This is a genomic window from Bacillus sp. SN32 (assembly GCF_002837495.1).
GTDB lineage: Bacteria > Bacillota > Bacilli > Bacillales > Bacillaceae > Bacillus > Bacillus subtilis.
This window is the reverse complement of sequence record NZ_PJCT01000004.1, coordinates 1-57,671: the sequence shown is the minus strand read 5'-3', so window position 1 is coordinate 57,671 and position 57,671 is coordinate 1. Positions and strand designations below refer to the sequence as shown.

The window sequence follows — 57,671 nt, the reverse complement described above, 5'->3', positions numbered from 1 at the left end:
GCTATAATCAGCGGCTGTCTGCTGAAAGACTTCATCCCAAAACGGCATCGCGTGATAAATTCCGTTAGACTTTGTGGCGCTTGTCACATGGCTGCGCCGTTTTTTCGCCAATTCGAAGGCAAAGCGCATGACACGTTCTGTCGCTTTTCTCGTAAACACCGCATTCTGGATGGCGATTTCATCATCGCCTCTGTGAATGCGTCCGCCGACTTCACTGTATTCACCTTCACTGTTCTCGCGAATCACCACGAAGTCAAAATCATTTGGATGCAGAAGCGGCGACGTAATGCCCGCCATTTGTTTGGCGGGTCTCATATTAATGGAAAGCTCAAGCTCCCTCCGGATTTTCAGCAGCAGTCCCCATAACGATATATGATCGGGAACCAGCTTCGGATTTCCGACAGCTCCCAAAAAAACCGCTTCAAATTGAGTAAGCGTATGTATTCCATCTTCGGGCATCATTTTGCCGTGCTCCAAGTAATAATCACAGCTCCATGGAAAAGCCGTGAATGAGAATGACAAACCTCCGTGTACCTCAGCCGCTGTATGAAGCACTTTCTCAGCAGCCGCTACAACCTCTTTTCCTACTCCATCTCCCGGTATTGCCGCAATCTCAAATTGTTTCATCGTCATTCTCCTTCCCCTGTTATCGTAAGCGCTTTCTATTATACTAGATTGCGAGATAGTAAAAAAAGCCCGTGACATTGTGTCACGGGTGGTCGGTTATTGATTTAGTTTCTTTAAAATGATGGCGTGCAACGGTTCATGGGACTGAATGCCGCACACCTCTTGAAGTACGCCGCTGTATCCTTTTTCTTCGATCAGCGCTTGCAGTTCAACCGCTTCAGGGTCACCGGTGAAATCGAAGCGCAGTGCTGCGGCAATTCCTTCCGCCAGTGCATTCGGTTCTTTTATTTTCTTTGCCGGGCCTACAAGTCTATCATTTTCTCCCAGTTTTCTGAGAGGTGACCTCGCTACGCGGGTCACATCGTCCGAAATGAAAGGATTTTCAAAGCGACCGATGATTTTTTTGATATATTGTTCGTGTTCAGTTTGCTTAAAGCCATACGATTTGACGAGATAGTCACCAGTTTCAAGCAGCGCCGAATGAACAACACGGCGGATTTCCGGATGATCAATTGCTTCTTTGACCGTTTTGAGTCCGCGCTGATAGCCGACATACGCTGTGACCGCGTGTCCGGTATTGACCGTAAACAGCTTCCGTTCGATGTACGGCGTTAAATCATCAACAAACAGTGCGCCGTTTATGACTGGTGTTTTCCCTTTAAAGCCTGATTCATCAATGACCCATTCGAAAAATGGTTCAACCGATACTTTCAGCGGGTCTTCATGATGCTGAATCGGGACGATCCGGTCAACGGCAGAATTCGGAAAACCTACCGTTTCACTGACGGATTTCTGCTCTGCTTCCGTTAAATGGCTGTATATCTCTTTCTTTAAGAAGCTGCTTCCGCCAATCATATTTTCGCAGGCAATGATATTCAGTGTGTTTCCAGCGTTTCTCCGTCTTAAACCTTCTGCGATAGACGGAGCAATCAGCTTCAGCACGTTCGGGCCGACAGCTGTTGTGATGAGCGCCGCCTCATTCATCAGCCGATACAGCTCCTCGGGCTGACTGCCGCTGTTAATAGCCCTCACCGGGCCAATGATCTCCGATGAACGTCCCTCTTCCGCCAGTTCCACTGTGTATTCTTTTTTTTCATTGAGGAGGCTGACCATCGTGTCGTTCACATCCGCAAACACCACATCATAGCCGGAATGGTGAAGCAGCGCGCCGATAAATCCTCTCCCGATATTTCCCGCACCGAAATGTAAGGCGATCATGTCAGTTCACCTCGTTGAAAATGGCGATCAAATCTTCTTCTCTTTTAGCGGAGATCAGGCGTTCAATATTTTCTTCTTCTGAGCAGATAATGGCGATGTTAGACAAAATGTCTAAATGCTCATTATTTTTACCCGCAATGCCGAATACCACTTTTGCCGTGTTGCCTTCTCCGTACTCAACGCCCTCTGGAATCTGTATGATTGAAATTCCAGAGTGAAGCACCTCGCTTTTCGCTTCTTCTGTGCCGTGTGGAATGGCAATGAAATTCCCCATAAACGTAGAAGACGTTTCTTCACGTTCAAACATTTTGCTAATGTAATCCTCTGTCACGTAGCCGTTGTCAATCAGCGTCTGGCCTGCCAATTTGATGGCCTCTTCTTTTGATGATACCGTTTGATTGAGTTTAATATTTTCCTTTGCGAGTACTTGCATGAGTATCACTCTCTTTCTATAAGATTACTTTTTCAGCTTTTCAATCAGCTCGTCGTATTTCGGGCTGTTTAAGAAGTTATCCACTGATATGTGCGTCGCGTTCGGCAGCTTTGCTTTCGCGCGGTCTGTTAAATCTTTGTGGGTGATGACAATATCCGCATCGCTTGGCAGATTGTTAATGGCCGTGTTGGTCACACTGATGTCAAGCTCCGCTTTTTTCACTTTGTTTCTTAAGATGGATGCCCCCATGGCACTTGATCCCATTCCCGCATCACACGCAAAGATAATTTTGTTCACGCTTTCAGGAGACAGCTCAGACGCTTCTTCTGCTTTGGCTTGTTCCGCCTCTAAAGCAGCTGCTGCTTGGCTTTTCTTCCCCTTCATGGACTGCATTTTTTCTGTTGCGGCAGCCAGGTCTTCTTCACTTGCTTTTGAGGATTTCAGGATCACTGCTGAAACGATGAACGATACAGCTGCAGCGACCAACACGCCCGCCAATACGCCGAAATAGCCTCCTCTTGGCGTCATTGCCATCAATGCAATAATGCTTCCCGGTGACGCTGCCGCGACAAGTCCGGCATTAAAGATCGTAAACGTTAAGAGTCCGCTTGCTCCGCCGGCAATGGCTGCGAGAATCAGGGCCGGTTTCATCAGAATGTACGGGAAGTAAATCTCGTGAATCCCGCCGAAGAAATGGATGATCGCCGCACCGGGAGCCGTTGATTTTGAAGATCCTTTGCCAAAGAACATGTACGCCAGCAAAATGCCGAGCCCCGGTCCAGGGTTTGCTTCTACTAAAAACAGAATTGATTTTCCTGTTTGGGATGCTTGCTCGATTCCGATCGGGCTTAAGATTCCGTGGTTAATGGCGTTGTTGAGGAACAACACTTTCGCCGGTTCTACAAAAACACTGGCTACCGGCAGTAAATTAGCGTGTACAATGACTTCCACACCAGCCGCCAGCAATTTATTTAGCGTCAGGACAACCGGGCCGATGGCGTAAAACGCGAGAATCGTTAAAGCCGCGCCGACAATCCCTGCCGTAAAGTTGTTGATCAGCATTTCAAAGCCTTGTTTGACTTTATCCTTGAATAATTTATCAGTCTGTTTAATGAGGTATCCGCCAAGCGGACCCATAATCATTGCGCCTAAAAACATTGGAATATCCGATCCGACAATCACCCCAATTGCCGCTGTCGCTCCGACAACTCCGCCGCGGTGGTCGTAGATCATTTTTCCGCCTGTATACGCTATCAAAAGCGGCAATAAATACGTAATCATCGGGCTGACCAGCGTGTTCAGCTGTTCATTCGGAAACCATCCTGCCGGAATAAACAGCGCGGTAATGATACCCCACGCGATGAACGCGCCGATATTCGGCATGATCATTCCGCTCAAATAACTCCCAAAGCGCTGCACTTTCACTTTCATGCCGCCTTGCTGCTGTTCTTGCTGCTGCATATATAAACCCTCCCTGTTTTGTTTGTCGCTGTAAGGTGCAAAAATATGTTCAGAGAATGATGCTTCCCTTTGACTCTATGTTAAAACGCTTACAGCCCCTATACAATTGAAAGTAAAGAGGACTTTGGCACATGACTGTGACAATTTTTTAAAAATAAAAAGGCTCCTGGTTTCAGGAGCCTTTTCTCTTTCCTCTATAAATAATGTTGCCGTTTTGAATCACGTACTTTGCGATCATTCGCTCACTCACAATAAAAACGGGATAGGCGCACACAAGCGCAAAAACAGCCATTGGCACGTGCTGTACAGCCGGCAGCACTGAGCCTGCCGCATTGCGGAGGAGCAGCAAAAGATAAATGAGCAGCACGATGGCCGCTAATGATACCAGCATAATCGGAGCTGATACTTTATATTCATAAAGCCGTTCCCGGCAGTGTCCGCAGCGAAATTGACAAGGCACATTTGATGATCTGACCATGTCGCCTGTCAAAGGTTTGCCGCAGTTCGGGCATGGTGTTTCTTTCATAGGGTATTCCTCACTTTCTATTCCATATGTCTATTATACCAGAGTCCCTTCTGTTTCGTTTTGTTGCTGTTCAACATATTTTCACATTTTTTATCATCAGCTTACTTGTCTCTGTCTCTAAAATCCTCTACGCTTAAATAGATCTTAATGAAGAGGGTGTATGAATGCTTCCGATTAATAGACAACAACACATACTGAAGTGGCTGAAAGAAGAAGGCGCGCTCAGAATTTCTGACATCAGCGCAAGGTTTGGCGTTTCGGAAATGACGGTATACAGAGATGTCAATCAGCTGGTTCAGTCAAATGAGGTCATTAAAACGGCCGGCGGCATCACGCTCCCCGCCCGAACACCTCAAACGGATCATATGTGCAGCTATTGCTTGAAGCCCGTCAATCAAGCTCATTCGGTTCAGCTGATTACGGTAAACCAAGACATTGAACAGCTATGCTGCGCACATTGCGCGTTTTTGCGTTACGCGGATAAAACGGAAGAGGTTTCACACTTGATTTGCAGAGATTTTCTGTTACAGACAACCGTCAGTGCCGGTTCGGCTTATTTCGTCGTAAATGCTGAATTAAACCTGCACTGCTGCCAGCCGCAGGCCATTCCGTTTGCGACACTTGACCATGCCGAACGATTTCAAAAAGGATTCGGCGGAGCCGTCCGCACTTTCGACCAAGCGCTGGAAGACATGCTTCAAGACCGAAAGAAACGCTGCACCTGCACCAAGAAATAACACAACACATACAGCGGAAGGTGGTGTCTGAGTGATGAAGCGAAACAGATGGTGGATCATCCTTCTGCTTTTTCTTGTTTTCCTGCCGAAAACAAGCTTTGCTCACGCCTATATTGTCAAATCTTCACCTGGGGAAAACAGCGAATTAAAAAGCGCCCCTGCGCAGGTGGAAATCGAATTTAATGAACCGGTTGAAGAAGGGTTTCATTATATTAAAGTCTATAATTCAAACGGCGACCGTGTGGATACGGACAAGACTGAAATCAAAAAAGATAATCATCACATCATGACAGTGAAGCTGAAGAAGAATCTGCCTAAAGATGTGTACAGAGCGGAATGGAATGCCGTATCCGCGGATGGACATCCTGTTTCCGGCGTCATTCCGTTCAGTATCGGGAAAGCGGATGGCGGATTCAGCAGCCAAAAAGCAGCCGACTCAGCGCTGAATCCGGGAACAGCAGCAGATCGCGCGATTCTGTATACAGCCTTATCTCTGTTTATCGGAACGGTTTTCTTCCATCTTTTCTGGTATAAAGGGAAATCAGAACAGCTCGTCAAACGGACGAGACGTATCCTGACCGGCTCGATCGCAGCACTGGGTCTGGCGCTTTTGCTTCAGCTTCCGATTCAGACAAAAGCGAACGCAGGCGGCGGCTGGGGCAGCGCATTCCAGCCGGGCTACATCAGAGAAACACTGTTTGAGACAGCAGGCGGCTCCATTTGGATCATACAGGCCGCGCTGTTCGTGCTGCTCGCACTATCTGTCATCCCTGCGATATGGAAAAACCGCTTTTCATCATTTGCCTATTGGATAGCGCCGCTCATTTTCTTTTTCGGTCTCCTGCTTGCCAAGGCGTTTACCGGGCATGCTGCTGTCGTTGAAGAAAAAACGGTCGGCATTTTGATGGATTTCCTTCATTTAACTTCCGCTTCCATCTGGGTCGGCGGAATAGCGGCACTCGTTTTGCTGCTCTCAAAAGAATGGAGGCAGCCTGACAAAACGCTCGCGTGGGAGACGGTCAGACGCTTCTCCCCATGGGCGCTCACTGCAGTCGGCGTCATTTTGTTTTCAGGCTTGCTCAATGGATTTTTCATCATTCGTTCAATGGATTCTCTGTTCCATACAGCGTACGGCCAAGCTCTTTTAGTGAAAAGCGGGCTGTTTGTTTTCATGCTGGTCTTAGGTGCGATTCATTTTCTGCTTACCAGAAAGCAGCGCCGCACAGGAATCAGCCGAACGTTAAAAGCGGAGTGGACAATCGGCATCGCTGTATTGATCACAGCGGCCGTGTTTACAAGCCTGCCAAGCCCGCCTGAGCCAGCGCCGGAACCGTTCTACCAAACCAAAGCGATAGAGAACGGACAAAGCGTTTCTCTCAGCATCAGCCCAAACCAGCCCGGAAAAAATGTTTTTGAGCTGCGTGTCACCGACCATAACGGAGATCCCGTGAAAAACATCCAGCAAATCACGTTAACCGTTTATAAAACAGGCCTGTCAGGCAGCGAAAACAAAAGCACCTTTACATTAAAAGAAAAAACAAAAGGCGTCTTCCAGGATCAAAACCTGTCGATTAATGAAAAAGGAAACTGGAAGATCAAAGTCCACGGCCTGACCGGCGACTTTAACGAAATCAATATCATGTTTACAAAGACCAATTAAGGAGTGTTTACGTTGTTGAAAAAAATCGCATTGACACTATGTCCGGCTATTGTCGGCTCCCTCTTATTCTTTACGGCCCCTGCCAGCGCGCATGTTTCTGTAAAACCGGCTGAGTCTGCTGCAGGCTCTTGGGAAACGTATACAATGAAGGTTCCTTCTGAGAAAAATCTGCCGACAACGAAGGTTGTCCTCAAAATGCCGAAGGATGTTGAATTCCAGCAATATGAGCCAATTCCGGGCTGGAAGGTTTCCACTCAAAAACATGATGACAAATCAGTGTCCGTGACATGGGAGGCGACTGACGGAGGCATTCAGGAAGGACAGTTCCAGCAGTTTACCTTTGTTGCCAAAAACCCTGACAAAGCAGAGGAAGCTGCTTGGGACGCATACCAATATTACAAAGACGGCAGCATTGTTGAGTGGACAGGTGACGAGGATGCCGATACACCTCATTCCATTACAAACATCACGTCTGCAAAACAAGTGACAGATGAGCACGGCGCCACGAAAACAGAAGACGATTCCGAAAACTCAGGTTCTTCAGCTCTAGACATTACAGCGATTGTGCTGTCTGCGGCTGCCATTATTTTATCTGTAGCAGCACTTGTAAAGAAAAAGCGTGCCTAATAAAGAAAGCGATCCAGATGTCATGTCTGGGTCGCTTTTTATGTTTAACCGCGGCCTGCCTGGAAAGCAGGATATTTCGTCATTCCGCCGTCCGCAAACAACGTGATGCCTGTAACATAGCTGGATTCCTTCGAAGCAAGCCACACTGCCACTGCGGCAATTTCCTCCGGTTCGCCGATATAGCCCATCGGGATCATGCTTTCTACATCTGCTTTCTGTTTAGGGTCAGCGAATTTTTCAGCATTGATTGGCGTGTTGATCGCACCTGGCCCGATATTGTTGACGCGAATGCCCTTCGGCGCGTATTCCAAAGCCAACGTTTCAGACATCAGCTTAATTCCGCCTTTACTAGCTGCATAGTGGACAAATAACGGCCACGGAATCCTTTCATGCACGCTGGACATGTTGATGACATTTCCCTTGATATCGTTTTCTACGAAATATTTAATCGCTTCACGGCTTCCTAAAAAGGCACCTGTTAAGTTCGTGCCGATGACTTTATCCCAATCCTTGAGCGGCATTTCGTGAGATGGCACAGGATTTTCAAGACCGGCATTATTAATCATAACATCGAGTGTGCCGAACTCTTTAATTGCCGTTTGCACGATATTTTTTACATCTTCCTCTTTCGTGACATCTCCTTGGACGACAACAGCTTCACCGCCCGCCTTGATGACCTCTTCTTTTACCTCGTTCGGATCTTGCTTATTACTATAATAGTTAATGACCACTTTTGCCTGCTCCTTGCCGAAGCGAATGGCCATTGCCTTTCCGAGCCCTGAAGCAGCTCCTGTAATAGCGACGACTTTTCCTTTTAAATCCGGATACATATACATCCTCCTCCATTTGTTATGAATTTGTTTTGGCGATTCCTAAGAATACGGCGGCGGCAATAATCAGGATAATCCCGATCGCAATTGCTATAAGCTGGCGTTTCGTTTTCTTTTCACGCAGGATGAAAATACCGCCGAGCGTAGAAATGACAATTCCCATTTGTGAAAGGGAAAAGCTCGTTGCAACGCCGACTCGCGGCTGAGAAATAAACAAAAACATATTTCCGCCTGCCCAGATTAACCCTGGGAGAATATTTCTGATCGCATACTTGTTAAAGGGTTTGTGCCTATAGGTTAAAACTAACCCCCCGACCACCATGCCAATTGCCTGTGGCAGCAGCGCGGACCAGCCGGACACATTGAATAATCTGGCCACGACTACATAAACCAAATAACCAAGAGTCGAAACAAGGAGAATCAAAATGCCCTTTTTCAAATTGCTTGGCTCGCCCTCTTTTTTATCATTCTTATCTTCCAAGGACGTGAGAATGATTCCCACAATGATAAAGATCAAAGCGAGAACGCCAAGCGTAATCGCAATCGGTGTTGACCATTCGCGGAACACGATCACACCGAACAGCGAGGTGGAAACGAGCTGCATTCCTGTGGAAATCGGCATTGTTTTCGACACGCCCATCAATTGAATGCTTTTCAACTGGTTGGCCTGTCCAAGTGACCAAAATAAGCCGGATACGATTCCAACAATAAAAATGCGAAGGGACAGAACGGGCTGAACAAAAAAGTAAATAACGATAGAAACAATGAGTGCCCCGATCGTCGTTCCCAGTGTCTGGCTGTACGGCCCGCCGCCTAATTTCACATTGAAGAGAACAATGCTCCCCCAAAACAAAGCCGGGAGAAGAGCCAATAATAAATCCATTGTTGGGGAACCTTCTTTCAAAATGTATTTGCTGTTATTTTGGCTGGAATTGTTGTGATTATTCGCCGGAACACAAAAAGAGCTGCCGGAAAATCCGGCAGCTCTTAGGAGCGTGCATTCTTTTATAAACCGATGGACAAATATTTTGTTTCAAGGTACGGCTCGATACCTTCTGAACCGCCTTCACGGCCGATGCCGCTTTCTTTCATTCCGCCGAATGGCGCTTGAACCGCTGACGGTCCGCCGTCATTCCAGCCGATAATGCCATACTCTAGATTCTCGGAAATATAGATGCCGCGGCGGTAGTTTTCTGTGAAGAAGTAAGCAGCCAAGCCATACGGTGTATCGTTGGCAAGCTGAATCGCTTCATCAATATCAGAAAACGTGACGATCGGGGCGACCGGGCCGAATGTTTCCTCATGCATGATGTTCATGGACGTATCGACATCGGTGAGCACTGTCGGATTCACAAAGTAGCACCCTTTGTCATCGTTTCGGTCATATGTGCCCCCAGCAATCACTTTCGCGCCTTTTTCAACCGCATCATCTATTTGGCTGACGATTTTTTCGAAGCCTCGTTTGTTGATAATCGGGCCGACATTGACGCCTTCCTCAAGTCCATTTCCGACTTTCAGCTTAGACACTTGCTCGCTCAGTTTCGCAGCAAATTCATCTTTAATGGATTCATGAACGATCAGGCGGTTGGCACATACGCAGGTTTGGCCGGCGTTTCGGTATTTGGACGCCATCGCCTGTTCAACGGCAAGGTCAATGTCTGCATCTTCATCTACGATCAGCGGGGCGTGTCCGCCGAGTTCCATTGAGACGTGCTTCACGGTGTCCGCGCTGTTTTTCATAAGGATTTTCCCTACAGGTGTTGAGCCTGTGAACGTGATTTTGCGGATTTTCGGACTGCTTGTGAACACATTTCCGATTTCTTCTCCATCGCCGATTACAACCTGAAGAACATCCTTCGGAATGCCCGCTTCATATGCGAGGCGCGCTAGTTCATAAGCAGACAGCGGTGTGTCCGGCGCCGGTTTGATGATAAATGTACAGCCAGCGGCAAGAGCAGGCGCCGCTTTGCGCGTAATCATCGCATTCGGGAAATTCCAGGGCGTGATAGCAGCAACGGGGCCGACCGGCTGGCGTGTGACAACAATTCGTTTACCCGTTGTCGGGGCCGGGACCGTTCTTCCGTACACACGCTTCGCTTCCTCTGCGAACCATTCGATATAGCCTGCGCCGTAAAGTACCTCGCCAACTGCTTCCTTGTATGGTTTTCCGTTTTCCTTTGTAATTAAATCTGCAAGCTCTTCTTTATGTTCAACAATCAGCTCATACCATTTTTTCAAAAGAGACGCTCTTTCGTTCGCTGATGTTTTAGACCACGTTTTAAACGCTTGATGTGAACGTTCAATGGCTTCTTCTACCTCTGTGGCTGATTGCTGAGGAATCGTTTTGATCTCCTCGCCCGTAGCCGGGTTGTAGACCGTTAATTGATCTGGCATATTGAACATTCCTTTCTTTTCATGATTACTTAAAATGATAGCAGACCCAGCCGTTTTCTTTCCAATGATTAAGCTCGCAGGCCCGCCTCCAGGATGCTGAGCCCTTCATTTAAAAGGCTGTCTGAGATGACGAGCGGTGTCAAAAAGCGGATGATATTACCGTTAATTCCCGCTGTCAGCAAAAGTAATCCGTTTTGATTCGCATAGGCCGCGATTGCTGCTGCTTTTGCCTTATCAGGCTCACGCGTGTCAGGATCCTTGACGATTTCGATTGCGGCCATCGCCCCGAGTCTGCGGATGTCACCGATGAACGGGAATTCTTGTTTCCACTCATACGCCTTGTCTTCAATGATTTTGCCAATTTTTTCAGATCGCTCATTCAGTCCTTCTTCTTCGATAATATCCAAGACAGCCAAAGCCGCCGCGCAGCCGATCGGGCTGCCGGCATACGTGCCGCCAAGCTCCCCTGGCGCTGCCGCATCAAGCATTTCCGCACGCCCGATCACACCGCTTAATGGCAGGCCTGCCGCAAGCGATTTAGAAACCGTGATCAGATCGGGCACTACATCAAAGTGCTCAATTGCGAAATAAGTGCCAGTTCTGGCAAAGCCGGTTTGGATTTCATCAGCAACAAAAACAATGCCGTGTTCTTTGCAGAATGAAGCGACGTGCTGCACGAACCGTTTCGAAGGAATAATAAACCCGCCTTCTCCCTGCACTGACTCCATGACGACACACGCCACCGTTTCAGGCGCCACTGAAGCGATAAAGAAATCATTGAATGCTTGAATGACCATATCGTCATAGCTTTCATCACTCATGCCGGCCGGCTTCTGATAATAATAAGGGAATGGCGCTTGATAAACCTCTGGCGCAAAAGGACCGAAACCGAATTTATAAGGTTTTACCTTGCTTGTCATGCTCATCGTCATATTCGTGCGCCCGTGAAACCCGCGTGTAAACGAGACAACGCCTTGGCGCTTTGTATACTTTCTGGCGATTTTCACAGCGTTTTCGACCGCTTCTGCCCCTGAGTTAAGAAAAATCGCTTTTTTCCCATGGCTGCCCGGTGCAATGCCGCACAGTTTTTCGGCTAACTCGATATAAGTCGGGTACATCATGACATTGAAGCCAGGATGAATCAGCTCCTCCGCCTGCCGCTTCACAGCCTCAACCACCTTCGGATGCGAGTGTCCGACATTTAACGTACCGATGGCGCCTGCAAAATCAATAAATCTCCGGCCGTCCAGATCGTACAGCTCGGCCCCTTCTCCTTTGACCGCCAGACTGCGGTTGCCGTTGCTCACACCTTTTGACACAAATTGATCCCGTTTTTGCTGCCATTGTGCAGTTGTGATGCTTGCTGTTGTTTGACTCATGTGAATATCCCCCTGTCGGTATTTTCTTATCATTCTGACTTCTCTTTGGTATGATGAAAAGTACCAATTATAACTTTTTGATGGTATCAGAAGGAGAAACTACAAATGGATATCACGATTACACTCGATCGTTCAGAACAAGCTGATTATATCTATCAGCAAATTTATCAAAAGCTGAAAAAAGAAATCCTCAGCCGTAATCTGCTGCCGCACTCGAAGGTTCCCTCCAAGCGGGAGCTGGCTGAAAATCTCAAGGTCAGCATAAATTCAGTGAATTCAGCCTATCAGCAGCTGCTGGCTGAAGGGTATTTGTACGCCATTGAACGAAAGGGTTTCTTCGTGGAGGAACTAGACATGTTTTCCGCCGAGGAGCACCCTCCATTTGCACTGCCGGATGACCTAAAAGAGATTCACATCGACCAGAGCGACTGGATATCGTTTTCACACATGAGTTCCGATACAGACCATTTTCCGATCAAAAGCTGGTTCCGCTGCGAGCAAAAAGCGGCCTCCCGCTCATACCGCACGCTCGGCGATATGTCACATCCGCAAGGAATATATGAAGTGAGAGCGGCCATTACCAGGCTCATTTCCCTGACGAGGGGTGTAAAATGCAGGCCGGAACAAATGATCATAGGGGCAGGCACACAGGTGCTCATGCAGCTGTTGACTGAGCTTTTACCCAAGGAAGCCGTGTATGCGATGGAGGAGCCTGGCTACAGGCGCATGTATCAGCTTTTGAAGAATGCCGGAAAACAAGTAAAGACGATCATGCTGGATGAAAAAGGCATGTCGATTGCTGAAATCACCAGACAGCAGCCTGATGTGCTGGTGACCACCCCATCGCATCAGTTTCCGTCCGGAACGGTTATGCCTGTATCCAGAAGAATTCAGCTGCTGAACTGGGCAGCCGAGGAGCCGAGCCGATATATCATTGAGGATGATTATGATAGTGAATTCACATATGATGTAGACAGTATTCCAGCGCTGCAAAGCCTCGACCGTTTTCAAAATGTCATCTATATGGGAACCTTTTCAAAGTCCCTTCTCCCCGGCTTGCGGATCAGCTATATGGTGTTGCCGCCTGAGCTGTTGAGGACATACAAACAGCGGGGCTATGATCTGCAGACTTGCTCATCACTTACACAGCTCACCCTGCAGGAATTTATCGAGTCCGGTGAATATCAGAAGCATATAAAAAAAATGAAGCAGCATTATAAAGAAAAGAGAGAACGCCTGATCACCGCTTTAGAAGCAGAGTTCAGCGGAGAGGTTATCGTAAAAGGGGCAAATGCGGGGCTGCATTTTGTTACCGAATTTGATACCAGGCGCACCGAACAAGACATCCTGTCACATGCTGCCGGGCTGCAGCTTGAAATCTTCGGAATGAGCCGATTTAACTTGAAGGAAAACAAGCCGCAAACGGGCAGGCCAGCTCTCATTATCGGCTTTGCACGGCTGAAGGAAGAAGATATTCAAGAGGGTGTGCAGCGCCTTTTCAAAGCGGTTTACGGACATAAAAAAAATCCCCGTTACAGGGGATTGATTCACCAGCGGTCCTGGTCTACATTCAGCACGGCTTCAAGCAGGCCCGGAAATGCCTTTTCAAGGTCTTCAGCGCGAAGCGAATAATACCGGCGCTTTCCTTCTATCCGAACTTGAGCGATGCCTGATTCTCTCAAAACTTTAAAATGATGCGACAAAGTCGATTTGGCAACCTGCACATCTGCACAGGTGCTGCACGTTTTTTCTTTTGCTTCAGCTAATTGCTTGACGAGCTCTAAACGAAGCGGATCACTAAGTGCATGAAGAACCTTTGTCAGCTGCAATGTTTCTGTTTCTGGATGGTTTGGAATGTTCATGACACAAATGTATCACACAACAATTAGAATGACAATTTTACTATTTAAGGGTTTTTCCTTTACCTCATTTAGAATACATGTTACATTTAGTTCGATGAAATTCGAACAATAAATTCGCATAACGACGGAGGAGATTTAAATGATCGTATTACAAGCTTACATCAAAGTAAAACCAGAAAAACGCGAGGAATTTTTGAGCGAGGCTCAATCACTTGTTCAGCATTCAAGAGCTGAGGAAGGCAACGCGCAATACGACCTATTTGAAAAAGTAGGCGAAGAAAATACATTTGTCATGCTTGAAAAATGGAAAGATGAAGCGGCAATGAAATTCCATAACGAAACTGCGCATTTCCAAGGGTTTGTCGCAAAAGGAAAAGAACTGCTGAGCGCTCCTCTTGATGTTGTCCGCACAGAGCTTAGCGAGTAAAGGAAGGGTGTCCCATATGAATGAAGTGATTAAATCTTTAACAGACCACCGCTCGATTCGCAGCTACACAGACGAGCCTGTAGCTCAGGAGCAATTGGACCAAATCATTGAAGCGGTGCAATCAGCCCCTTCATCTATCAACGGACAGCAGGTAACTGTGATCACAGTCCAGGATAAAGAGCGCAAAAAGAAGATCTCCGAGCTGGCAGGCGGACAGCCATGGATCGATCAAGCTCCTGTTTTCCTGCTGTTCTGCGCAGATTTCAACCGGGCCAAAATTGCGCTTGAAGATCTGCATGATTTCAAAATGGAAATCACAAATGGATTGGAATCTGTTCTTGTCGGCGCAGTAGACGCTGGTATTGCCCTCGGCACAGCAACAGCAGCGGCTGAGTCACTCGGACTTGGCACAGTTCCGATCGGTGCGGTTCGCGGAAACCCTCAAGAGCTGATCGAACTGCTTGAGCTTCCAAAATACGTGTTCCCTTTATCCGGCCTTGTCATTGGGCATCCTGCCGACCGTTCAGCGAAAAAACCGCGCTTGCCGCAGGAAGCTGTCAATCATCAGGAAACTTATTTAAATCAGGATGAGCTGACGTCTCACATTCAGGCATACGACGAACAGATGTCTGAATACATGAATAAACGGACAAACGGAAAAGAAACAAGAAACTGGTCACAGAGCATCGCTTCTTACTATGAGCGCTTGTACTATCCGCACATCCGTGAAATGCTTGAAAAACAAGGATTTAAAGTTGAAAAATAAGCCCTTATTCGGCCTGTCGGATTTTCCGGCAGGCCTTTCATTTACCCGGTTAAAATCCATTGACTTCTATTTTGTTTATTTGGTAAAATTTTTTCATTGTTACTCATTGGTTTTCTGTGAACCAATGGGTTTTCTAATGTTCAAGAAAGAAGGAAGCCATGAGATGCTTGATAAAAAAACAGATATCTTGTTAGCCGCGCGAAAGCTTTTTTCAGAAAAGGATTTTACGTCGGTTTCCATGCAGGCGATCGCAGAAGAATGTAAGATGTCAAAAGCTTCGATATATAAGCTGTTTCAATCTAAAGAAGATCTGCTTTTGGAGCTGCTGTCATTTAACCAGAAGCAAATGGTGGCCGCGGCCTCAAGACTTCAGGAAAATACCGCACTTACACCGGAGGAGCGTTTGACGCAAAAGGTCAAAATGGAACTGGAGGGCTTCAGGCGGAATCAGCAGTTTTTCAATATGCTGACCTACGGAAACCCCAAGCTGCATAATGACCGGGTCAAACAGCATATTCATCAGACCAGATCGACGATTATCTGCTGGCACCGCGATTCGCTGATTCAGGCTTATGGAGAAACCATTCTCCCGTTTGTGTGGGATTTGGTCATCGTTCTTCACGGCATGATGCGTGAGTTTTTAATGCTGATCAAAATCGAGGAAAAACCGCTTGAGCTTGACCCGATCGCAGAGTTTATCATCAGCACCCTCAATCAGATTGTCAAAAACAAGGAAACCCGTCAGTCTCTTCTTCCGCCCGAAGCCATCGAGCTTTATATTCATTCAGCATCCTCCTACAAGCCAAAGGATAAGTCAGTCCTATTATCGGAAAGCCTGAAGGAATTACATAAAGGCATCTCTTCCCTGCCCGCCACGGACTATGACGTAGATGAACTGACATCCGCAGCCGCCATGCTGGAGGAAGAAGCGAAGAAGGAAGAACCCCGCGCTTTTTTACTCAAATCACTGATTGGCTATCTGGAACAAACCGGTGTTTTAACACAGCCCGTTTCCATGTTAAAAACACTGTTAATTACTTAGAGAAAAGAAGGGATATGTATTGGACACAAGTATTGAACAAAAACCTTTTAACCGTTCTGTCATTGTCGGCATTTTGTTAGCCGGAGCGTTTGTGGCGATTTTGAACCAGACATTGTTGATTACCGCACTTCCCCATATCATGAGGGATTTCAATGTCGATGCCAACCAAGCACAATGGCTGACCACTTCATTTATGTTAACCAACGGGATTTTAATTCCGATTACTGCTTTTTTAATTGAGAAATTCACAAGCCGGGCGCTGCTCATCACAGCAATGAGCATTTTCACAGCCGGAACAGTCGTCGGAGCGTTCGCGCCGAACTTCCCGGTTCTGCTGACAGCGCGTATCATTCAAGCAGCCGGAGCCGGCATTATGATGCCGCTCATGCAGACTGTATTCCTGACAATCTTTCCGATTGAAAAGCGCGGCCAGGCTATGGGTATGGTCGGATTGGTCATCTCATTCGCGCCTGCGATCGGACCGACTCTTTCCGGATGGGCTGTCGAAGCTTTCTCTTGGAGATCATTGTTTTATATCATTCTTCCGTTTGCTGTGATTGATTTGATTCTTGCCAGCATCCTGATGAAAAACGTGACGACTTTAAGAAAAACACAGATTGATATTTTATCAGTCATCCTTTCAACATTTGGGTTCGGCGGCCTTCTGTACGGCTTCTCAAGCGTCGGCTCTTACGGCTGGTCCAGTTCAACCGTCTTGATTTCACTGCTGGTGGGTGTCATCGCGCTGCTCTTGTTTATCACAAGACAAATGAAGCTTGAAAAACCGATGCTGGAATTCCGCGTCTTCACGTTTGGCGTTTTCAGTTTAACAACACTGCTGGGAACCCTCGTCTTTGCATTATTGATCGGTACGGAAACCATCCTGCCGCTTTATACACAAAATGTCAGAGACGTCACAGCTTTTGATACAGGGCTTATGCTTCTGCCGGGAGCCGTTGTGATGGGCTTTATGTCGCCGATTATCGGCAGAATTTTTGACCGTGTCGGCGGAAGAGGGCTGGCGATTGCCGGTTTCTGCATCATCTTCCTGACATCTCTGCCGTTTATGCAGCTGACTGACCATACGTCACTCGCTTGGATTGTCGTTTTATACACCGTTCGTCTCTTAGGCACCGCCATGATCATGATGCCGGTGACAACAGCCGGAATCAACGCTCTGCCGCGCCACTTGATTCCGCACGGAACTGCGATGAACAACACGATTCGCCAAGTCGGCGGCTCGATCGGAACCGCATTATTGGTTTCCGTGATGAGCAACCAGGCGGCACATGCAGGCACGACAAATGTGAAGCATGCCGCCCTGCACGGCATGAACGCCGCTTTTATTGTGGCTGCCGTCATTGCACTTGTCGGCTTCCTTCTCTCATTCACATTAAAGAAACCTCAGCGCCCTGCCGAACAGCAGCCGGCACGCTGATCAACAAAAAAAGAGCCCCGCTATTTAGCGGAGGCTCTTTTTGGTTTTACTTTTCTAAACCGTCTTTCACTTCTTTGATCATTTGCGCCATAGACTCAAGACCGCCTCCTGATAAGTACCAAGTAGCAGAATCAAGGTAGACGACATGATCATTTTCCACTGCGTTTACGTTTTTCACATAATCATTTTCAACGACTTGTTTAGTAGATGATGTTTCACCGATCGCTGTACCGCGGTCAATGACAAACAGGTAATCCGGGTTTGTTTTTGAAATGTACTCGTAAGAAACGCTTTGTCCGTGAGTAGACGCTTTGATGTTTTTATCAGCCGGTGTCACGCCGAACACGTCATGGATCAGGCCGTATCTTGATTTAGAACCGAATGCGCTGATCTTCCCGTCGTTCGCCATGATGACGAGACCGTTTTTGTTAAGCTTTTCAGCCGTTTTCTTTACATCTGCGATTGAATGATCGATTTTTGCGAGTTCATCCTTCACTTCATCTTCTTTATCGAAGATCTTACCGATTGTTTCTGCGTCAGACTTAAATGATTCCATATACTTCGCTGTGTCTACGCCAAGGTAAATTGTCGGCGCAATTTCAGAGAATTCTTTGTAAGACTCAGATTGTCTTCCTGAGATAATGATCAAGTCAGGGTCTAAATCTGCCACTTTCTCGAAGTCTGGCTCTTTTAAGCTTCCGACGTCAGCATATTTGTCATCCTTGAATTTGGACAGATATTTAGGAAGGGCTTGTTTCGGCAGTCCCGCTACTTTATCATCAAGACCAAGTTTATCTAGTGTATCTAAGCTTCCAAAGTCAAATACGACAACTTTTTTAGGGCTCTTCGGTACTTTTGTTCCGTTTTTGTCCAGCTGGTGTTTCACCGTGATTTGTTCTTCCTTAGAATCAGAACCTTTGCTGCTTGTGCTTTGGTTTCCGCATGCAGAAATCACAACTGCCGTCACCAAAGCGATGAATAGTAATGCGAACTTTTTCATGCTCTTCACCTCTTCTTTATATTAAGAAAAATAGACACCTATTCTTTGATTATCAATCGTCTGAATCGGGATGGTCATATCGTAGATTTCCTCAAGCACCGATGTTTCTATCATTTCTTCAGGCGGTCCTTCTTTTACGATTCGGCCGTTTTTCAAAGCGACGATATAGTCAGAATAGACTGAAGCAAAATTGATATCGTGAATGACGATCACGATTGTTTTTCCAAGCTCCTCTACCAGCCGTTTCAGCAGTTTCATAATTTCAACTGAGTGTTTCATATCCAGATTGTTCAGCGGCTCATCCAGAAAGATATAATCTGTGTCCTGGGCAATGACCATGGCGATAAATGCCCTTTGGCACTGTCCGCCGCTCAGCTGATCCAAGTATTTGTCTTGAATTTCTTCCAGCTTCATATAGCTGAGCGCCTGGTTGATATGAACCCAGTCTTCCTCTGTCAGCCGGCCCTGTGAGTACGGAAACCTGCCAAAACTGACGAGGTCTTTGATCGTGAGCCTGATATTGATTTGGTTCGCCTGCTTCAAAATGCTCATTTTCTTGGCAAGCTCTTTGCTGTCACATTGTCCAATCTCTTGTCCGTCTATGTAAATCTCGCCGGAATCCTTTTTGATCAGGCGGCTCATGATAGACAGCAGCGTACTTTTGCCGGCGCCGTTAGGACCGATAAACGAGGTGATTTTGCCCTTTTGAATCGTGACTGACGTCTCTTCAAGAACAACTTTCCCGCCATATTGTTTGCTTACATTTCTGACCTCTACCATGATTTATTCTCCTTTAACAGCAAGTAGATAAAATAAATCCCGCCGGCAAAATTAATAATGACGCTCAGCGTCGTTGAGAAGGTAAACACTTTCTCAACCACAAACTGCCCTCCGACCAGCGCAATGATGCTGATGAAAACGGAGCCTGCGATTAAGTATGAATGCTTATATGTTTTCAGGAATTCTCTCGCCAGGTTGACGACCAGAAGGCCTAAAAACATAATCGGCCCGACTAGCGCTGTTGAAACAGAAACCAAAATCGCAACCACGATCAGCATCTGCTTCACCACTTTGTCGTAGTCAATGCCCAAATTCACGGCGTGCTCGCGTCCGAGCGACAGCACATCGAAAAATTTTGTAAAACGCCAGACATAAACGCCTGTCAGCAGGAAGATGATGAACGCGAGCCATAACAAATCCGTATTGATATTGTTAAAGCTGGCAAACATCTTGTCCTGCACAACTTGGAACTCATTCGGATCAATCAGCATCTGCATAAAGGAAGACAGGCTGCTGAACAGCGTGCCAAACACGATTCCGATAAGCAGAAGGAAAAAGATATTTCTCCCCTCACCTTTGAACATGATCTGATACAAAACAAGAGAAAACAGTATCATCAGCAGAACAGAGATGATAAAGTTGATGTTTTTATTCATGATGACCATATTCGCAGAACCGAACAAAAAGATAATGCCAGTCTGAATCAGCATGTAGAGAGAATCGAGGCCCAAAATGCTCGGCGTCAGGATTCGGTTGTTCGTAATCGTTTGAAAGATCATGGTCGAAAACGCAATCGCTCCCCCCGTCAGCACAATGGCAGCGACTTTTTTGATTCGTCTCGGCAGGGTGTAATCCCAATTGCCTAAGTCATAAAACAGAAACAAGCCGATACATACAATGGCTAAAACAACGAGCAAAGCTATTTTCATCTGGTTACGCATAGGCTTTTCTCCTTAACAGCATAAACAGGAAAATGCCGCTGCCGATGATTCCGACCATCAGGCCAATCGAGATTTCATAAGGGAAGATAATGATTCTGCCCAGTATATCGCAAAACAGCACAAAAACCGCTCCCAACAGCGCAGTATGCGGCAGGCTGCTCTTCAGATTGTCTCCTCTGTAAATCGATACAATATTCGGGATGATTAAACCGAGAAACGGCAGCATACCGACAGTCAAAATGACAAGGGACGTGATCAGGGACACGATAATGAGCCCGATGTTCACAACCCGTTTGTACTTGAGGCCGAGGTTGACAGAAAAGCTTTCACCCATACCGGCCAATGTGAATTTATCCGCATACACATAGGCAATGATGACGAGCGGAATACTCAGATAAAGAAGCTCGTATCTTCCTTTCACGACTAAAGAGAAGTCTCCCTGCAGCCATGATGACACATTCTGGATCAAGTCATATTTATATGCGATAAATGTCGCGATTGAACTGACGATATTCCCGAGCATTAAACCGACAAGCGGAATAAAGATGGTGTCGTTAAACTTGATTCTTTCAAGGATTTTCATAAACAGAAAATTTCCTGCAAGGGCAAAGACAAACGCGACCAGCATTTTGATTAAAGGACTGGCGGATGTAAACAGCAGCAGGGAAATTAAAATGCCGAGCCTCGCCCAATCCATCGTGCCCGCCGTCGTCGGTGACACGAATTTGTTTCTGCTGATCTGCTGCATAATCAAACCGCAGATGCTCATGCTTAATCCCGCGATGACAATGCTGATCAATCGCGGCAAACGGCTTGCAAACAGCGTTGACGCCTCTTGTTTGCTTAAATCGAAGAGATCAAGCGGCGACAGATCTTCTACACCGATAAATACAGACGTGACTGCTAATATGATAAGTAGAATAAATAAGTAACGTAGCTTCATGCTGCCTCCTTACATCCTTACAGCAAAAAGAACGTATCTCCTACTCCGCAAGGACTCAAAACAATATGGCCATATAGTAATTGATTATCATTATCATTTACATATTACCATTTTTCTAGGGTTAGTCAATATTCTTTAAAAATATTAACCTAGTCATTTATCCATTTTACTAATCATTCTGACCATTTTCCATCCCAAAACGTTAGGCTGTTTTACCATATTTATCTTTATAACGCAGGTATACGGTCAGCAAACCTGACAATATTCCTCGTGAAAAATACAAATGTTCTCTCCAGAAAGAAATTACCCCTTGATTTACAGTACTGAAAGAGAGATAATAAATACTAAATTTGTGTGAAAATTTTAAACATTAGGAGATGTAAACATGAAGGTCGTTAAATTCGGAGGCAGCTCACTTGCTTCAGGCGCCCAGCTTGACAAGGTGTTTCACATCGTTACCTCAGACCCGGCACGGAAAGCTGTAGTCGTTTCAGCTCCGGGAAAACGCTATGCCGAGGATACGAAAGTGACTGATCTCTTAATCGCATGTGCAGAACAATATTTGGCATCAGGCAGCGCACCTGAACTGGCGGAAGCGGTTGTGGAACGGTACGCTCTCATCGCCACTGAGCTTCAGCTGGGGCAAGGCATTATCGAAAAAATCAGAGATGATCTGTTCACGCTTTTAGAAGGAGATAAAAGCAATCCCGAACAATACCTTGACGCAGTCAAGGCCAGCGGAGAGGATAACAATGCCAAGCTGATCGCCGCTTACTTCCGCTATAAAGGCGTCAAAGCGGAGTATGTAAACCCGAAGGATGCCGGCCTCTTTGTGACAAATGAACCCGGCAACGCGCAAGTTCTTCCTGAATCCTATCAAAACCTCTATCGTCTTCGGGAACGTGACGGACTCATCATTTTTCCCGGTTTTTTCGGATTCAGCAAGGATGGCGATGTGATCACATTCTCACGGAGCGGTTCTGATATTACCGGTTCGATTCTTGCCAACGGACTACAAGCCGATTTGTACGAAAACTTTACAGACGTAGACGCTGTGTATTCTGTCAATCCGTCCTTCGTTGAGAATCCAAAGGAAATCAGCGAGCTGACATATAGAGAGATGCGGGAGCTGTCCTACGCGGGTTTTTCAGTGTTTCATGATGAAGCGCTCATTCCGGCATTCAGAGCGGGGATTCCTGTTCAGATCAAAAATACGAACAACCCCTCAGCCGAAGGCACCCGCGTCGTCAGCAAGCGGGATAACACAAACGGGCCTGTCGTCGGCATTGCCAGCGACACCGGTTTTTGCAGCATTTATATCAGCAAATATCTCATGAACAGAGAAATCGGTTTTGGCCGCAGAGCCCTTCAAATCCTGGAGGAGCATGGTTTGACGTATGAGCATGTTCCATCGGGAATCGATGACATGACGATCATTTTACGGCAGGGGCAAATGGATGCCGCCACTGAACGCAGCGTCATCAAACGGATCGAAGAGGATTTGCATGCCGATGAAGTCATCGTGGAGCATCATCTCGCCCTGATTATGGTTGTAGGGGAAGCGATGCGCCACAATGTCGGTACAACGGCAAGAGCCGCCAAAGCATTATCAGAGGCACAGGTGAATATCGAAATGATCAATCAGGGGTCTTCTGAAGTGAGCATGATGTTTGGCGTAAAAGAAGCCGAAGAAAGAAAAGCCGTTCAAGCGTTATACCAGGAATTTTTCGCGGGCGTATTAATCTCTTAATCGTACATAAATAGCGGGCGGCAGCGCCCGCTATTTTTTATATCACCTTCATATAGCCGAATTGTTCATTTTTTCTCTTGTCCACTATTATCCCTGCCAAATGGATCGGTTCAGCATATCTTATAGTATCCTTCATAGGGAGGTGAAACCTTATGTCAGGATACTCTAACGGCGGCGGTTACGGCGGCATCAGTTCTTTCGCTTTAATCGTTGTATTGTTTATTCTTTTAATTATCGTAGGGACTGCGTTTGTTGGCGGCTACTAAGCTGCTGACCGTCTCTTCGGGACCCTGTCCGCCACAGTTTTGCAGCATTTGCTGAAGCAATCTCGCAAGGAGGTGCACAAAATGTCAGGTTACGGAACTTCTTTCGCTTTGATTGTTGTGTTATTTATCCTCTTGATCATTGTGGGAACTGCATTTGTAGGAGGCTACTAAATAAACGTAATCTCCATGAAGGCGGCACCGCAAGACTATGTCTTGCGGTGTTTTTGAAAAGAAAAACCCCTTCTCGCAAATGAGAAGGGGCTTGTTCTTACGTCATGCCTCTTTCTGTCACATGAAAGTCGAGTGCTTCCGCATTAGCAGAAACGCCAGCCGCTGTAAAAATCGCGGCTGCGGCCAAACAAATAACAAACAACTTAGATTTCAATTTCATACAAACCTTCACTCCTTTGTATTTGTTTTCTTGCCTCTTCAACTTGTAGAAAGTAGGAAGCAGACAGTTTAAACCATTTCTGTTCATAGTAATATTTTGCTACTTCTAGGGCTAAATCCTCTATATCAGCGTACATATTTTTATTTTTTAAGTATTGGAAACATCGTTCGATTCCTTCTTCATTGGGCTGATCCTGATATAGGGATTGCAAAAACTCGAATTTTACGGCATAGTCTGCATCGTCTGTTTCTTTAGCATATTCATAGCCCCGCTTGTGATATTCCGAAGCTTTATCATGTTTTCCCTGTTTATAATAAATCAGGGTGATTAAAAAATAGGCTTGCGGGAGAGAATTGACGATCCTGCTGCTTTCAAACGTGGAGACCGCTTTTTCAAAGTAATCAATGGCAGGGCCTAGAAGGTCTTGATTGTAATAGCATAATCCGAGATTGTAGTATGCTCTTCCGACCAGCTGGGCTTTTTGTTCCGCTTGGGCCATATTGAGCGCCAATTTGAAATGGCGTGCGGCTTGTTCGAAATTTCTTTCATCCATCAGGTTGACCCCGAACACGAAATGGCATTGAATGATTCTCACATTATAGGTTTCCTGCTCCACGTAAATTTCATAGGCGTTTTTTATATTAATCAATGAAAAATACGTTTGCTTCATATAATAATAAGCTTCCGCGATTTTAAAATAGAATTCAGCCCGTTCAATATGGTCTGCGACAAAGGAGAGCTTTTTCTCCGCCTGTTTATAGTATGTAATGGCAGAAATAAATTCCCGCTTATCAAACTCATACATTCCGCGAAAAAAATTCACGTAATAGTCGAGCAGCCCTTTGAGATCTGCCTGGTTGCTGTCAATGTTTCTTGATAATTCAGACAGGCTTGGCTGGTCTTCGATATTTAATTTCTCTAACGGCTCAAGATAATCCAGCATAAGCTGGTGCCGGAATTCCATTAGTGAATAATAAAGCAGCAAGTTGGAATCATGCTGCATATGTTTCAGTTCCTGCTGGATTTCAGCTTTTAACACTTCGGCATCCGGCACGCTGAATGTCCGGATATATCTGTACCACTCGTTAATTTTTTGACCGACCGCTGAAGAAGGAATTACCCCGCTCTTCATTCCTTCACCCTCTCCCATCAAAAACTGTTTATGTCATATTTTATCATGTTTATAGACCGTCCCAACCCGAAAAACACGCAATCTTTGTTTTCGGGAGCACGCAATAAACCGAAGCGGTGTGCAAAAAAGGCGGCTCCATCAGATGATGCCGCCGCCCTGTATGCTATTGCTGTTTTGCCGTTAAAGGAAGGCGGATGATGAACTTTGTGCCCTTCCCTTCTTCACTCTTGATTTCTACTGTGCCCTGGTGCATTTCAACAAGCTGCTTGACGATCGAGAGACCGAGTCCGTATTCACCGTATGCCGTGTTCGTTCTTGAAATATCTGCTTTATAGAATCGCTCCCAAATATGCTCAATATCCTCTTTTGGAATGCCGATACCCGTGTCTTCAATTTCAATAATCGTCTCTTTATAACCTTCCATTCCGCGCAGCCAAATGTCACCGTTTTGCGTAAATTGGATGCTGTTTTTCGTAATGTTGACGAGAATTTGAATGAACCGGTCATAATCGGCATGTACGATGACGTGATCCTCTACCTGGATCATCAGCTTGTTTTGTTTTTCTTCCGCCTGCTGCTGCAAGTGCTCTTTCACGATTTCAAACACCTCGATCAGAGGAACGTTTAGCTTGTTCAAGGTAATTTGCTGGGATCTGATTTTTTCATAATCCAGATTTTCTTTTACGAGCCGCAGCATGCGCTTCGTTTCCTCACTGATCAGCGAGAAGCATTTATCCTTCTTATCCTCAGGAATCGTATGGCTGTTCAGCCCTTCAACCAAACCGTTGATCGTCGTCAGCGGTGTTTTTAATTCATGTGACACGTCAGCGATAAACTGCCTTCTCCGCTTCTCAAGGCGATTGATTTCATCCCTTGACTGCTTTAGTTTTTTCGCCATGATATTAAAGTCAGACGCCAGTACGCCGATTTCGTCCCCGTAGCTGTTTTCCAAATGGATGTCATAATCGCCGGAAGCCACTTTATCTGTCGCTTCTCTCAGCTTTTGAATCCGCTTGACATGGAATTTGGACAGAAGCCAGCTCACAAGAATCGTAATCACAAGCGTGCTGATCACAGCGTAAAACATATAGAGGTTGACCTGATTGACCATCTGTTCAACACCGCTGATCGGAGAAATCAGCAGAACGGCGCCTTTAAATTCGTTCTGAACAAATAAAGGCTGCGCCACAAGGGACACTTCATCATCAAAACGGCCATCTGCCCTGATCATGACAGTCTGCCCTTTTTTCAGCTTATTCCATTCTGATTTCTTCAGCTGTTCCCTTGGTGGGTGATGAAAGCCTTCAGGAAGAAAATAAGGCTGCTGCTCTTCATTAAAGATGATAAATTGCGTCTTTCTTGTGCTTAAAATGTCCTGATAAGGATAGAGCCTGCGCATGTCCACCTGGCCGGCTTGGAATTCATTTGCGATCTGCACCGCATATGACGTCAATTCCTCTACTTTGTTTTGATAGGCAAATTCTTTCACAAAGTGGGAAAACAGAGAAATGATAATAACAAACGCTAAAATCAAAATGCTGATATGGCTTAGCAGCAGCTGATATAAATATTTAATCTTCATCAAATTTATACCCTACTCCCCACACAGTATACAAGAAAGGCTTGTCTTCGCTGGCAAGCTTTTTCCGCAGCCGTTTGATATGAACGTCAACCGTTCGCTCATCTCCATAAAATTGATAGCCCCATACCTGCTCAAGCAGCTGTTCTCTTGAGAACACCTGCCGCGGATTTTGGACAAGGTAATAAAGCAGATCGAATTCCTTCGGCGTGAGATTTTCTACAGGCTCTCCATTTAATAATACTTCTCTCGTCTTCTTATTAATGGTAAAGCATTCCGTTTCGATCATATCTTCATCAATAACCGCTTTGCCTGTCGCCTTGTATCTTCTGATGACGGCTTTGATGCGGGCAACCAATGTCAGCGGGCTGAACGGCTTTGTGACATAATCGTCCGCCCCCATCTCAAAGCCGATGACCTGATCTGATTCAGTGTCTTTGGCAGTCAGCATGATAATCGGCACCGTGCTTGTCTCTCTTATTTTTCTGCAGATGGTCACGCCGTCCATAGATGGAAGCATGATATCCAAAATGATCAGATCCCAATTTTCTTCCGTAAAACGCTGGTACCCTTCTAACCCGTCATGAACGAATTCCGCTTCAAAACCTTCTTTAAAAAAAAACATCTCCGTCATCGTACATACACTAACATTATCTTCTATCATTAATATTTTCATTATATCCTCCGATTGTTTTGATGCTTTTTTATATAATAGCACCATTTTAAACAGAAGGTTTTGCGTTTCACAATTGTTAGTTTTTATTTCATCAACTAGAAATAGATTGTTCATATTTTTTTCATACCTTTGGACTACTATTAATTTATCAATAAGCAAGCCCGCCCCAGAGGCGGCCTTATCAATCAAAGTACCTATACGGAGGAACATAAATGAACTTTATCAAACGGGCCTTTTGGAATATGAAGGCTAAAAAGGGAAAAACGTTATTGCAATTATTTGTGTTTACAGTCATATGTGTCTTTGTTCTATCAGGCCTCACCATCCAGTCGGCAGCACAAAAATCAAGCGAACTGGCCAGACAGGAACTCGGCGGAAGCGTGACACTTCAGGTTGACCGCCAAAAGCAAATGGAAAAACAGCAGGACAGCGGTGAAAAGCGCAGCTTCGAATCCACACCGATCAAAGTGTCTGATGCGAATAAGCTTGCAGCGCTTGATCATGTGAAGAGCTACAATTACACCACATCAGCTTCAGCCAACGCGGGAAACTTTGATGCGATTGAAAGCTCAAGCTCTAGTTCAAGCGACTCCAGCTCAAGCAGTTCAAACTCAAATGCTAAAAACAGCCAAGGCGGAGGACAAGGCGGACCACAAATGGTGCAAGCCGATCTTTCTATTGAAGGTGTGATCAGCACAGCGTTAGTCGATGATTTCTCTGACGGAGATTCAAAAATCACAGACGGACGCGCGATTACAAAATCAGATGTCGGCAAAAAAGTAACAGTGATCAACGAAACATTAGCGGAAGAAAATGATTTAAGCGTTGGCGATTCGATCACAATTGAATCAGCAACGGATGAGGATACAACAGTAAAGCTGAAGATCGTCGGTATTTATAAAACAACATCTTCAGGTGATGACCAAGCCCAAAATTTCTCTTTCTTAAATCCTTATAACAAGCTTTATACGCCTTACACAGCAACAGCGGCGCTGAAAGGCGACGACTATAAAAATACGATTGACTCAGCTGTTTACTATATGGACGACGCGAAAAATATGGATGCTTTCGTAAAAGCAGCGAAGAAAACATCAATTGACTTCGATACGTACACACTGAATACAAACGATCAGCTTTACCAGCAAATGGTCGGCCCGATTGAAAATGTGGCTTCTTTCTCTAAAAACGTTGTGTATCTTGTATCAGTGGCAGGCGCCGTCATCCTTGGCCTGATTGTCATGATGTCAATCAGGGAGCGCAAATACGAAATGGGCGTGTTAATGGCCATCGGTGAAAAACGATGGAATTTGATTGGACAGTTCTTGACTGAGATTCTGACCGTGGCCGTTATCGCTATCGGCCTTGCATCTGTGACGGGAAATCTCGTCGCGAATCAGCTTGGAAATCAGCTTTTATCCCAGCAGATCAGTTCATCAACCGATTCAACGCAAACCGCAAGCGGACAAATGCCCGGCGGCGGTGGCGGCATGGGCGGCGGAATGTTCGGCCACAGTTCATCAAACGTGGACGTTATCGATTCACTGAACGTCGCGGTTTCTATGAACGACATGCTTATTCTTGGCGGGATCGGCATCCTAATCGCAATCATTGCAACATTGCTGCCGTCAATTTCAGTACTGCGGCTTCATCCGAAAACGATATTGACAAAACAGGAATAGAAAGAGGCGGAACCTATGAGCTTATTAGAATTTCAGCAAGTCGGCTACTGGTATAAAGACAAAAGCCAGCCATTGTTTCAGGATATTAACATCAGCTTTCAAAAAGGCAAATTCTACACAATCGTCGGCACATCAGGGACGGGGAAAACCACTTTCCTGTCTCTGGCAGGCGGACTTGACGCACCAAAAGAAGGAAACATCCTTTACGACGGAAAAGCGGTTTCTAAAATCGGCTTAACCAATTTCAGAAATCAATATGTATCAATCGTCTTTCAGGCGTACAACCTACTCCCGTATATGACGGCTTTGCAGAACGTCACAACCGCTATGGAAATCACAGGTTCTAAAGAAAAGAACAAAGAATCATATGCGCTTGACATGCTGCAGAAGGTTGGCATCAACGAAAAACAAGCCCGGCAAAAAGTGCTCACACTGAGCGGCGGACAGCAGCAGCGGGTATCAATTACAAGGGCTTTCTGCTGTGACACGGATCTTATCGTAGCCGATGAACCGACCGGAAACCTTGATGAGGACACATCAAAAGAGATCGTACGGCTCTTTCAGGATCTGGCGCACAAGGAAGATAAATGCGTCATTATGGTGACGCACGATGAACAAATTGCAAAAGTGTCAGACATCAATATCAGACTTTCAAGAGGAAGCTTTACTGTGAAGGAAAACGTCGCAGTCGTATAACAAAACGCGCCTCTGCCAGTGCAGACAGGGGCGCACCCTATATCCCCCTTTTATATAGAAGTGAACATAAAAAGAGCGGCGGCTGCATCCCCCCGCTCTTTTTATCATTTTTTTGCTTCCGCCCCTTTTGACTTCTCTCTTCGTTTCTTTTTCCAAACAGCCACAATAAACAGAAAGAGCGGAAACAATAATTGAAAAGGCAAATGAATATACAGCGGCACCACATTCAGGCCTTCATTCAAGTGCTCCGAAAAGTTAGTCGCGATCGTTATAGAAAGGATTAAGATGCCCAATCCCATCGGATAAGCCAATTGAGAGGGGTTCTTTTCCTTAAAGAGCGTAGATGTCCCAACCACAGTGGCATATAAGTAGAGGCTGACCTTAAAGAAGCCCCCGATGATCAGCGCCAGCATAAAAAAGACATCGAGCCGGTCTAAAAATTCTTCGACCTTGATTGTCTGGATCGTGCTTAAAAGCGGAAACTGGGATCTGAGTGTAAGATCAACATCAAGCACGCTGATATTAATCGCGACGGTGAGCGCCACAATCAATCCGCTGATAGCCATGGCGATCATCCCCATTTTTTTCACATCTTTTCTGTCATTCAGGTTAGGGAAAATCATCACAAATAAAACAACTTCACCAAATGGAACGTACATGGTCTGTGTGAAAACAGAGTGAAGGACAGGAGAAATGCCGTTTGCCAAAACCGGCTTTAAATTGTGCGGGTCTATAGTGCCTGAGACAATAATCAGCACGAGGCCGATCGCGCCCAGTAAATACATGGCCCCGAAAAGAAGTTCGGCCGCGCGTGCGAGCACTTCAATTCCTTTTCTTACGGCATATATGCTTACTACCATTAATAAAGCATTTACAATAATGATAGGTGTATCATGATAAGCAAACGTCAGCAGCATTTCTCCAAAGTCACGCAGCACCCTTGCGGCAATATAGGCAAAGTACAAGATATAGAGAAATGAAAATAGCCAGCTCAGCTTGGTTCCCAGCATATCATCCATATATTCTTTCGGAGAAGAATTCGGATAACATTGATAAATGCCTTGATACAAATAGAAAAGAAACAGTCCGATCGCACAGCCTAATAAAACTGCTATCCAAGCATCCCTGCCCGCCATTGATCCCGGTGTAATCAATAAGGAGCTGCCCAGTTCAAAAATGATAATCATGACAAACAGCTGCCTTATGCTTATTCTGGCTTTTTCCATCTGTCACTTCCCCTTTCTTCAGACCTAATCATCTTTAAACTGGTGTTTGATCGGATTGTTTCGCAATCCCGTCCTTCTGATATACGTCTCGGCCTTCACATCGATGGGCAGTTCAGGCAAATACTCTTTGTCCCATGTGTCCTTCATTTTCTCCCACTGCTCCGGATACTTTCTATATATCGTGTCACCAAAACCGATAAAATCTATTTTATTCTTCTTAATCTTTTTCACAGTTTGGCTGATTTCCCTTTCCAGCTCTTTGTTGAGCGCTTTTTCAATAGCGGCCAGCACCTTGGGATCAGACAATTGGAAAGGGTATTTGACAGCATCTATAATACCTTCAACCGACACTTTCACATGGATGTACGGACGTCCGTTCCGCATTTTCGGTACCAGCTTTGTATCTTGATGGGTAACCTGCAAGCTGACCGCATCCTTCGTCTTGCCCCAGTCAGCATTAATAAACGTATGCTGGATCTTATTCATAAGCCAGACTGCCCCTACGCTTTCATCATCTTCCAGCCAATATTTTAAATAACCTGCCTTGTCAAAAACCGCCAAACCATCTGCCTGAAGAATGGCTTTCGGGTCAGTCGCCTGCGTGTTTTCCATGCTGACTCCTTTTTTATCGTCACCAATCATCATATATCCCGGGATAACCGGTGCCATAGTGTTGGCGGCAAGTGTTTTCAAAACGTCCTGAATATTGGTTTTGACCACCCGCCCGTATTGCGCCTCCGTGAAATCCAGGGTTTTATTGACTTTATTTGATGGAATTTTATCAATTGGCGTCAAGATTTTCACAATATTTTCTGCTTTTGTTTTATGAGCAACGACGAATGTTGCTGTTGTCCTGAATTCTGTGTCCCGGTCAAGATTATCTAATACAAAATCCAAACCTTCTTCTTTTGCCAGCTTTTCATTGATCACGACTAGATTGGTATGGGCAAAATAAAGCCGCCGTGATACCTTCATGGAGGCTTTTCTGAGTGCTTCCGTTATATTGTTACCTTCAATCGAATAGACAGATACAGGCGGCCTGTCTCCAGCACCGCCTCCCTGAAGGCCGCCGGCAACATTTCCTGGATTGATAATTTGAAGATGCAGCACGTAGTTGCTGTCGTTTGTCCGATCGATGCCAATCGCCGAGATAATCGCAAGATCCGTCAGCTCCCGCTTATCCCAGCAGCCGGGCAGCACAATGACGCTCAAAAGCATGAGAACGGCTAATAGACATTTACGTACCATTCTGATCCCCTTCTTCCAAATCTTTGTTCACCATTCCTCGTGAAGCGGCCGGCTCTGGGCGTTGATCTTGCCCCTGCCGCACCTTATCTTCCTTACTGACCGATTCCGGCCTTTTTTCATCGGCCCACCACGGAACCCGGAAAAGCGCGTCCTTTACGCCTTGTGAAGAAAAGGGTGCAAGCGGCGACATATATGGAACGCCGAATGAACGAAGACTGCATAAGTGGACAAACATCATAATGATCCCTAAAATCAGCCCGTAAAAACCCATAACAGCTGAGGCAATAATAAAGATAAACCGAATAAGCCGAGCTGAAATCGCCATTGCAAACGCCGGTGTTGCGAAGCTCGCAATCGCGGTGAGTGCCACGATAATCACCATTGCCGGAGAGACGATACCAGCCTGTACGGCAGCCTGGCCGATTACGAGCGCGCCTACGATTGACACTGCCGAGCCGACAACCCGGGGCAGCCTGACTCCCGCTTCCCTCAGAATCTCAAAAGCAACCTCCATCGTCAGCGCCTCCACAACAGCCGGAAACGGGACAATTTCCCGCTGGGCCGCAATGACCACTAACAGCTGAGTCGGTATCATTTCTTGATGAAACGTCGTGGCTGCCACGTATACGGCCGGAGCCACAAGCGAAATGAAAAAGACTAAAACACGAAGAATTCTTATGCTTGTCGCAATGTCAAAACGCGAATAATAATCCTCAACAGACTGAAAAAACTGGACAAATAAGGCCGGGGCTATAAGCACAAACGGTGTTCCGTCCACAATAATTGCGAATCTTCCTTCTAACAGATTACCCGCTACAACATCAGGGCGTTCTGTATGATACATAGTCGGAAACGTCGTAAAGGTTTCATCTTCAATCAGCTGCTCAATATATCCAGATTCCAAAATACTGTCAATATCTATTTTTTCCAGGCGCTGTTTCACTTCCTTCAGCACCTTTTCATCACATATTCCTTGAATGTACATGAGAGCGATATCCGTATTCGTAACAGAACCTTTTTTCATTTTTTCAACCCATAAATTCGGATTTTTAATGTATCGCCGGATCATGGAAATATTGGTTTGCAGAGACTCTGTAAACCCTTGGCGCGGGCCGCGGAATGACACCTGGGTGCTCGGCTCTTGGATGGAGCGCTGCTCTCCCCCTTGAGTGCTGCAAATCAGCGCTTCGGCATAGCCATCAGCAAAAATGAGCGCATTGCCGAGCATTAACTCGGAAAAAAGCTTGTCCCAGCTCTTTTCCGCTTTCACTCCGCCCAGCGGGAGCGTTTTTTCAAGAATTTGCTGGATCGCATGGGAATTCTGGATAGACTCATCCTGTACCAATGGATCGATTAACGACTCATGGATCGTGTTATTATCGACCAGCCCAGCAATATAAATAACAGCTAGATGGACACGATCCTGCTCCCCGATTTTAATCTCGCGAATGATGACGTCAGAGCTGCTTCCGACTTCCTTTTTCGTTTCCGCTATATTCTTTGCCAAACTTGGAGAAATGAGAACCGGCCTTTCTTTTTCTTGCTGCTGTTCCTGGTTCCTTTTGTCTGTATTCTGCTTGTCTTTTGAATCGGTATTGTTCTTTCGCTTAGAAAATAAAGGCATACACAAATACCTTTCCTTGTCGTTTTCTCATATTCTTTCTTTTAAAATTGAGATTATGCATTAGGGTTAGATGCGGTATAACTTCTCCGCCAACGATAGACACTAAAAGCGGAGGATGATGAAGCATGAAGATATTGGGCGTGACCGGAGTCATATTAATTTGTTTATTAGCTATTTCTGTGTTGATGGACATGCTTCAAGGGTTCAGTTTAACAAAAGCCGTTTATAACAATATGTCCAGCTTTAAGATGACAACATTTGCGGAATGGGTCGTGCTTTTATTTTTTGTTTTAGTACTTGTGAGAGAAATGTACGTGATCTATAAATCGAAAAAAAAGAACCCCTAGAGGGGGCGCTTTTTTCAGACAATCATATTGCCGTCTATTGTATCACTGCTGTGTTTGTTGATTGTCCCTTTAAAAATGCGGTTGCCAATGATTTTGGAATTGGTTGCCGTGTTTGTTTGAATAGCTATCGCAGTGCCCGTGGAGAGGTTATTGATGGTGTTTCCAGAGATGATAGAGCCTGCAGAGCCATTAATATAAATCACAATCGGATTCCCGGCTGTTCTGTTGACTGAAATGGTATTATCAAAAATCTCATGCACACCGGCGCTGATATAGATGGTGACCAAAAGCGGAGATCTCTCTAAGTGGTTGCCGATAATTGAGGTTTTTGCACTTGTGGAGCAATAAATGGGGTAATTTTTGAACTCTTTAAATGTATTGTTTTTGATGATGGCGCCGGCATTGTTTGTGACGGAAACAGAATATGATTCCGGTACTGCTTCAAACGTGTCAGGATTCAGTGTATTCCCTTCAATCACCGCGTTCCCTTGAGCAATCCAAATGCCCCGGCTGAATTTTCTCAGGAGATTATCTTTAATGATCATATTTCCGCCGGAAACGTTCACACCGTCAACGACTTGAATGAGACAGTTATTCAGAAAAGCGATGTCATCTGACAGCACTGCGCGAAGACCGATGCTGCGCCTTGTTTCAGACAGTCCGTTTTGAATTTGGTTTCCGTCTACCTTTACATCGGAAGACTGATAAACCAATATCCCTGTGTTTTCAAAGTTGCTGATTTTGTTGTTCGTCACAAGAACGCTCTTTCCTCTGACATCAATTCCAGTTGAAAATCCGGTAATGAGGTTGCCAGCGATCACTGCATCACTGGTCTCTTTTCCTTGTGATACACCGAGTCCGGTTATCCCGACTCTTGGCGCAGCCGCCGCGTCTTCAGGGCGTCTCAGAATATTGCCCTTGATCACTGTTTGCGTCCCATATCCGTAGCTGATTGTATTGTCTGAGTGATTTCCTTCTATTAAAATGCCATACCCGTTAAAATTGGTCACAGAACTTGAAACGTTTCCAACAAAGTGGTTATTGCGAATTGATACATTAATCGGTTCCTCATAATCAACTTCACCTTCGCCATATCCTTCAATGTCAATTCCGAATTTCGGGGCTGTTCCATTCCCCGTTCCGGCATCTTCAATCAAGCATTCCTCCACCGTGACCATGTCACATCCGGTAATGGAAATGTTATTTCTCCTCGACCGCCGAACCTCACAGCGGCGGATGATAATTTGCTCTGACGTTCGATAATCTTGATTGGTCTTTAATCCCCTTGGGCTGACTATGATCCCATCGCCCGTAAAATCGGATATTTTCACATCATCAATGACAACATTCGAGCATCCTTCAATACATATGCCAAAGCCCCATTCATGGGTTGACCTTATCCCTGCCGAGGCATACGTATGCTCATCCCGTTCGCCGATAATTTGTCCCCCGGAAATGGTTATATTCTCTTGCTTGCCTACATAAAATGCGGAATAACCCCACGAACTATTCGGTATCACTTTCATGATACATTCGGGGTCCATCATAATCTCAAGGTTGCCGGGAACAATGATCCCCGCGTTTCGAAACCTCTGATTAAGATCTCCGCCAAGCGTTGCGTCTATTAAATATGTTCCCTTTGGAAACCAGACAGTATGATAGCCTTTCGAAACAGCTGTACTGAGGCACTGATTAATCCGTTCTGTCGAATCCGTTTTACCATCTCCAGGAACACCGAAATCCGCTGCATTTAATATGAATTCAGCCAATTGCGAGCCTCCTTCTCTATGATTACTATCATGTTACTCACAAAGGCCCGATCTGCTTGTACATTTCTCTAAAATTTTATTAAAAAAATATAAAGGAATAGTTGTGTAAGAAAATCTCACGATAAAAAGTTTAAAAATTAGGAGGAAATCACTATTTTTAGGTATTTATAATTTTTCCAATATGGAACTATTTGAAATGAGTATAAATTATATTGACACAAGTATTATATAAGAATATGATTTTTATAATACACTTTTTTTAGAAAGGGTTTGGCTGACATGGCTTCGATTGATAACGAAAGTATCATTAAAAGCGTCCCGCAAAAAGGGTTCTTTGGTCACCCGCGAGGACTATTTACACTATTTTTCACCGAATTTTGGGAGCGTTTCTCTTACTATGGAATGAGAGCAATCTTACTTTACTATTTGTATACAGAGACGGTAAACGGAGGGCTCGGCTTTGACAAGGGCACTGCGGTTGCCATTATGTCGATTTACGGATCACTCGTATACATGTCCACCATTATTGGCGGATGGCTCGCTGACCGGGTATTCGGTACCGCAAACACCGTGTTTTACGGCGGCATATTCATTATGTTCGGCCACATTGCACTCGCCTATCCGGGCAGTTCGATAGCATTCTATATCAGTATGGTGCTTATCATTGTCGGAACAGGCTTATTAAAACCAAACGTTTCAAGCGTAGTTGGGGATCTTTACACGAAAGAAGACCCGCGCCGCGACTCAGGTTTCAGTATTTTCTACATGGGGATTAACCTCGGTGGTTTACTCGCGCCGTTAATTGTCGGAACACTCGGACAGAAGTACAACTATCATCTCGGATTCGGAGCTGCCGCGGTCGGAATGCTTCTCGGACTTATCGTATTTGCTTTGACAAGAAAGAAAAACCTCGGGCTTGCAGGTTCCAATGTGCCGAATCCGCTGTCTAAAAAATCTGCAATTGGCACCGGAATCGGTGTTATCATTGTGGCGATCGCAGTGATTATCTCTGTACAAACAGGCGTGCTGACGATCAAACGTTTCATCGACCTTGTAAGTATTCTCGGTATTTTGATTCCTGTGATTTATTTCATCATCATGTTTACAAGCAAAAAAGCGGACAAAACAGAAAAATCCCGTCTTGCCGCTTACGTTCCTTTGTTTATCGGTGCTGTCATGTTCTGGGCCATTCAGGAACAGGGAGCGACCATTCTTGCGGTATACGCTGATGAACGCATAAGACTTTCATTGGGCGGATTCGAACTTCAGTCATCATGGTTCCAATCATTAAATCCATTGTTTGTCGTCATTTTTGCGCCAATATTCGCATGGCTCTGGATGAAGCTTGGCAAACGTCAGCCGTCTACACCAGTTAAATTCTCAATCGGAATTATTTTAGCCGGATTGTCATTTATCATTATGGTATTCCCTGCTATGCAAGGAAAAGAAGCACTCGTAAGCCCGCTTTGGCTCGTTCTCAGCTTCCTGCTTGTCGTGCTTGGAGAGCTGTGCCTGTCTCCAGTCGGTTTATCCGTGACAACGAAACTGGCACCAGCTGCCTTCTCTGCACAGACAATGAGTATGTGGTTTCTGACGAACGCAGCAGCCCAAGCGATCAATGCCCAAGTAGCCGGATTGTTTGATAAAATTCCTGAAACAATGTACTTCGGCACCATCGGTTTGATTTCTATCGTTCTTGGCGGCATTCTCCTGCTGCTCTCGCCGGTTATCAAACGCGCGATGAAAGGGGTCTTATAATCAGAAACAGCCCGCGGATTTTGATCTGCGGGCTGTTTTTTTATTGATCCAGCCATTTGCTGAAGCTTTGATCAAAGGCTTCCGGTTCTTCCAGCATCGGCTGATGGCCGCTCTTTTCAAAAATAACCTTATCCACATGGGGATATAAACCGTCAACAGCATCCCATAGCGCAACAGGCGCAACCAAATAATCATATCTCCCTAATCCGATATACACCGGCATACGAACATCAGCTAACCGCTGAATAAGATCAAGCCGGGCAAATGTTTTGCCCCATAATTCATCCATGATCGGCATATTCGTGAATACACCGTCCCATAAGGCCGCAGCATGCGGCCGCTCTTGATAAAAGCTTTTCGCTTCAGCGCGAATACACATGTGCACGAAGCGCCTTTCAGGATCTTTTTCGATGTCCTGCGGCAAATTCGCGATGTCTTTTTCAAAGCGTTTCTTTCTCTCAAGACTGGCTGTTTCCATGAAAAATGATTCGCTTTTTCGCTGTCTTTCTTCACTGTTATCAGGCGCAGTATTGAAGAGCGCCACCTTCCGAACTTGTTTGGAATATGTCCTGGCATACTCTAAAGCCATAAAAGCGTGCCCGGAATGTCCCAGGATAGTAACATCCTCAAGCTGAAGAAATGCTCTCATCCTTTCGATATCAGCCAAGACGGCATCAAGCCCCGAATCCTCCGCACGAAGCTCCCGCTTAGGCTTAGCAAATCCCCTATGGTCGACAAAGACCCATTGATATTTCTGTTTGATATCTGAGGAAAAAAGGCGCGGATAGTAAACCGCACTCCCGATCACAAGGATGGGTGCGCCCTCTCCCTCAATTCGATAAGCTAAATCAAAGCCGTCCGAGTGACAGATCCCCGCACGTTCCATTTCTCACGCCCCCTTTTGTTTTCATTATATAAAAAAAGCCTGACGCATGGCGTCAGGCTATCGCTATTACCGTTTTAAATCTTCCAGGGTCTTTTCCCATCTGCCCAGCACCTCTTCAGGGCTGTGAAGCTGTATACGGACACCTGAAGTCAAATCAGCGTATTTCGCAACGTCCTCCTTCACTGAAACGATGCGGCAGGAAAAACGGTCTCTATCATATTCGGCATCTTTCAAAGGCGGTAAAGGCGCGCATTCAAGCTTCACATAATAGGCCGCTCCCTTCCACCATGCCGTGAACTGTGCTTTTCCTGTGCGAAGGATGTTGGCCGAAGTCATTGTGTTTTTCCACAGAGCGATTCGGATATCAGTTCGGCTCAGCGCGATAATTTCACCTGCACTGATCATAGCGGCATGCGGCCAGCCATCCTCTGATACTGTTTGCAGAACGAAGGCCTCATGCTGCTTCTCATTCAGGCATCTCCCGTCAAGCAGCTCAAAGAGACGGTCTGACATACTGTTCACGCCGATCAAGCCTTTCGTTCCGGCACCGCCGGAACTTCAATTGCTGTTTCTGTTTCCTTTGGATCAATTTTAAACGCTGGATTGTATTTTTTGGGATTTGTAATGCTTTCCGGTTCACAGGATCTCCATGTAAAAAAGCATGTTTGGCACTGATAAACTTCCCATGCGCCTTCTACAGGCGATTTGCTCATGACTTCTCCCTTTTTTGAGTCGCATCGAGGACATGTATGCATTTCGAACATCCTTTCCTTATTTATTCATTAAGTCCATTAGTTTTTGTTCCCATTCTTTCGTTGTTAGCGGAGAATCAAGCGGCTGTGAATAATGGCCTCTTGTTTCCGGCGCAACCGGTGTAGTGGCGTCAAGAATCATTTTGTGAGTGATTCCTGATGGATTGGATCCCGGATCAAGCGGCAGGACAGATAAGTCCGGAATGATGACCGCATCATGTTTCGGATGCATTTTGGTCGAAAGCGCCCACATGACCTGCGGAAGGTTGAATGGATCGACATCCTCATCAACGACAATGACCATTTTGCAGTAGCCGAGTCCGTGCGGCGTTGTGAGTGCGCGCATGCCGACCGCTTTCGCAAATCCGCCATAGCGGGTTTTTGTGGAAACAATCGCGATTAAACCGTGTGTGTACATGGCGTTCACTGCCACAATTTCGTTCGGATACGCTTCTTTTAACTGCTGATAAAGCGGCACGCATGTGTTAATGCCGATCATGTAATCGCATTCTGTCCAAGGCATGCCTAAGTATAAATGTTCAAAGATCGGATTGTTTCTGTGATAGACGCGTTTAATTTTGATAATCGGCATGCTGCGTCCGCCGGAATAATGGCCTGTGAATTCACCGAACGGCCCTTCATATTCGCGCTCTCCGGCAATAATCTCACCTTCAAGCACCACTTCAGCGCCCCACGGAACATCCAGATCAGACAGCTTTGATTTGACGATGCGATATGGTTCGCCTTGAATCGCACCTGCCATTTCGTATTCTGATTGATCATAGAGAAGCGGAGTCGATGCCGCCGTTGTAATGACCGGCTCGCAGCCAAGCGCAATGGTGACCGGAAGATTGATGCCGCGTTCTTCAGCTTGGCGAAGATGGATTGCAATATCGTGCTGCGGGACAGGCTGAATGCCGAGACGGTCTTTTCCTTTGACCTGCATTCTGTAAATGCCGACATTTTGTTTGCCGAAGTTGTCAGGGTCTTCAAGATCACGGGAAATGACACATGCTTTGTCTAAATAGTAGCCTCCATCACCTTGGTTAATTCTGAAAAGAGGCAGTATATCGAACAAATTGATATCTTCTGTGATTTCATTTTCATGAAATGGCGCTGTTTCCTCACGTTTGACAGGCATCGGAAATTGGTCATAACGCTTTGCGAATTCAAAAAACTGTTCTTTTACCGGTGTGTCTTTCGGCATGCCCAGCATCATGGCATGGTTTGGCCAAGAGCCGATGACATTCATCGCAATTCGCGCGTTATGATAGCCGTAAATGTTGTTAAATAAGAGCGCAGGGCTTTTATCGCCAAGATTGCTGGCTGCCCGTGCGGCGGCCCCTAAATCCGGTTCCGGCTTTACCTCTTCATTCACTGTAAGCAGCTGTCCTTCTTTTTCAAGGGCAGCGAGAAATTCTCTGAAATCTTGATAAGCCATGATCAAGCTCCTCCTTTTTGTTTTTCAATCCCATTCCAGCGCTTCGCTTCAGGAAGCCGAATGCCGAATTGGTCCAACGTTCTAAAAACAATATGGTCAACCATTTCCTCTAAGCTGCTCGGCTGATTATAAAATGCCGGCATCGGAGGAAGAATGATTGTACCCATTTTCGTAAGCGCTAGCATATTTTCGAGATGAATTTGGTTCAAAGGCGTCTCTCTCGTTAAGAGGACGAGTTTTTTTCTCTCCTTGAGCATGACATCCGCCGCACGTGTCAGCAGATTATCCGCCATTCCGGTGCGAATGCTTGCGAGAGATTTCATGCTGCACGGCGCAACAATCATTCCATCGGTATCAAACGACCCGCTTGAAATGGCTGCCGCCTGATCCTTATGTGAGTAAGTGTATGTGGCCAGTTGTTCTACTTCTTGTAACGTATAGCCTGTTTCGTGTTTGATCGTGACGTTTGCCCAAGGAGACACAACGAGATGGGTTTCCACTCCGGCGGCCTTCAGCCACTGCAGCAGCCTGACCCCGAAAATGGCCCCTGTTGCCCCTGTCATTCCGACAACGAGTTTCACTTTGCCCCCTCCTTTACGCTTGAATTCTGCTTTCATTTCAATCATACTCCTGATATATCCATATGAAAAATATCTATTAAATCTATATTTAATACCTAAAAGGTATGATAAGGAGGCGCTTTCTTTTGGACATTCGCCAGCTTCGATATTTCATTACCATTGCCCAAGAACAGAAAATCACGTCCGCAGCCAAAAAGCTTCACATGGCGCAGCCGCCTTTAAGCAGGCAGCTCAAACAGCTGGAGGACGAGCTTGGTGTTGTTCTGTTCGACCGGAACAAGAAAAAACAAATGACTCTTACATATGAAGGAGCTGTTTTTCTAAAAAGAGCAAAAGAGATTCTGCATAGGTTTGAAGATGCAGTCATTGAGGTACAGGAGCTGAAGGAGGAGGTAGCCGGCACACTTGCCGTGGGATCAACGATTTATTGCGCGGCTCTGATGCTTGAAAAAGTAACACAGATCAAAGAGAGATACCCCCATCTCACCTTTAATATTTGGGAAAATGAGCCCGCGACACTGTTGGAGCTGCTGGAAAGCCGGCAAATCGATGCGGCGGTCACGACAACACTGATCAAAAGTGACACAGTACAATTCAAGCAGCTTGATGACATTCCATGTGTGCTCGTGCTTTCAGATGAAGCCGGATATCCGTGCGGAGACACCATTAAGATGGTGGACATTCCTTCATTTCCGCTGATCCTGCTGCGGCCTGTCAACGGAAAAGGCGTCTATAATCAGGTCATGAATGAATTTCATCGTTTGAACCTGGAGCCGCGCATTGTTTGTGAATGCCACGACTCTGCAACTTTGCTCAGCCTCGTGTCATCCGGATTCGGCGCGTCTATTTTGCCTGTCACAATGATTCCCGTTCATATGAGAAATCACGTTCACACCGTCCATATCGAAAATAATCCCTTCATTATGACACCGGCTGTCATGTGGAGAACGGACAGTTATTTGCCTAAACCGGCACAGCAATTTTTGGATTTATTTTAAAAGATTTTGTCTTATGAAAACCAAATACTTGACTCATACTAAAAAAAAGTTATCCTTTAGATTTGTAAGCTAATTTTTTATTTCAATAAAATCAACCAGAAAAGTGGGGAATAAGATGAAAAAAGCATTATTGGCTTTATTCATGGTCGTAAGTATTGCAGCTCTTGCAGCTTGCGGAGCAGGAAATGACAATCAGTCAAAAGATAATGCCAAAGATGGCGATCTTTGGGCTTCAATTAAGAAAAAAGGTGTGCTCACAGTCGGAACGGAAGGAACATATGAGCCGTTCACTTACCACGACAAAGACACTGATAAACTGACTGGCTATGATGTCGAAGTTATCACAGAAGTCGCAAAACGCCTCGGGCTTAAAGTCGACTTTAAGGAAACACAGTGGGACAGTATGTTTGCCGGCCTGAATTCCAAACGGTTTGACGTTGTTGCCAACCAAGTCGGAAAAACAGATCGTGAAGACAAATATGATTTCTCAGATAAATACACAACATCAAGAGCCGTTGTCGTAACGAAAAAAGACAACAACGATATTAAGTCTGAAGCAGATGTAAAAGGAAAAACGTCAGCTCAATCACTGACAAGCAACTACAACAAATTAGCTACAAATGCCGGCGCTAAAGTAGAAGGCGTTGAAGGCATGGCGCAGGCCCTTCAAATGATCCAGCAAGGCCGCGTCGATATGACATACAACGATAAGCTTGCCGTATTGAACTACTTAAAAACATCTGGCAATAAAAACGTGAAAATCGCGTTTGAAACAGGTGAGCCTCAGTCAACATATTTCACGTTCCGTAAAGGAAGCGGCGAGGTTGTTGATCAAGTCAACAAAGCATTAAAAGAAATGAAAGAGGACGGGACTCTTTCTAAAATTTCTAAAAAATGGTTCGGCGAAGATGTTTCTAAATAATCTGCCGGCATTGACGCTTGGCACGGCGATCCCGTGGGATCTGGTGCAGCAGTCATTCTGGCCGATACTTTCAGGGGGAATCTACTATACGATTCCCCTTACGATTCTTTCCTTTATATTCGGAATGATCCTGGCGCTGATTACGGCGCTTGCCAGAATGTCGAAAGTGAGACCTTTGAGATGGGTGTTCAGCGTATACGTATCCGCAATACGCGGCACTCCTCTTCTCGTTCAATTGTTCATCATTTTCTATCTGTTCCCGGCCTTTAACGTCACATTAGATCCATTTCCAAGCGCAGTTATCGCCTTTTCATTAAACGTCGGCGCCTATGCATCTGAAATCATTCGGGCATCTATTTTATCCGTGCCGAAAGGGCAATGGGAAGCCGGCTACACAATTGGCATGACACATCAAAAAACGCTGTTCCGCGTCATTTTGCCGCAGGCGTTTCGTGTGTCGATCCCGCCATTATCCAATACCTTTATCAGCCTGATTAAAGATACATCCCTCGCCTCTCAAATTCTGGTCGCTGAGCTGTTCAGAAAAGCCCAGGAAATCGGCGCGCGGAATCTTGATCAAATTTTAGTGATCTATATTGAAGCAGCCTTTATTTATTGGATTATCTGCTTCCTGCTCTCACTCGTCCAGCATGTCATCGAACGGCGTCTTGACCGCTACGTGGCCAAATAAGGAGGTTCCGAGTATGCTTACCGTTAAAGGATTAAACAAATCATTCGGTGAAAATGAAATTTTAAAAAAGATAGATATGAAGATTGAAAAAGGAAAAGTCATCGCCATACTTGGGCCTTCAGGTTCAGGGAAAACGACGCTGCTCCGCTGCCTGAACGCTCTGGAGATCCCGAATCGCGGAGAGCTTGCATTTGATGATTTCTCCATCGATTTCTCCAAAAAGGTGAAACAGGCAGATATCCTAAAGCTTCGCCGAAAATCCGGAATGGTGTTTCAGGCGTATCACCTGTTCCCGCACCGCACAGCCCTCGAAAACGTGATGGAGGGCCCTGTTCAGGTGCAAAAACGGAACAAAGAGGAAGTCAGAAAAGAAGCGATTCAGCTTCTTGATAAAGTCGGATTGAAGGACAAAATGGATTTATATCCGTTCCAGCTTTCCGGCGGACAGCAGCAGCGCGTCGGCATCGCCCGCGCACTGGCAATTCAGCCTGAGCTCATGCTGTTTGATGAACCGACTTCAGCGCTTGATCCCGAGCTTGTCGGAGAGGTGCTGAAGGTAATCAAGGACTTGGCCAATGAAGGCTGGACCATGGTCGTCGTGACCCACGAAATCAAGTTCGCGCAGGAAGTTGCGGATGAAGTCATCTTCATCGACGGCGGCGTTATCGTGGAGCAAGGACCGCCGGAGCAAATTTTCTCCGCACCAAAAGAAGAACGGACACAGCGGTTCTTGAACCGGATTTTGAACCCGCTGTAATAAGAAAAACAGGGCGCCAGCGCCCTGTTTCAGATTATTGACAAAATCCTAAAACGATTTTCGTTTTAGGATTTTGTGATTTTCAGCGTGATTGAAAACCTTTGAAGTCTAGGAAGGGCGAGCATTGGAGCACAGCGAATGTTAAATTCGTGAGCACCGAAGCACAAGCCTGACAACGAATGCAAGGGTTTGCCAACACGCTGAAACAGGGCGCCCGCGGCGGCCCTGTTTTTTTGTTGAGCCCCTTTCGCCTATTCCGCCCTTCTGTCAGATGTGCTACAATGACAATCGACTGATTTTTACGAAAGAAGGGACCTCACGTGAAGCAAGAACTTGTTCTGCGCTGGACATTTTATTTTGCCGGTTTGATCATTTTGGCTTTTGGTGTATCCCTGACGATAGAAGGAAAAGCACTCGGCATTAGTCCGTGGGATGCATTTCATTACAGCCTGTTTCAGCACTTCGGGCTTACCGTCGGCCAGTGGTCCATCATTATTGGAGCGCTCATCGTCGGATTCACGTCATTGTTTACGAGAGCTTGGCCGAAAATTGGGGCCCTCCTGAATATGGTGCTCATTGGTGTATTTATAGATTTTTTCAATTTCATTCTGCCTGCCCCCTCGACCTACACAGGCTCGATCATCGTCTTCTCTCTAGGCGTTGTGCTGATTGGTTACGGCGTCGGTGTTTATGTATCAGCAGGCCTTGGCGCGGGGCCGCGTGATTCACTGATGATGCTGATTACAGAAAAAACCGGCTGGAATGTGCAATGGGTGCGGAACGGCATGGAATTAACCATTTTGTTTGCGGCATGGGGCATGGGCGGACCGATCGGTTTTGGCACCATTTTGACCGCCATCCTCACCGGACTTATTTTGCGTTTTTCATTGCCCCAGTCAATCCAGTTGCTGAATTATGCTGTGGCAAGGCGGACAGCCGCTGTGAAAGCATCTCCGCCTGTACACTAAAACAAAGCCGCCTTGGCTTTGTTTTTTTATTTTCTCCTCTATATGAGTCTTGTGGAAGTATGATAGGATGGTTTTGACAATCTTTTGCAGACGGAGGATCTAGAATGAAGATTTACGGAATTTATATGGACCGCCCGCTTTCACAGGAAGAAAATGAACGGTTCATGTCTTTCATATCACCTGAAAAACGGGAGAAATGCCGGAGATTTTATCATAAAGAAGATGCTCACCGCACCCTGCTGGGAGATGTGCTCGTTCGCTCAGTCATAAGCAGGCAGTATCAGTTGGACAAATCCGATATCCGCTTTAGCACGCAGGAATACGGGAAGCCGTGCATCCCTGATCTTCCTGACGCTCATTTCAATATTTCTCACTCCGGCCGCTGGGTCATTTGCGCGTTTGATTCACAGCCGATCGGCATAGATATCGAAAAAACGAAACCGATCAGTCTTGAGATCGCCAAGCGCTTCTTTTCAAAAACAGAGTACAGCGACCTTTTAGCAAAAGACAAGGACGAGCAGACAGACTATTTTTATCATCTATGGTCAATGAAAGAAAGCTTTATCAAACAGGAAGGCAAAGGCTTATCGCTTCCGCTTGATTCCTTTTCAGTGCGCCTGCATCAGGACGGACAAGTATCCATTGAGCTTCCGGACAGCCATTCCCCATGCTATATCAAAACGTATGAGGTCGATCCCGGCTACAAAATGGCTGTATGCGCCGCACACCCTGATTTCCCCGAGGATATCACAATGGTCTCGTACGAAGAGCTTTTATAAATGGCTCATCAACAGCTTGACACCGCGCTCAATATCTTCCGTTTTCACATTGGAAATATTGATTTTTAATAGATTTTCTTTCTGATAATCTGATAAATAATGACGGTCTATCGCCTCAAGGATCACCCCTTGTTTTTTCAGCCTATGAATCACTTTTGAGGCGGGCAGATCCTGAGGAAGCACCAGATGGGTGTGCATACAGGGTGCCTGCCCGCTGGAGAACGTAAAGCGGCCGCTTCCCAGCTGCCTGTGTGTTTGAATGGCTTGATGTAGCCTCAGCGACCGCTCTTTATAAGAATTTCTGATTTTCTCCTTATGCCTGCCGTACATACCGCTTTTCAGGTAAATCTCCAATGCCGCTTGAGAAATCATCGAACAGTCGATGTCGTTCAGCTTTTTGTACGCATAGAACTTGTCAGTCAGCGCTTCGGGCAAAACAGCCGCCCCCGCGCGAAGGCCGGGGAACATCATTTTCGAGAAACTTTTCAAATAGATGACATGTGAGGACAGATCATATGCGTACAGCGGATCTGCCTTTTTATTTTCCTCCAGATCACCGAGGTAATCATCCTCAACGAGGTAGACATCATACGCTTCTGCCAGTCTCACAAGCTCCTGTTTATCACGCTCTGACAAAGAGCAGCCAAGCGGGTTATGGAAGCGGGGCATCGTATAAAAAAATTTAATCGATTCTGTTTGAAATAACCGCTCAACCTCGGCTATATCAAGCCCTTCTTCCGTTCGTTTCACCCCGATGGCGGGAATCCCAAGCGTCTCAAGCTGTTCGACCATCAAATGGTAGCCCGGCTGTTCAATGGCGATCTTCTCTTTCCCATTTGGGAACGGCATGGCACAAAGCAAGGATAACGCCTGCTGGACACCTGATGTAATGAAAATATGCCTTTCATCCGCAAATACCTGTTGATTGGCCAAGAGCTTTCGGAGTACGCGGATGAGTGATGGAAGCCCCTTTGGCGTCCCATAAATAAACAAATCGTTTTTGTATGTATCAATCGCTTTGTTGATGCAGTGCTGAAAATCAAGATACGGAAACACATCTGGGTCCGGCGCAGATGTGGCAAAGTCGATGGGGCCAGGCTGCCCGCTTTTTGATTTCCCTGTCTTTTTCACAATATAATAGCCGCTTTTCGGAACAGAATAGATAAGGTGGCGCTTTTCCAGCTCCTGCAGCGCGCGGATCACTGTGCTTTTGCTGACTTGGTAGCGGGCGGACAGCTGACGGATAGATGGAAGCCTGTCTCCTTCTTGATAGGCGGTGCTTTGCATCATCTCCTCTATCCTCGTTAATAGACTCATATATTTCTCCATGCCTTCTCCCCCTGTTTTGTACCGGTACAGTTCATTGTTTTTCTCATTGTACCGTTCTGACCGCGGCCATACAATAAAGGGAGCGACCGGCGCTGAATTCAGGTAAAGGAGCCCTCCCCATTATGGTTAAACATCAGCAAGCCCCCGCTTATATAGCGGCTATTTTATATTCGTTCATTATCGGTTTATCCTTTCTATTCGTAAAAATCGCACTGCAAACAGCAGAGCCGTTTGATATTTTGGCGCATCGGTTCACCATTGCGTTTGCTGCGGCCACTATACCGATCTTATTCGGCTGGGTAAAGCTATCAATCCGCATAAAGGACGTCATTGCCATTTTGCCGCTCGCCCTGCTGTATCCCGCGTTATTTTTCAGCTTTCAGGCATTCGGCCTTGTGTACTCGTCCTCCTCTGAAGCGGGAATTATTCAGGCAGCCATTCCGATTTTCACGATGGTCTTTGCCGCTTATGTTTTAAAGGAACGTCCAACGTGGACGCAAAAGGGGTTCACGGTTTTATCCGTTGCCGGCGTCATGTTTATTTTTGTGATGAAAGGCGTTGACGTGGAATCAGCCAGCTTAAAAGGGTCTTTGCTGATCCTATTGTCTGCTTTGTCTTCAGCGATGTACAATACTGCTGCCAGAAAAATGACGCAGCGGTTCAAGCTGACCGAGCTCACCTACATCATGTCAGCCATCGGCTTTGTCGTCTTCAACGCCATCGCCCTTGTGCGTCACGGAGCGGCGGGAACAGTCGGCACTTATTTTCTGCCGTTCCGGGAGCCCGGCTTCGTTCTCGCCATTGTGTATTTGGGCGTGCTGTCTTCACTTGTCACTTCATTTCTGTCTAACTATACGCTGTCGCGAATTGAGGCGTTTAAAATGAGTGCTTTTAATCATGTATCTACCATTGTGACGATGATTGCAGGAGTTGTGATTCTCAACGAAAGCCTGGCCTGGTATCATCTTGCCGGGGCTGTTTGTATTATGATTGGCGTGGTGGGGAGCAATATCAATCTGGAGAAAAAAACAAAGCGCCCTGGTATGCCTGCAAAAAAATGAGAAATTATGCTAGACTGAAAGGAAAAACATGGTTAGAGGTGTAGGTTTACCGTATGATTCAATATGCTAGTGAAAGTATCAATCTTCCAGGAGAAATCGCTTTTAAGGATGTAAGAGAAATCTTTTTTTATCAAATCGCAAAAATATCATGCTTTTACTTTCTGTTGTTTTGCGCCATATTTGCTGCAGTTAACCTCATTAACGGATGGCCCCGTATCGTTTATGGCAGTGACGCGCTTAACTTGTTTATGAACAGTATGTTGATTATCGTGATGTCCGTTCTGTTTACACTGCTGCTCCTCCTGCTTCTATATGTGAAGTTTTCCAGAGCATACAAGAAGAACGAACGGATGAAATCTAAAAGAACATATACTCTGAACCAAGAAGGAATTCGTATATGTTCTAAAAAATATGACCTCATTTTCAATTGGAATGAAATCACAGCTGTTTTCGAATATAAAAATATCTTCAGGGTCAATACATCAAGTGGCCAATATATTGCGATCCCAAAACATTTTTTTCATTCCGAAGTGGAGATGAACAGATTCAAGGAGATTATCCTTAAAAATACTGAAACAAAAAAACTCAAATTTAAAAAGGATCAGCATTGACAGTGCTGATCCTTTTATATTGAATGGTGGGTTTCGTTTGCCTTCTGTTTATCTAAAAACGGCGGCACCAGCTCTATTACAGCCGATAAACCCACAAACACGATGCACACAGCGACAATCAGCAAATAACCATGAGTCATGTCAAAAAACAAACCGCCCGCATACACGCTAAGAGCTCCGGCAACCTGATGGATAAAGAAATTGATGCCTAACAGCGATCCGATCAATCCTGTTTGATAGCTTTCCGAAATTGACGCTGCGGTCAGCGGGATCACGCCTGTGTAACTGAGCCCGAATAACAGGATAAACCCGAAGTACCAAAGGTCGCTTTGATGAATTCCGAGAATGGGAATGAGCAGGCAAATGAGGCTGAGCAGCCGAATGAAAAATAAGATGGATAGCATGACGCTTCTGCTCCCGAGGAGATCGGACAGCCAGCCTGCCAATAATCCGCCAATGATGATAAACGCCCCGAACGCGGCCATCATTCCGTTGACATGAGAGACATGCGCATCCTTCAGTATCGGGACGAGGTGAGCATCAATAATTCCCATTGTAAATCCGCAAGTAAACACGCCGAAGTACAGGATATGAATGAGGCGGGATTGCTTCATCACGTTCCAAAACCCCCGCCAATTATAAGATTTTTTCACAGACTCCGCTTGCGCATGCGGCGGGTGCTTCATCCCAAAGACGAGGAGCGGCAGCAGAACAGCCGCCATGACGATTCCCAAAATCGTATAGGTGCTCTGCCAGCCGGCATGATACGGAGCCGCAGCCCAAATGGGCGAGAGAAGCAGCAGGCCCGCAGAGTTGGCATTGGTCAAAATAGCAAGCGCCAGACCTTTGTGTGTGTCAAACCAACGGCTGATGAAATACTGGGTCGTCACGCCGACCGCGCAGGAATAGCCGATTCCGCCAAGCACACCGTAAATGGCGGAAAACACATGAACATTCGGTGAATAAGGAAGCACCAAAAAGCTTGCGCTGATGCAGACAGCTCCAAGCGCCATAATTTTTCTGACACTGAAACGGTCGATGAAAAAACCGACAAAAAACTGGACGATGCCGGTTGTGATCATAAAAATGCTGACAGAAACCGAGATCAGCGACCTGTCGGCATGGAAGGCATCTGCCATTGGCAGCATAAAAAATTGAAAGGAATTTCTGAATGAGTTCATTCCGATGGCGAAAACAAACGTAAACAGCAATACAAACCATTTCATCCTGGGAGACGTGCGCATGTTTCGACCTTCCTTTGTTTGAGTATTTCGACTATTATACCATGCAAAAATTAGCATTCAACACAAAAAAAAGCGGAACAGCCGAAGCTGTCCACTTTTGATCACGGTTGAATGATCGGATGCTGATTCAAGATCGCAAAAATCCGTTCTGCGACTTCTTCCGTTTGTGACAGCAGGAACATGTGCCCGCCGTCAAATTGATGGAATGTGATGTCTTTTGCCCATTTCTTCCAGCCTTCCGCATCTCGTATGCATTTTTTATCATCAAGCCCGTTAAAGACATGAACAGGCGACTGGATCTGGGCCAGATCGAAAAGCTCAAATTGTTCAAGAGCCCGGTAATCTGATCGGAAAGAAGGCAGGAAAAAGGACATGACCTCCTTATTTTCAACAAGCTCTGCGGGCATTCCGCCTAATTGGATAATATGATCGAGAAACTGATCATCAGGCAGGTGGGACACTTTCTTCCGCTGAATATGAGGCGGCTGGATTGCAGAAATAATAACCGCCTGCGGAAAGATGCCTTCACGCTCAAGCTTTTGCGCCAGCCTGAAGGTGATCATTCCGCCCATACTGTGTCCGAACAGCACAAACGGCCGATCAGGGCGAAGGTTCAGTTCTTGCTTGTACAAATCCGTCAGCTCTTCGAGATCCTCAATGGCTGACGTTTGATTCGTGCCGTGTCCCGGCGGCTCGGCAGCGAGCATCTCGCACTCCCCCTGCAAAAAAGCATGGAGAGGGCGAAACGACGCCGAGTAGCCGCCGGCAAACGGAAAACAGATGAGCTGCGTTTTTTCTGACGCATCAAATGATTTGAAGAGTTGGCTCATTGGCCGTCTCCTCCTTTCATCACTTCTTTTATGAAACCGTTACGGTTTGTGTATTAAGAAATTCGAGCAAAATCCCGGCATTCCTATCTAGCGTTTCGCCCTGCAGCATTTCTGCGTGTGTTCCGAAGCCTCTTTTCACACGGTAAGCACCTATTGTAGCTTCTTCCCATGATGCAAGCCATTCCGGCATGTCAAAATCAATGCCGGAAGTCAACAGATCAATATCTGCTTTCACCTGGCCTGTGCTGATCAGGCTGACGTAGTATGAGTAAAAGGCATGTGTTTTTTGCTTGAGGCCTTGTTTGACGGCTTCGCTGTTGAGCGCTTCATTGTCCCGATTGACATTCATCAACGCTTCGACATCACTTTCAACCGTGCGTCCGTCCAGATCACTGACACCTTGTTTTTTATAGGAATCGACCATGATGATCCGCTGAACAATACGGCCTTGTTCCTCAAGCTTTTTCGCAGCTTCAAACGCCAGGCTGCATCCCGCTGAATATCCAAACAATGTTAAAGGCCCTTCCGGCTGCAGCTTCTGGATCAAATCCGCATAGCGGTCAAGCCGGTCTTCCTCCTCAATAAAATCAAAGGCGCACAGCTTGTATGACGGCAAGCGGCTGGATAGATTTTGGTACATAAGGCCATAGCCCAAGACCGGCGGGAATGCGAAAATGATCTGCTCCTGATCCTGATTCATTATCGTTACATCCTGCAAGCCATCAGGACCCCCGTTTTTCAAATACGCTGAAATGCCGGCGATCGTCGGCGCTTCAAACAAAAGCTTTACTGGAAGATCAATCCCGAGCTCTTTCTTGATGCGGGACGCGGCGGTCATGGCCTTCAAGGAATGCCCTCCGAGCGCAAAGAAATCGTCATGAATGCCAATTTGCTTTCTGCCGAGAACCTCAGACCATATTTGTGCGATTGTTTCTTCCATCTCGTTCCGCGGTCCGATCCATTCTTGGGCCAGCTGATCCTGATCAGGTTTTGGGAGCAGCCGTTTATTGACTTTCCCGTTCGTCGTTAAAGGAAGCTCATCCAAGAAGGTAAAGGTTTGCGGCACCATGTAAGCAGGAAGCTGTTTTTTCAGGTGCGCCTTCACGTCTTCAGCTGAAAGCTGCGTTCGGTTCACAAGGTAGGCATTGATTGATGCATCGCCAGACTCAGGGCGGTCCGCCACAACGACCGCATCTTTCACACCTGGGTATTCCTGCAGCTGCTTTTCGATTTCTTCAAGCTCAATCCGGTGTCCGCGTATTTTGACCTGGTCGTCAATACGGCCGGCGTATTCAATCGTTCCATCTGGCAGCCAGCGCGCTAAATCCCCTGTGCGGTAAAGCGTTTCTCCCGGCTTGAACGGGTTCTTAATAAACTTTTCCTTCGTGAGGTCAGCACGATTTACATATCCTTTTGACACGCCCATTCCGCTGATGCACAGTTCACCGATCGCCCCGAATGGCTGGAGCTGGCTTTGCTCATTCAGAATATAAACACTGGCATTGCTGATCGGCTTTCCGATCGGCAATGAGGAGATGGAATCCGGTATATCATGCACGACGTGAGCAGTCGCAAACACTGTTCCCTCAGTCGGCCCGTAGCAGTTAATCAGCTTGCCCGGCCCCATGACCCGCAGCGCTTTTCTGACATGAGGCACTGAGGCGCGCTCTCCGCCGAATAATATACAGCGAAGCCCCTTCATCCAATCCTCTCCCGCATCTGTGAGAAGATTAAATAGTGCGGTTGTCGCAAACATGACATTGACATTCTCTTGCAGGATCAGATCTGTGAGCCGTTCTGTATCAAGCAGCGTATGTTCATCTGCGATAATGAGCCGTGCCGCATTCAGCATAGAAGCATAGAAATCAAAGGTAAATGCGTCAAAGGCGTAATTGGAAACAGACAAGAACGTATCCTGATCAGAAAATGCCATGTAGTCTACATGCTTGACCAAACCTTGAATATTGGCATGAGTGGTCATATTGCCCTTTGGCTTTCCGGTTGTGCCGGACGTGTACATGATATATGCCGGATCATTAGGATCAATCGCGGTTGCAGGATCGCTTTCCTGTTCTTCAAACCGTGTTTGATCATCAATGAAGAGCGTTGTGCCTGTATACGGCAGCTCAGCCGCTTGTTCTTTCATCTCCTGATGCGTCAGAAGACAGGCTGCCGCACTGTCAGCCAGCATATACGAGATTCGGTCCTCTGGCAGCTTCGGATCAACCGGCAGATAGGCTGCTCCCGCCTTTAATACACCGAGAATGCCGATCACCAATTCAAGTGAGCGCTTCGTGTACAGCGCTACAACAGAGCCTTTGCCCGCACCGTGTTTTTGCAGCCGGCGTGCAAGGCGGTTCGCTTCCTCATCTAATTCGCGATAAGACAGGGTCTGGCCGGAATACGTAAGCGCAGGTGCATCCGGATTGACGTTCACTGCTTCCTTGAACCAATCCGTCAGAGGCTTTGTTTCATGAGCTTGAGCCGGCGGGTTTAAGCCGGTTAGCAAAAATTCTCTCTCCCTGTCGTCAACGAGGTTGATCGTGCTGACAGGCTGATCCGGATTCTGGATGAGCTGCTGAATTGCTGTGAGAAGCTGAGATTTCAAGCGCAGGATAAACGCCTCATCAAACACATTCTCGTTATAAGCAAGCTTAATCAGCATCTCATCTCCCGGGGAAGCCATCAGGTTGAGATCATAATTCGACTTCTCAAAAACATGAACATCCACCATATCAAAGCCGTTTTCACTGCTTTCTTCATTTTTCGCATCCTGAAGCGGATAGTTCTCAAAAACAATGATGTGGTCAATCAGTTTCGGCTGATCGGCCTGGCTTTGGATGTCATAAAGCGGCACATATTGATGCGGCTCAGACTGCAGCGATTGCTCCTGCAGCTGCTTGAGCAAGCCGTTAAATGTGATACCCTCAGACAGCTTCACACGTCTCGGGACAACGTTGATAAACAGCCCGACCATATGTTCAACGCCTTTGATTTCCGCGGGACGCCCTGAAACAACTGTACCGAAGGCCAAATCGCCAGACTGCTGATAGCGGCTGATCAATACGCTCCAGACTGCCTGCAGCGCCGTACTTAAAGTGGTATGCTGCGATTTTGCAAGCTCGGTAAAGGCCTTTGTCTCCGCCTCCGGCAGTGAAAAGAGCAGCTCTTTCGGCTCATAGCCGTCCTTTTGTTTCTTTCTTTGCTCCGCAAACGTCGTTTGTCCTTCAAAGTCCTCTAAATATTCGCGCCAGTAACGCAGTGATGCTTGTTTATCCTGCTTTTCAAGCCACTTGATGTAGTCTTTATACGGTTTGACGGGCGGCAGGCTGTACGGCTTTTGTTCGCGCAGAGCATTGTATACCTTAAATAGATCCTGTACGACGATGCCGAAGCACCATCCGTCCAAAATAATGTGGTGGTAGCTCCACACCCATTCAAAGCTTTCTTCAGCTTTCTTGAAAATGGCTGCCCGCATCGGAATATCCCGCGTCAAATCAAAACCCCTGATCTTATCCTGTTCTTTGTACTCATTGATTTTGGCTGTTTGCTCGCTGCCCGTTAAGTGTGTCAGATCGATTTCTTCTATATGGAACTGCCGTTTTTTCAATACGACTTGGACAGGTCTTTTTACTTTTTCGTGAATGAACACGGTACGAAATACATCGTACCGGTCCATGATCACATTCATGCTTTCTTCAAGACATTTGATATTCAAGCTGCCTTTTACTTTCATCGTGATTTGTTCAAGGTAAAAGCTTTGGCCGGGATTCAGGATGGCATGAAAAAGCATCCCTTCCTGCATCGGCGATAGGTAATACATATCTTGAACCTGATCCTTGCTAAATTGACTCATATGTTTCGCTCCCGCCTTCTGTAATTCCCTTGCGTTTTATTTTAAATTCTCCTCAAGCATGTCAAAGATATCTCCCATCTCGTCCATTTCAAGGTCTTCGGCGCTAAAGTCGCTTGGTGTGAATTCCTTGTCTTCTTTTTCCGTGCAATGGCGGATTAGCATCAGGAGGTTTTCTTTAAACCGTTCCATTTGCTCCTCGACTGTAGCTCTTTCAAACTCCTTTTCATTGTAGGAGCAGGAAAGCACAAACCGGCCGTTTCTGATCATGCCGCTGAAGCTTAATGCGTACAGCGCTTCTGATTCCTCGCTTACTTGGCGCCCCATATCGAAAGCGGACGGTTCAAAGAAATCGGTTTTGACTTCACTGTCGAATTGGCCCAAATAGTTGAAGCTGATCTCCGGTGTGAAGCCCTTTGTTTCCGCTGTTTCTGTGAAATAACGAAGAATGCCATAGCCAACACCTTTGTCCGGAATGCGGCGCAGGTTTTCTTTGACTGTTTTGATCACAGCTGAGGCATCTGCTTCAGACATGTCGAGCACAACAGGGTATTGTGCCGTAAACCAGCCGACCGTTCTGGAGATATTCACATTCGGGATGATGTCCTCCCGGCCGTGTCCCTCAAGGTTAATGCCAATTTTGGCCCCCTTTGTCCATTCTTTCATTGTCAAACCGAGCGCGCTGAGAAGAATATCGTTGATTTCAGTTCCATATGGCTGATGAACATCTGTTAAAAGATGCTTAGTGTCTTCTTCCGTTAATTCACATAGGACGGATGATGTATCCTTGACGATCCGCTGCACAGTTTCACAATCCTTCGGTAAAGGAGAAACCTGTTCAGCGGCAATTTGCGACCAGTATTCAGCCTGCTGTAAAAGATGCGCTGATTGGCTGAATGCCGCCAGTTCTTCCGCCCAATCCTTGAAGGAGTTTGTTTTTTGCGGGAAGACAAGGCCCTCTTCTTTCTCAGCCTGCATGTAGCCTGAAGCAAAGTCTTCAAGCAAAATCCGCCATGACACACCGTCGACCACGAGATGGTGTACAGCAATGAGCAGGTGATCCCCAGCTTCTGTGCGATATTGCTCCGCCTTTAAAAGCGGCCCGTTTCGCAGATCGAGACTGCTTTGCAGCCTGTCCGCTAGAATCTTGACCTGGCTTTTCAGCATGTCTTTATCGGAGCCGTACAGGTCCACGATTTCAAAGCTGACTTTGCTTTCGCTGATTGGTTTATATGCTTGCAGGATCTCTCCGTTCTCCTCACGGTAAACCATACGAAGCGCGTCATGATGCTCGATCAGCGCCTGCAATGTTTTCTCCACCCGTTCAGGATCAAAGCCCTTCTTGGCGTGAAGCATCACCGATTGGTTCCAGTGGTGCTTGTTCGTGAAGTTCTTTTCAAAGAACCAGCGCTGGATCGGCGTCAGGATGACTTCGCCCTCCACCGGGCCTTGATCTGCCTGTTTGCCTTCGGCACGCTCTACATATTGGGTAAGCTCTTCGATCGTCGGGTGCTGGAAGAGATCTTTCATTTCCAGCTTCCAGCCGTGCTGGTTCAAGCGGCTCGCCATTTGAATTCCTTTGATGGAATCTCCGCCAAGCGAGAAGAAATTGTCGGTGACACCGACTTCAGACATTCCAAGCACGTCCTGCCAGATGCCGGCAAGCAGCTCTTCCATGTCGGTCGTCGGCGCTTTGTATTCTCCGCTTCCCGCTTCGATGTCCGGCTCAGGCAAGGCTTTGCGGTCCACTTTGCCGTTTGCCGTAACCGGAAGCTCGTTCAGCGTCACCCAGAACGCCGGGATCATGTAATCCGGCAGGGTTTCCTTCAGTGCTGATTTCAGTGCTTCTATGTCAGCTGTTTCCGGTGTGACATACGCCGCGATCGCTGTGTTGCCGCCTTTATCTTTGACAGCCGTCACCGCCGCATCCTGCACCTCAGAAAGCTGGGCGAGCTGGACTTCAATTTCTGAAAGCTCGATCCGGTAGCCGCGGACCTTGACCTGCTGGTCGATCCGGCCGATGTATTCGATGCCGCCGCCCGTCCATTTCACCAAATCGCCGGTGCGGTACATGCGCTCACCCGGCACAAACGGATCAGCGACAAACCGCTTCGCGGTTTCGTCTTCTCGATTCAGATAGCCTCGTGCCAGTCCGCGCCCCGCCACGCAAAGCTCTCCGGCTACGCCTTCCGGCTGCACCTGATTGCCCTCGCCGAGAATGTATACTCTCGTATTGGCAATGGCCCTTCCGATGGAAAGCGAGCCTTCCTCCGGATGGATTTCTGCGCTTGTGGCAACGACCGTATTTTCTGTCGGCCCGTAGTTGTTGACGAGTGTGTACGGCTTTTTCACTGCGCGCTTCAGCTTGTCTCCTCCGGTCAAGAGGACGCGAAGTGATGTGTTCTCAAGCTCCATGAACTGTTCCGCAAGCTGTGTCGGCAGGAACGTGATCGTTACGCCGTTCGTTTCAAAATAATCGTTCAGGCGGACGATATCGAGGCGGATCGCTTCATCAATGACGTGAAGCTCAGCGCCGATCGTCCAAGTCGGGAACATCTCCCAAATGGAAGCGTCGAACCCAAAGCCCGCGTACTTCGCACTGCGGTCCGCCGCTGTCATGCTGAACGCGTCGTGGTGCCAGAAGCACAGGTTCACAAGCGCATGGTGCTCGACCATGACACCCTTCGGCTGTCCGGTCGTTCCAGACGTGTAAATCATGTACGCCAAGTTCTCCGC

At 46.4% G+C, this 57,671-nt stretch carries 53 protein-coding genes and 2 pseudogenes (1 of these 55 running past the window's edge); 23 read left to right on the top strand and 32 right to left on the bottom strand.

Annotated features, from left to right (window positions below; translation table 11 throughout):
* From CW370_RS16250 to CW370_RS16230, 5 genes are all read right to left on the bottom strand, one after another.
* On the bottom strand, nt 1-633 hold the 5' portion of the coding sequence (locus CW370_RS16250; RefSeq protein ID WP_101169815.1) for a tartrate dehydrogenase. The gene continues 432 nt to the left of window position 1, outside the view; only the first 633 of its 1,065 coding nucleotides appear in the window; it begins with the start codon at nt 631-633; the stop codon falls past the left edge of the window.
* A 90-nt stretch (nt 634-723) separates the two neighbouring features.
* A complete protein-coding gene (locus CW370_RS16245; protein WP_015252810.1) occupies nt 724-1,845 on the bottom strand; it encodes a mannitol-1-phosphate 5-dehydrogenase in 1,122 nt (373 codons plus the stop codon).
* 1 nt (nt 1,846) lies between these two features.
* Entirely contained in the window at nt 1,847-2,278 is a 432-nt protein-coding gene (locus CW370_RS16240; protein WP_021481745.1) for a PTS sugar transporter subunit IIA, read from the bottom strand.
* A 24-nt stretch (nt 2,279-2,302) separates the two neighbouring features.
* On the bottom strand, nt 2,303-3,739 hold the full coding sequence (locus CW370_RS16235) for a PTS mannitol transporter subunit IICB (RefSeq protein ID WP_010886406.1): 1,437 nt from the start codon (nt 3,737-3,739) through the stop codon (nt 2,303-2,305).
* Between the two features lie 172 nt (nt 3,740-3,911).
* Nucleotides 3,912-4,265, bottom strand: a complete 354-nt coding sequence (locus CW370_RS16230) for a hypothetical protein (RefSeq protein WP_017696160.1) — start codon at nt 4,263-4,265, stop codon at nt 3,912-3,914.
* A gap of 164 nt (nt 4,266-4,429) precedes the next feature.
* On the opposite strand from CW370_RS16230, the gene ycnK reads away from it, so the two are divergent.
* From ycnK to CW370_RS16215, 3 genes are read left to right on the top strand one after another with little or no spacing between them, the layout of a single operon-like run.
* Nucleotides 4,430-5,002, top strand: a complete 573-nt coding sequence (gene ycnK, locus CW370_RS16225) for a copper uptake transcriptional regulator YcnK (RefSeq protein WP_086343460.1) — start codon at nt 4,430-4,432, stop codon at nt 5,000-5,002.
* Between the two features lie 34 nt (nt 5,003-5,036).
* The gene (gene ycnJ, locus CW370_RS16220; protein ID WP_101169814.1) at nt 5,037-6,662 is read left to right on the top strand and encodes a copper transporter YcnJ; all 1,626 of its coding nucleotides are present in this window, start codon (nt 5,037-5,039) and stop codon (nt 6,660-6,662) included.
* A 12-nt stretch (nt 6,663-6,674) separates the two neighbouring features.
* Nucleotides 6,675-7,289 carry a YcnI family copper-binding membrane protein gene (locus CW370_RS16215; protein ID WP_014475816.1) on the top strand — a complete coding sequence of 205 codons (615 nt, stop codon included), beginning with the start codon at nt 6,675-6,677 and terminating at the stop codon, nt 7,287-7,289.
* Nucleotides 7,290-7,333: 44 nt separating this feature from the next.
* Here CW370_RS16215 and gdh read toward each other — a convergent pair whose 3' ends face one another.
* The 4 genes from gdh to gabT form a co-directional block, all read right to left on the bottom strand.
* Nucleotides 7,334-8,119: a glucose 1-dehydrogenase gene (gdh, locus tag CW370_RS16210; protein ID WP_024573629.1), complete on the bottom strand. Its 786-nt coding sequence runs from the start codon at nt 8,117-8,119 to the stop codon at nt 7,334-7,336.
* 19 nt (nt 8,120-8,138) lie between these two features.
* Nucleotides 8,139-9,002, bottom strand: a complete 864-nt coding sequence (gene glcU, locus CW370_RS16205) for a glucose uptake protein GlcU (protein ID WP_003234455.1) — start codon at nt 9,000-9,002, stop codon at nt 8,139-8,141.
* Nucleotides 9,003-9,124: 122 nt separating this feature from the next.
* Complete coding sequence (gabD, locus tag CW370_RS16200) at nt 9,125-10,513, bottom strand: succinate-semialdehyde dehydrogenase (protein WP_029317299.1); 1,389 nt, start codon at nt 10,511-10,513, stop codon at nt 9,125-9,127.
* Between the two features lie 68 nt (nt 10,514-10,581).
* Nucleotides 10,582-11,892 (bottom strand): 4-aminobutyrate--2-oxoglutarate transaminase, encoded by a 1,311-nt coding sequence (gabT, locus tag CW370_RS16195; protein WP_101169813.1) that lies wholly within the window; start codon nt 11,890-11,892, stop codon nt 10,582-10,584.
* Between the two features lie 105 nt (nt 11,893-11,997).
* Here gabT and gabR point away from each other — a divergent pair.
* Nucleotides 11,998-13,438 (top strand): annotated as a pseudogene (gene gabR, locus CW370_RS16190) (MocR-like transcriptional regulator GabR).
* A 1-nt stretch (nt 13,439) separates the two neighbouring features.
* Here gabR and CW370_RS16185 read toward each other — a convergent pair.
* Nucleotides 13,440-13,754 (bottom strand): ArsR/SmtB family transcription factor, encoded by a 315-nt coding sequence (locus CW370_RS16185; protein WP_003234476.1) that lies wholly within the window; start codon nt 13,752-13,754, stop codon nt 13,440-13,442.
* 139 nt (nt 13,755-13,893) lie between these two features.
* Here CW370_RS16185 and CW370_RS16180 point away from each other — a divergent pair, with 139 nt between their 5' ends.
* From CW370_RS16180 to CW370_RS16165, 4 genes are all read left to right on the top strand, one after another.
* Nucleotides 13,894-14,181, top strand: coding sequence for a putative quinol monooxygenase (locus CW370_RS16180; protein WP_003234477.1), 288 nt, complete (start codon nt 13,894-13,896; stop codon nt 14,179-14,181).
* Between the two features lie 16 nt (nt 14,182-14,197).
* On the top strand, nt 14,198-14,947 hold the full coding sequence (nfsA, locus tag CW370_RS16175) for an oxygen-insensitive NADPH nitroreductase (RefSeq protein ID WP_003234479.1): 750 nt from the start codon (nt 14,198-14,200) through the stop codon (nt 14,945-14,947).
* Between the two features lie 163 nt (nt 14,948-15,110).
* Complete coding sequence (locus tag CW370_RS16170; RefSeq protein WP_024572615.1) at nt 15,111-15,989, top strand: TetR/AcrR family transcriptional regulator; 879 nt, start codon at nt 15,111-15,113, stop codon at nt 15,987-15,989.
* A 19-nt stretch (nt 15,990-16,008) separates the two neighbouring features.
* Nucleotides 16,009-17,427 carry an MDR family MFS transporter gene (locus tag CW370_RS16165; RefSeq protein WP_024572614.1) on the top strand — a complete coding sequence of 473 codons (1,419 nt, stop codon included), beginning with the start codon at nt 16,009-16,011 and terminating at the stop codon, nt 17,425-17,427.
* Between the two features lie 46 nt (nt 17,428-17,473).
* Here CW370_RS16165 and yclQ read toward each other — a convergent pair whose 3' ends face one another.
* From yclQ to yclN, 4 genes are read right to left on the bottom strand one after another with little or no spacing between them, the layout of a single operon-like run.
* Nucleotides 17,474-18,427, bottom strand: a complete 954-nt coding sequence (gene yclQ, locus CW370_RS16160; protein ID WP_101169812.1) for a petrobactin ABC transporter substrate-binding protein YclQ — start codon at nt 18,425-18,427, stop codon at nt 17,474-17,476.
* A 21-nt stretch (nt 18,428-18,448) separates the two neighbouring features.
* Complete coding sequence (gene yclP, locus CW370_RS16155) at nt 18,449-19,207, bottom strand: petrobactin ABC transporter ATP-binding protein YclP (protein ID WP_024572612.1); 759 nt, start codon at nt 19,205-19,207, stop codon at nt 18,449-18,451.
* Nucleotides 19,201-20,148, bottom strand: a complete 948-nt coding sequence (yclO, locus tag CW370_RS16150; RefSeq protein WP_014475805.1) for a petrobactin ABC transporter permease YclO — start codon at nt 20,146-20,148, stop codon at nt 19,201-19,203. The genes yclP and yclO overlap by 7 nt, the downstream gene beginning before the upstream one ends.
* The gene (gene yclN, locus CW370_RS16145; RefSeq protein ID WP_014475804.1) at nt 20,141-21,091 is read right to left on the bottom strand and encodes a petrobactin ABC transporter permease YclN; all 951 of its coding nucleotides are present in this window, start codon (nt 21,089-21,091) and stop codon (nt 20,141-20,143) included. The genes yclO and yclN overlap by 8 nt, the downstream gene beginning before the upstream one ends.
* 385 nt (nt 21,092-21,476) lie before the next feature.
* On the opposite strand from yclN, the gene CW370_RS16140 reads away from it, so the two are divergent.
* The 3 genes from CW370_RS16140 to CW370_RS16130 all read left to right on the top strand — a co-directional run bounded on the left by CW370_RS16140 (nt 21,477) and on the right by CW370_RS16130 (nt 23,278).
* Complete coding sequence (locus CW370_RS16140) at nt 21,477-22,841, top strand: aspartate kinase (protein WP_024571685.1); 1,365 nt, start codon at nt 21,477-21,479, stop codon at nt 22,839-22,841.
* Nucleotides 22,842-22,993: 152 nt separating this feature from the next.
* Complete coding sequence (locus CW370_RS16135; RefSeq protein WP_014478831.1) at nt 22,994-23,107, top strand: YjcZ family sporulation protein; 114 nt, start codon at nt 22,994-22,996, stop codon at nt 23,105-23,107.
* A gap of 81 nt (nt 23,108-23,188) precedes the next feature.
* Complete coding sequence (locus CW370_RS16130) at nt 23,189-23,278, top strand: YjcZ family sporulation protein (protein ID WP_015482794.1); 90 nt, start codon at nt 23,189-23,191, stop codon at nt 23,276-23,278.
* A gap of 97 nt (nt 23,279-23,375) precedes the next feature.
* Here the strand turns inward: CW370_RS16130 and phrC are convergent, their stop codons facing one another.
* The 4 genes from phrC to yclJ all read right to left on the bottom strand — a co-directional run bounded on the left by phrC (nt 23,376) and on the right by yclJ (nt 26,885).
* Nucleotides 23,376-23,498: a phosphatase RapC inhibitor PhrC gene (gene phrC, locus CW370_RS16125; protein WP_003224994.1), complete on the bottom strand. Its 123-nt coding sequence runs from the start codon at nt 23,496-23,498 to the stop codon at nt 23,376-23,378.
* Nucleotides 23,482-24,630, bottom strand: a complete 1,149-nt coding sequence (rapC, locus tag CW370_RS16120; protein WP_024571686.1) for a response regulator aspartate phosphatase RapC — start codon at nt 24,628-24,630, stop codon at nt 23,482-23,484. Before rapC ends, phrC begins: the two co-directional genes overlap by 17 nt.
* 163 nt (nt 24,631-24,793) lie before the next feature.
* Complete coding sequence (yclK, locus tag CW370_RS16115; protein ID WP_080262590.1) at nt 24,794-26,215, bottom strand: two-component system sensor histidine kinase YclK; 1,422 nt, start codon at nt 26,213-26,215, stop codon at nt 24,794-24,796.
* Entirely contained in the window at nt 26,202-26,885 is a 684-nt protein-coding gene (gene yclJ / locus CW370_RS16110) for a two-component system response regulator YclJ (protein ID WP_003246532.1), read from the bottom strand. The genes yclK and yclJ overlap by 14 nt, the downstream gene beginning before the upstream one ends.
* A 212-nt stretch (nt 26,886-27,097) precedes the next feature.
* On the opposite strand from yclJ, the gene CW370_RS16105 reads away from it, so the two are divergent.
* Nucleotides 27,098-28,564: an ABC transporter permease gene (locus CW370_RS16105; RefSeq protein ID WP_024571688.1), complete on the top strand. Its 1,467-nt coding sequence runs from the start codon at nt 27,098-27,100 to the stop codon at nt 28,562-28,564.
* Nucleotides 28,565-28,579: 15 nt separating this feature from the next.
* Nucleotides 28,580-29,260, top strand: a complete 681-nt coding sequence (locus tag CW370_RS16100; protein WP_014662766.1) for an ABC transporter ATP-binding protein — start codon at nt 28,580-28,582, stop codon at nt 29,258-29,260.
* Between the two features lie 104 nt (nt 29,261-29,364).
* On the opposite strand, the gene gerKB is transcribed toward CW370_RS16100, so the two are convergent.
* Genes gerKB through gerKA form a run of 3 tightly spaced genes read right to left on the bottom strand, consistent with a single transcriptional unit; the run spans nt 29,365 to nt 33,358 of the window.
* Nucleotides 29,365-30,486 carry a spore germination protein GerKB gene (gene gerKB, locus CW370_RS16095; protein ID WP_024571689.1) on the bottom strand — a complete coding sequence of 374 codons (1,122 nt, stop codon included), beginning with the start codon at nt 30,484-30,486 and terminating at the stop codon, nt 29,365-29,367.
* Between the two features lie 24 nt (nt 30,487-30,510).
* Complete coding sequence (gene gerKC / locus CW370_RS16090; RefSeq protein ID WP_024571690.1) at nt 30,511-31,734, bottom strand: spore germination protein GerKC; 1,224 nt, start codon at nt 31,732-31,734, stop codon at nt 30,511-30,513.
* Nucleotides 31,724-33,358: a spore germination protein GerKA gene (gene gerKA, locus CW370_RS16085; RefSeq protein ID WP_101169811.1), complete on the bottom strand. Its 1,635-nt coding sequence runs from the start codon at nt 33,356-33,358 to the stop codon at nt 31,724-31,726. Before gerKA ends, gerKC begins: the two co-directional genes overlap by 11 nt.
* Before the next feature lie 125 nt (nt 33,359-33,483).
* On the opposite strand from gerKA, the gene CW370_RS16080 reads away from it, so the two are divergent.
* Nucleotides 33,484-33,705 carry a hypothetical protein gene (locus tag CW370_RS16080; RefSeq protein WP_015715241.1) on the top strand — a complete coding sequence of 74 codons (222 nt, stop codon included), beginning with the start codon at nt 33,484-33,486 and terminating at the stop codon, nt 33,703-33,705.
* A 14-nt stretch (nt 33,706-33,719) separates the two neighbouring features.
* On the opposite strand, the gene CW370_RS16075 is transcribed toward CW370_RS16080, so the two are convergent.
* Nucleotides 33,720-35,474, bottom strand: a complete 1,755-nt coding sequence (locus CW370_RS16075) for a right-handed parallel beta-helix repeat-containing protein (RefSeq protein ID WP_101169810.1) — start codon at nt 35,472-35,474, stop codon at nt 33,720-33,722.
* A gap of 279 nt (nt 35,475-35,753) precedes the next feature.
* Between CW370_RS16075 and CW370_RS16070 the strand changes: the two genes are divergently transcribed.
* Complete coding sequence (locus tag CW370_RS16070) at nt 35,754-37,232, top strand: peptide MFS transporter (RefSeq protein ID WP_003246610.1); 1,479 nt, start codon at nt 35,754-35,756, stop codon at nt 37,230-37,232.
* 40 nt (nt 37,233-37,272) lie between these two features.
* Here the strand turns inward: CW370_RS16070 and CW370_RS16065 are convergent, their stop codons facing one another.
* The 5 genes from CW370_RS16065 to CW370_RS16045 all read right to left on the bottom strand — a co-directional run bounded on the left by CW370_RS16065 (nt 37,273) and on the right by CW370_RS16045 (nt 40,928).
* Nucleotides 37,273-38,118, bottom strand: coding sequence for an alpha/beta fold hydrolase (locus CW370_RS16065; protein ID WP_101169809.1), 846 nt, complete (start codon nt 38,116-38,118; stop codon nt 37,273-37,275).
* Nucleotides 38,119-38,184: 66 nt separating this feature from the next.
* On the bottom strand, nt 38,185-38,649 hold the full coding sequence (locus CW370_RS16060; protein WP_015715237.1) for a pyridoxamine 5'-phosphate oxidase family protein: 465 nt from the start codon (nt 38,647-38,649) through the stop codon (nt 38,185-38,187).
* A complete protein-coding gene (gene bsdD, locus CW370_RS16055) occupies nt 38,646-38,873 on the bottom strand; it encodes a phenolic acid decarboxylase subunit BsdD (protein WP_024571634.1) in 228 nt (75 codons plus the stop codon). The genes CW370_RS16060 and bsdD overlap by 4 nt, the downstream gene beginning before the upstream one ends.
* Before the next feature lie 16 nt (nt 38,874-38,889).
* Complete coding sequence (gene bsdC, locus CW370_RS16050) at nt 38,890-40,311, bottom strand: phenolic acid decarboxylase BsdC (protein ID WP_003234529.1); 1,422 nt, start codon at nt 40,309-40,311, stop codon at nt 38,890-38,892.
* A 2-nt stretch (nt 40,312-40,313) separates the two neighbouring features.
* The gene (locus tag CW370_RS16045) at nt 40,314-40,928 is read right to left on the bottom strand and encodes a non-oxidative hydroxyarylic acid decarboxylases subunit B (RefSeq protein ID WP_014478815.1); all 615 of its coding nucleotides are present in this window, start codon (nt 40,926-40,928) and stop codon (nt 40,314-40,316) included.
* Nucleotides 40,929-41,017: 89 nt separating this feature from the next.
* Between CW370_RS16045 and bsdA the strand changes: the two genes are divergently transcribed.
* The 6 genes from bsdA to CW370_RS16015 all read left to right on the top strand — a co-directional run bounded on the left by bsdA (nt 41,018) and on the right by CW370_RS16015 (nt 46,007).
* Complete coding sequence (gene bsdA / locus CW370_RS16040; protein ID WP_003246552.1) at nt 41,018-41,890, top strand: transcriptional regulator BsdA; 873 nt, start codon at nt 41,018-41,020, stop codon at nt 41,888-41,890.
* A 115-nt stretch (nt 41,891-42,005) separates the two neighbouring features.
* Complete coding sequence (gene tcyA, locus CW370_RS16035) at nt 42,006-42,812, top strand: cystine ABC transporter substrate-binding lipoprotein TcyA (RefSeq protein WP_003246699.1); 807 nt, start codon at nt 42,006-42,008, stop codon at nt 42,810-42,812.
* Entirely contained in the window at nt 42,799-43,503 is a 705-nt protein-coding gene (gene tcyB / locus CW370_RS16030) for a cystine ABC transporter permease TcyB (RefSeq protein ID WP_003234541.1), read from the top strand. The genes tcyA and tcyB overlap by 14 nt, the downstream gene beginning before the upstream one ends.
* 13 nt (nt 43,504-43,516) lie before the next feature.
* Nucleotides 43,517-44,260, top strand: coding sequence for a cystine ABC transporter ATP-binding protein TcyC (tcyC, locus tag CW370_RS16025; protein WP_003246629.1), 744 nt, complete (start codon nt 43,517-43,519; stop codon nt 44,258-44,260).
* A gap of 320 nt (nt 44,261-44,580) precedes the next feature.
* A complete protein-coding gene (locus CW370_RS16020) occupies nt 44,581-45,228 on the top strand; it encodes a YczE/YyaS/YitT family protein (RefSeq protein ID WP_003234545.1) in 648 nt (215 codons plus the stop codon).
* 104 nt (nt 45,229-45,332) lie between these two features.
* On the top strand, nt 45,333-46,007 hold the full coding sequence (locus CW370_RS16015; protein ID WP_003234549.1) for a 4'-phosphopantetheinyl transferase: 675 nt from the start codon (nt 45,333-45,335) through the stop codon (nt 46,005-46,007).
* On the opposite strand, the gene CW370_RS16010 is transcribed toward CW370_RS16015, so the two are convergent.
* On the bottom strand, nt 46,002-47,336 hold the full coding sequence (locus CW370_RS16010; RefSeq protein ID WP_101169808.1) for an aminotransferase-like domain-containing protein: 1,335 nt from the start codon (nt 47,334-47,336) through the stop codon (nt 46,002-46,004). The genes CW370_RS16015 and CW370_RS16010 overlap by 6 nt on opposite strands.
* A 122-nt stretch (nt 47,337-47,458) precedes the next feature.
* Between CW370_RS16010 and CW370_RS16005 the strand changes: the two genes are divergently transcribed.
* Complete coding sequence (locus CW370_RS16005; RefSeq protein WP_101169807.1) at nt 47,459-48,397, top strand: DMT family transporter; 939 nt, start codon at nt 47,459-47,461, stop codon at nt 48,395-48,397.
* Between the two features lie 53 nt (nt 48,398-48,450).
* Nucleotides 48,451-49,008 carry a YcxB family protein gene (locus tag CW370_RS16000; RefSeq protein WP_101169806.1) on the top strand — a complete coding sequence of 186 codons (558 nt, stop codon included), beginning with the start codon at nt 48,451-48,453 and terminating at the stop codon, nt 49,006-49,008.
* A gap of 14 nt (nt 49,009-49,022) precedes the next feature.
* On the opposite strand, the gene CW370_RS15995 is transcribed toward CW370_RS16000, so the two are convergent.
* From CW370_RS15995 to srfAB, 4 genes and pseudogenes are all read right to left on the bottom strand, one after another.
* A complete protein-coding gene (locus CW370_RS15995) occupies nt 49,023-50,252 on the bottom strand; it encodes an MFS transporter (RefSeq protein ID WP_029946024.1) in 1,230 nt (409 codons plus the stop codon).
* Between the two features lie 101 nt (nt 50,253-50,353).
* Nucleotides 50,354-51,082 (bottom strand): surfactin biosynthesis thioesterase SrfAD, encoded by a 729-nt coding sequence (srfAD, locus tag CW370_RS15990; protein ID WP_042977202.1) that lies wholly within the window; start codon nt 51,080-51,082, stop codon nt 50,354-50,356.
* A 28-nt stretch (nt 51,083-51,110) separates the two neighbouring features.
* Nucleotides 51,111-54,938 (bottom strand): surfactin non-ribosomal peptide synthetase SrfAC, encoded by a 3,828-nt coding sequence (gene srfAC / locus CW370_RS15985; protein WP_101169805.1) that lies wholly within the window; start codon nt 54,936-54,938, stop codon nt 51,111-51,113.
* A gap of 36 nt (nt 54,939-54,974) precedes the next feature.
* Nucleotides 54,975-57,671 (bottom strand): annotated as a pseudogene (srfAB, locus tag CW370_RS15980) (surfactin non-ribosomal peptide synthetase SrfAB); the annotation flags it as partial.

Excerpts from the sequence above, each read along its gene's own strand:
- CW370_RS16180 (WP_003234477.1), top strand. The coding sequence starts at position 13,894 with ATGATCGTATTACAAGCTTACATCAAAGTAAAACCAGAAAAACGCGAG.
- gdh (WP_024573629.1), bottom strand. The coding sequence starts at position 8,119 with ATGTATCCGGATTTAAAAGGAAAAGTCGTCGCTATTACAGGAGCTGCT.
- CW370_RS16010 (WP_101169808.1), bottom strand. The coding sequence starts at position 47,336 with ATGGAGAAATATATGAGTCTATTAACGAGGATAGAGGAGATGATGCAA.
- gabT (WP_101169813.1), bottom strand. The coding sequence starts at position 11,892 with ATGAGTCAAACAACAGCAAGCATCACAACTGCACAATGGCAGCAAAAA.
- bsdC (WP_003234529.1), bottom strand. The coding sequence starts at position 40,311 with ATGGCTTATCAAGATTTCAGAGAATTTCTCGCTGCCCTTGAAAAAGAA.
- yclN (WP_014475804.1), bottom strand. The coding sequence starts at position 21,091 with ATGAAGCTACGTTACTTATTTATTCTACTTATCATATTAGCAGTCACG.
- tcyB (WP_003234541.1), top strand. The coding sequence starts at position 42,799 with ATGTTTCTAAATAATCTGCCGGCATTGACGCTTGGCACGGCGATCCCG.
- CW370_RS16070 (WP_003246610.1), top strand. The coding sequence starts at position 35,754 with ATGGCTTCGATTGATAACGAAAGTATCATTAAAAGCGTCCCGCAAAAA.
- CW370_RS16235 (WP_010886406.1), bottom strand. The coding sequence starts at position 3,739 with ATGCAGCAGCAAGAACAGCAGCAAGGCGGCATGAAAGTGAAAGTGCAG.
- CW370_RS16005 (WP_101169807.1), top strand. The coding sequence starts at position 47,459 with ATGGTTAAACATCAGCAAGCCCCCGCTTATATAGCGGCTATTTTATAT.
- nfsA (WP_003234479.1), top strand. The coding sequence starts at position 14,198 with ATGAATGAAGTGATTAAATCTTTAACAGACCACCGCTCGATTCGCAGC.
- gerKA (WP_101169811.1), bottom strand. The coding sequence starts at position 33,358 with ATGCCTTTATTTTCTAAGCGAAAGAACAATACCGATTCAAAAGACAAG.
- ycnK (WP_086343460.1), top strand. The coding sequence starts at position 4,430 with ATGCTTCCGATTAATAGACAACAACACATACTGAAGTGGCTGAAAGAA.
- CW370_RS16240 (WP_021481745.1), bottom strand. The coding sequence starts at position 2,278 with ATGCAAGTACTCGCAAAGGAAAATATTAAACTCAATCAAACGGTATCA.
- gerKC (WP_024571690.1), bottom strand. The coding sequence starts at position 31,734 with ATGGTACGTAAATGTCTATTAGCCGTTCTCATGCTTTTGAGCGTCATT.
- rapC (WP_024571686.1), bottom strand. The coding sequence starts at position 24,630 with ATGAAGAGCGGGGTAATTCCTTCTTCAGCGGTCGGTCAAAAAATTAAC.
- CW370_RS16245 (WP_015252810.1), bottom strand. The coding sequence starts at position 1,845 with ATGATCGCCTTACATTTCGGTGCGGGAAATATCGGGAGAGGATTTATC.
- ycnJ (WP_101169814.1), top strand. The coding sequence starts at position 5,037 with ATGAAGCGAAACAGATGGTGGATCATCCTTCTGCTTTTTCTTGTTTTC.
- CW370_RS16045 (WP_014478815.1), bottom strand. The coding sequence starts at position 40,928 with ATGAAAGCAGAATTCAAGCGTAAAGGAGGGGGCAAAGTGAAACTCGTT.
- CW370_RS16130 (WP_015482794.1), top strand. The coding sequence starts at position 23,189 with ATGTCAGGTTACGGAACTTCTTTCGCTTTGATTGTTGTGTTATTTATC.
- tcyC (WP_003246629.1), top strand. The coding sequence starts at position 43,517 with ATGCTTACCGTTAAAGGATTAAACAAATCATTCGGTGAAAATGAAATT.
- CW370_RS16185 (WP_003234476.1), bottom strand. The coding sequence starts at position 13,754 with ATGAACATTCCAAACCATCCAGAAACAGAAACATTGCAGCTGACAAAG.
- yclQ (WP_101169812.1), bottom strand. The coding sequence starts at position 18,427 with ATGAAAAAGTTCGCATTACTATTCATCGCTTTGGTGACGGCAGTTGTG.
- yclP (WP_024572612.1), bottom strand. The coding sequence starts at position 19,207 with ATGGTAGAGGTCAGAAATGTAAGCAAACAATATGGCGGGAAAGTTGTT.
- phrC (WP_003224994.1), bottom strand. The coding sequence starts at position 23,498 with ATGAAATTGAAATCTAAGTTGTTTGTTATTTGTTTGGCCGCAGCCGCG.
- CW370_RS16065 (WP_101169809.1), bottom strand. The coding sequence starts at position 38,118 with ATGGAACGTGCGGGGATCTGTCACTCGGACGGCTTTGATTTAGCTTAT.
- tcyA (WP_003246699.1), top strand. The coding sequence starts at position 42,006 with ATGAAAAAAGCATTATTGGCTTTATTCATGGTCGTAAGTATTGCAGCT.
- yclO (WP_014475805.1), bottom strand. The coding sequence starts at position 20,148 with ATGCGTAACCAGATGAAAATAGCTTTGCTCGTTGTTTTAGCCATTGTA.
- gabD (WP_029317299.1), bottom strand. The coding sequence starts at position 10,513 with ATGCCAGATCAATTAACGGTCTACAACCCGGCTACGGGCGAGGAGATC.
- CW370_RS16135 (WP_014478831.1), top strand. The coding sequence starts at position 22,994 with ATGTCAGGATACTCTAACGGCGGCGGTTACGGCGGCATCAGTTCTTTC.
- CW370_RS16105 (WP_024571688.1), top strand. The coding sequence starts at position 27,098 with ATGAACTTTATCAAACGGGCCTTTTGGAATATGAAGGCTAAAAAGGGA.
- CW370_RS16140 (WP_024571685.1), top strand. The coding sequence starts at position 21,477 with ATGAAGGTCGTTAAATTCGGAGGCAGCTCACTTGCTTCAGGCGCCCAG.
- CW370_RS16170 (WP_024572615.1), top strand. The coding sequence starts at position 15,111 with ATGCTTGATAAAAAAACAGATATCTTGTTAGCCGCGCGAAAGCTTTTT.
- CW370_RS16015 (WP_003234549.1), top strand. The coding sequence starts at position 45,333 with ATGAAGATTTACGGAATTTATATGGACCGCCCGCTTTCACAGGAAGAA.
- CW370_RS15995 (WP_029946024.1), bottom strand. The coding sequence starts at position 50,252 with ATGCGCACGTCTCCCAGGATGAAATGGTTTGTATTGCTGTTTACGTTT.
- CW370_RS16100 (WP_014662766.1), top strand. The coding sequence starts at position 28,580 with ATGAGCTTATTAGAATTTCAGCAAGTCGGCTACTGGTATAAAGACAAA.
- CW370_RS16230 (WP_017696160.1), bottom strand. The coding sequence starts at position 4,265 with ATGAAAGAAACACCATGCCCGAACTGCGGCAAACCTTTGACAGGCGAC.
- CW370_RS16080 (WP_015715241.1), top strand. The coding sequence starts at position 33,484 with ATGAAGATATTGGGCGTGACCGGAGTCATATTAATTTGTTTATTAGCT.
- bsdD (WP_024571634.1), bottom strand. The coding sequence starts at position 38,873 with ATGCATACATGTCCTCGATGCGACTCAAAAAAGGGAGAAGTCATGAGC.
- glcU (WP_003234455.1), bottom strand. The coding sequence starts at position 9,002 with ATGGATTTATTATTGGCTCTTCTCCCGGCTTTGTTTTGGGGGAGCATT.
- CW370_RS16000 (WP_101169806.1), top strand. The coding sequence starts at position 48,451 with ATGATTCAATATGCTAGTGAAAGTATCAATCTTCCAGGAGAAATCGCT.
- yclJ (WP_003246532.1), bottom strand. The coding sequence starts at position 26,885 with ATGAAAATATTAATGATAGAAGATAATGTTAGTGTATGTACGATGACG.
- srfAD (WP_042977202.1), bottom strand. The coding sequence starts at position 51,082 with ATGAGCCAACTCTTCAAATCATTTGATGCGTCAGAAAAAACGCAGCTC.
- gerKB (WP_024571689.1), bottom strand. The coding sequence starts at position 30,486 with ATGGAAAAAGCCAGAATAAGCATAAGGCAGCTGTTTGTCATGATTATC.
- srfAC (WP_101169805.1), bottom strand. The coding sequence starts at position 54,938 with ATGAGTCAATTTAGCAAGGATCAGGTTCAAGATATGTATTACCTATCG.